Below are 55,924 nucleotides of genomic sequence, written 5' to 3'. Positions count from 1 at the left end.
CGCCATCGCCCTGCAGTCGACGCGCGGGATCGCACGCGGCACGCCGGTGCGCGCCACAGGCGGGCCACTCACCGTTCCGGTCGGCAAAGCCGTCCTGGGACGCCTGCTGAACGTCATGGGCGAAACCGGAGACAATGGCGCTCCCCTGCCCGCCGACACGCCGCGCCGGCCAATTCACCACAGCGCCCCGCCGCTGGCGTCCCAGCGCGGTCAGACCGAGGTGTTTTCCACGGGCATCAAGGTGCTCGACCTGCTGGCACCGCTGGCGAAGGGAGGAAAGTCGGCAATGTTCGGCGGAGCCGGCGTCGGCAAGACCGTGCTGGTGACCGAACTGATCCGCGCGATGGTATCCGGATATGACGGCATCTCCGTCTTCGCGGGTGTGGGGGAACGCTCCCGCGAAGGCCACGAGATGCTGAACGAAATGCATGACAGCGGCGTGCTCGATCAGACGGTTCTCGTCTACGGCCAGATGAACGAACCGCCCGGCGCCCGCTGGCGCGTGCCGCTCAGCGCCCTCAGCATCGCGGAGTATTTTCGCGACGAGGACGGCCGCAACGTCCTGCTCCTGATGGACAATGTGTTCCGCTTCGTCCAGGCAGGATCGGAAGTGTCCGGTCTTCTGGGCCGCATGCCCTCGCGGGTCGGTTATCAGCCGACGCTGGAGACGGAAGTCGCCGACCTGCAGGAACGGATCGCCTCGATCGGCCGGGCGTCGGTGACGGCGATCGAGGCGGTCTATGTGCCCGCGGACGATTTCACCGATCCCGCGGTCGCGGCCATCAGCGCTCATGTGGACAGCACCGTGGTTCTGTCCCGGCAGCTGGCGGCCGAGGGTATCTATCCGGCCATCGACCCGATCGCCACCACGTCCGTTCTTCTCGATCCGCTGGTGGTCGGCGAGGAACATGCGAAAGTGGCGGCGCGCCTGCGGGAGCTGATCGAACATTATCACGAGCTGCGCGATGTGATCGCGCTTCTGGGCGTAGAGGAACTCGGGCGCGAGGAGCGTCTGATGGTCGGCCGCGCCCGGCGCCTGCAACGTTTCCTGACGCAGCCCTTCTTCGTCGCTGCCGCCTATACGGGCATGGAAGGCCGTTCCGTGCCGGTTGCCGAGACGGTCTCAGGCTGCGCGGCCATTCTCGATGGCGAATGCGATGACTGGGACGAGACATCCCTCTACATGATCGGCACGCTGGAAGAGGCACGAGCCAAGGAAGCGGCGCGGACGGACACGAAAAAGGGACCAAAGAGGGCATGACCCGAACGCTCACCCTTGTCATCACAACCCCCCTTGAAGTGGCGGTGTCGGAGGATGCCGTCACCTCCGTGCGGGCGGAAGACGGCAGTGGCGGCTTCGGTATCCAGCCGGGCCACGCCGACCTGCTTACGGTTCTGAGCCCTTCGGTGCTGCGCTGGCGCCGGGCGGACGGGGTCTGGCACTATTGCGCCTTGCGCAGCGGCGTTCTCCGGGTGTCGCAGGGCGAGCGGATCGACATCGCCAGCCGGGAGGCGGTGCCGGGCGACAATCTGGAAGAGCTGGAGGCACTCGTGCGGGAACACGAAGCCGCCGGCGAGGATGCAGCCCGACGGGCGCGCGGCGAACAGGTCCGCCTCCACGCGAATGCGATCCGCAGCCTGATGCGCCGTCTCGGCCCCCACCAGGCGGTCGAGGATCTTGCGGAGGATTTCCGATGAGCGGACACGAAGAATTTGATGAAGACGGCCATCTGGCCAATGCGGCCCGCCGGACACAGGAGCGCGATGAAGCGGCGAAGGAGGACCCGGAACCGTCCCTCGCCCGCCGGTTCGGCCAGATCGGGGTGCTGGGCTGGGTGATCGTCGGCCCCACCCTTCTGGGTGTCGTGGTCGGCAACTGGCTCGACCGGCTGCTCGGCAGCGGCATCATGCTCGCGGCCGCGCTCACCATGGCGGGTGCCGCACTCGGCCTGTGGCTGGCCTTGCGCTGGATGCATGAACAATGAGCGAGATTCCTACAATCCTGGCAATCGCCGCGCTCGCGGCGCCCGCAGGTGTTGCCGCCGGCTGGCTGCACTTCCGCAGTCTGCTGCACGTGAGTGAGCGCCTTGCCGCCGGTGACCTGAAGGCGGTGGTCCTGCAGATGGTCCGCTTTGCCGCGCTCGGGCTGTTCTTCTATGTCTGCGCCCGGATGGGGGCCACAGCGCTGTTGTCCGCCGCCGCGGGGCTCTGGGTCGGCCGTTCGCTTGTCCTGCGGCAGGCCCGGAAGGAAACAGCATGAGCGATTCCCCGTTCACCGTTACCACCGTATTTTCCATCGGATCCGTCGGCATCAGCCAGACGGTGGTCACCACCTGGGCCATTCTCGCCGTTCTGGGTGTTGGGTCCTTCCTGGCAACCCTGCGGCTGTCGGTCAAGCCAGGGCCCGTTCAGGAAGTTCTGGAACTGGTGGTCACGGCCATCGACGGACAGATCAGGGCGACGATCGCCGGAGATCCGGGACGGTTCCGCCCGCTCATCGGCACATTGCTGCTGTTCATTCTTGCCGCCAACTGGTCCTCGCTGATCCCCGGGGTGGAACCGCCGACCGCCCATCTGGAAACCGATGCGGCGCTGGCGCTGATCGTTTTTGTCGCCACCATCTCCTATGGCATCCGGGCCCAGGGTGCCTGGGGCTATCTGAAGAGCTTTGCCCGCCCGACCTGGGTGATGCTGCCGCTCAACCTGATCGAACAGGTCACCCGGTCCTTCTCGCTGATGGTCCGCCTGTTCGGCAACGTCATGAGCGGCGTGTTCGTCATCGGCATCGTCCTGTCACTGGCCGGGCTGCTCGTGCCCATTCCGCTGATGGCGCTCGACCTCCTGACCGGTGCCGTCCAGGCCTATATCTTCGCCATCCTCGCCCTGGTTTTCATTGCTTCGGCCGTTGAGGACGGCGCTCCCCGAAAAAAGGATCCACCAGCATGAGCTACATCGAAATCGTCAGTATTCTGGCCGCCGCGCTTGCGGTTTCGTTCGGAGCGATCGGCCCTGCCCTTGCCGAGGGCCGCGCGGTTGCCGCCGCCATGGAGGCCATCGCCCGCCAGCCCGAGGCCTCCGGCACCATTTCCCGAACGCTGTTCGTCGGCCTCGCGATGATCGAAACGATGGCGATCTACTGCCTCGTCGTCGCGCTGCTGCTGCTGTTCGCCAATCCGTTCGTGAATTAGGCCATGCAGTTCGACTGGATCACCTTCTCCCTTCAGATCGTCAATGTGCTGGTGCTGCTCGCGATCCTGCGGCATTTCCTGTTCCGGCCCGTGGCCAGGATCATCGCCCGCCGTCAGGAGGAGACCAGAGCGGCCATGGAGGCGGCGGAAAAGGCCCGATCCGACGCCCTGCAGGCCACTGCCCGAGCGCAACAGGAGGCGGAGAAAACCGCTGCCGCGCGCCACGACGTCCTGACCCGCGCGCAGGAAGAGGCCGAAGAACAGCGCAAGCAGTTGCTGGAGGAAGCCCGCAAGGAGGCCGCAGCGATCCTGGCCGCGGCGCACGCCGATGCACGCAAAACGGTGCTGGAGGCGGAAGCCGAAACACTCCGGCATGCGCGGGATCTGGCCGAAACCATCGCCGGGCGGGCCCTGTCGGCGCTTCCCGCTCCCCCCACTGTCGAAGGCTATGCCGCCCGGCTTGCCGACACCATTGCCGCCTTGCCGGAGGACCGCCGGGCCGGTCTTCTGGACGGAAAGAACCTCAGGATCGTTTCCCCCCATCCGCTGTCCGGGGGCGACAGGAAAATCATCGATGCGGCCCTGAAACCATTCGGCATAAGCGCACCTGAAGTGGAAATCGACCCGGCGCTTGTCGCCGGTCTCGACCTGTCGTCTTCCACCGGCACGGTTCACAATTCTCTCGCTCACGACCTGGCGCGGATTTCGGAGGCTCTGAAGGATGACCATGACGCCCGGCCTTGAAGACCTGAAGGCCCGCGTGGCCGCCGCCCCCCTTGGCCCGGAAGCAGAGGAAACCGGCACGGTGGTCGAGATCGCCGACGGTCTGGCCCATGTCACCGGCCTGCCCGGTGCCCGCCTGGACGAAATCATCGCCTTTTCCACCGGTGCCCGGGGGTTTGTCCTGAACCTTGACCAGGAAATCCTCCAGGCAGCGTTTCTCGACCCGATGACGGGGATCGAGGCCGGCAGTTCCGTCACCCGTACAGGAACGCTGCTTTCCGTTCCCGTCGGCGATGGTCTGCTCGGCCGGGTCGTGGACCCGCTCGGACGCCCGCTCGACGATCTTGGCCCCATCGAAGCTGCCGGCATGCGGGAAACCGAACGTCCGGCGCCGGAAATCATCGAGCGTGATTTCGTCACCGAGCCGGTGGAAACCGGGCTGCTGGTGGTCGACGCCCTGTTTGCCATCGGGCGCGGCCAGCGGGAACTGATCATCGGCGAACGCGGAACCGGCAAGACGTCGATTGCCGTCGACACGATCCTGAACCAGAAATCCAGCGACATGGTCTGCATCTATGTGGCGATCGGCCAGCGCACGACCGCGGTGCGCCGGGTGATCGAGGCGGTTCGCGCAAAGGGCGCCTTCGAGCGGACGATATTCGTCGTCGCCCCGGCAACGGCGGAACCGGGTCTGCGCTGGCTGGCGCCCTTTTCGGCGACTTCCATTGCCGAGGAGTTTCGCGACCGGGGCGGCCATGCCCTGATTGTCTACGACGACCTGACCAAACATGCCGCCGTGCATCGCGAGCTCGCCCTGCTGGCGCGCCAGCCGCCGGGACGCGAGGCCTATCCGGGCGATATCTTCTATCTGCACGCCCGGCTGCTGGAGCGCTCCGCCAAACTGTCGAAGGAAAAGGGCGGCGGCTCGCTGACCGCCCTGCCGATCGCCGAGATCGAGGCCGGCAACCTGTCGGCCTATATTCCGACCAACCTGATCTCCATCGCCGACGGCCAGATCGTCACTTCCGCCGCGCTGTTTGCCGGCAACCAGCGCCCGGCGGTCGACATCGGCCTGTCGGTCAGCCGGGTCGGCGGCAAGGCGCAATCGGCGGCGCTGAAGGCGGTCGCCGGCCGGGTGCGCCTGGACTATTCCCAGTATCTTGAAATGAAGATGTTCTCCCGCTTCGGCGGCTTCGCCGACGCAAGCATGAAGGCGCGCCTGGAACGCGGCGAGAGGATCGGTGCGCTCCTGGCGCAGAACCGTTTCTCTCCCTTGCCGATCGTCGCCCAGGTGGCCTTGCTCGCCGCCCTGGCGGAAGGGGTTCTGGACGCGCTTGCGCCTGACGCCATACCGGCACTGAAAACGGAGCTCCTTCCCATTCTGGCGGCGGAACCGAAACTGACCGGCACGGGGGCCGCGAGCGCTGGAGCGGACCTGCTGGAGGAGGCAGTGCGTGCCGCCCTTGTCGACTGCGTGCGCACCGCTGCCGCCCGCCTGTCCGGCCTCAAATCGGAACCACCGTCATGAACCGGCCCGAAGAGATCCAGGAGCGGATCGCGAATATCCACGAGATCGACAGCGTCGTGTCGACCCTCAGGGCTCTGGCCACGGCTCACCAGATGGAGGCGCGAACGCATCTGGACGCGATCCGCACGCATGAGGCGACCGTGGCCGGGGCCTTGTCGACCGCGCTGCCACTCGGCGACCCCGGCGGGCAGGAGGACACCAGGGACGGGCCCGCACTGGCGATCGTCGTCGGCGCCGCCCAGGGGTTTTCAGGATCCTTTGGCGACAGGATGGCCGAGACCTGTCTCGCCCTGGCAGCGGAAGGCCGCGCATTGATGGTCGTGGGCAGCCGCACAAGGGGAACGCTGGAGGAGCACGGCGTCTCCCCCGTGTGGTGGACGGACATGGCGCCACATGCCGCCGAAGTTCCCCGCCTGGCCAACCGGCTGATGGACACGCTTTTCGAACGCTTCGCGGAAACCCCCGGCATGACCCTCGATATTGTCTTCGGCGACCCGGCCACGCCGGACCGCGCCCCGGTCCGCCGTACCCTGTTTCCCTTCGACTTCAGCCGCTTTCCCGCCGCCCCCGGCACACCGCCGCTGACGACGCTCTCCGCCGAAAACCTGATCGGCGCGCTGGTCGAGGAATATGTCTTCACCGAAGTCTGCGAGGCCCTGATGCTGGGGTTCTCCGCCGAAAATGCCGCCCGCGCGGCGGCCATGTCCCGGGCCCAGTCGAACGTCAAACGGATCGCCGCCGACCTCAAGGGCGCATTCCAGCGCGCGCGCCAGGAACAGATGACCACGGAAATCATCGAACTCTCGACGGTCGCCGCACAGGATCGGGTGTAAGAACGCGCGACTGACGGCTGCGGCAGGGTTCCGGGCGCAGGGAGAAGCTGCGGACCATGTCCGTGTGTCCCGGTGAAGGAGCGTTTTCAGGAGCGGCCTTCACCGGGCTTGCGTTGCCGATCAGGAGATCAGCGATACACTATCCCACCATCCGTGATGATGGCCTGCCCTGTCACATAGTCGGAATCCGGGCCGGCGAGATAGGACACCAAGGCTGCGACATCGTCCGGGGTCTCGGCCCGGCCGAGGGCGATGCCGTCGACGTATTTCTTGTATGTCTCGCCCTTCGGCGTGCCGGTCAGCTCCGCGAAGCGCTCATCGATGGTCACCCACATGTCCGTGCCGACAATGCCCGGGCAATAGGCGTTCACGGTGATGCCGTCGCTCGCATATTCCTTGGCGGCCGCCTGGGTCAGCCCGCGAATTGCGAACTTCGTGGACGAATAGACGCCCAGCATGGCGAAACCCTCATGGCCGGCGACAGACGCGGCGTTGATGATTTTGCCCTTGCGGCCAAGAGCCTTGAATCTGGCCGCTGCCGCCTGGATTCCCCAAAGCACACCTTCCAGATTGATCTTCAGAATTCGCGACACCTCTTCGGGCTGCACGTCGGCGATCGGGTTGACCTGTGCAATCCCGGCATTGTTGACCATGATGTCGAAGCCGCCGAGTTCCTTTTCGGCATGGTCGACCGCCGCATAGACCTCGTCGCGATTGCCGACATCCGCCTTGAACGTTGTCGCATTGCGGCCCAGGGCCCTGATCTCGGCCGCCACCGCTTCCATCTTGTCCGTCTTGATATCGACAATCGCAATGTCGGCGCCATCCTTTGCCAGCCGCAAGGCGATACCGCGTCCGATCCCCTGACCGGCACCGGTCACCAGGGCAACTTTCCCATTGATTGTCATGTCAGATCTCCTGTTCGTTCGTGTCGCAAGGGAGGTTGCGACCATGAAACTGCATTGCTGTGTGCGGCGGATTTCCAGGGCAGGCACGTGACTCCGATGATTTGCCGAATGCACCCGCTCCCGCAGGTGTCACCGGCTCCGCCATCTCGTGCGTCCCTTTCGAGACTCGTCACGCGCTGCACAATAGGCGCTGCACTCCTGCCCGGAATTGACAGGAATCAATTGTGAAAAGAGCGGGATGCAGCCCTGGAGAGTGCACCCTCTCCTGCCGTCAAGCAGGGCCGCTCATCGGTGAAAGCCGTCGGAAAACACGGCATTTTTTGGCGCAACGTCCCGCAGGCGAACGATGTCGTGAAAGATGGCCCTCCTGCTTCCTTGCAATAGCCGAACGGCCTGTTAGCCTCGGCGTTTGCAACAAGCTTTCGAGGCCCGGAATGTCCCGCTCACACGACGAAGACTGCGGCCGTGAACTGCGGATGGTCTGTACCAATGTCATCGGTTTCGGGCAGATACTGAAGGACGCCGAAACCCTCGGGATTTCGGAGGTGAAGCGGCTGCAATATCGCGCCTTTCTGATCGGCAGCGCCCTTCGGCTCGCCGACCTGGTGAAAGAGCATCATCAGATGATCGCCGATGCTTTTCCCGGGGAGCGGACGCTCGACATGAAAACACAGGCCCAGGACTTCAAGACCATGGCCGTGGCTCTGGACGGCTACCATCAGGGCGAGCTGGAAAAGCACGCGATGGCGCTCGGGTCTTCTTTTCTGCGAATCGTCAGATGACGAAGGCCAGCTGATCCGCCGCCGAGCACTCCCCGGCCCTGACCTGAGCCGGACCGCATGAGGCCGGACTCAGGTCAGGGGGAGAGCAAAGACATTTGGTATTACCGGGCCCCCTGCGGCTCAGCCACGCCGTCCGCGTGGCCTGAGATTGGTGCGGGCGAGTTCCACGAGTTCATCGCCGCGTCCGCTCATGATCGCCTTTATCATGAACAGGCTGAATCCCTTGGCCTGTTGCAGCTTGATCGAAGGCGGCATGGCAAGCTCCTGCTTGGCAACCTTGACGTCCAGCAGGACAGGCCCGTCATGCGCCAGCGCATCCGAAACGCCCTCGTCAAGCCTGTCCGGATCTTCCACCCGGATGCCCTTGATACCGATCGCCTCGGCCATGGCGGCGAAATTCGGATTGTCGAGATCCGTATTGGCATCGAGATAGCCTGAAGCCTTCATTTCCATGGCAACAAAGCCGAGCGAACCATTGTTGAAGACGACCAGTTTCACCGGCAGCTTGAGCTGCCGCAGAGACAGAATGTCCCCCATCAACATGGAGAAGCCGCCGTCACCGCACAAGGACACCACCTGCCGGCCGGGAAAGGCTGCCTGCGCGCCGATGGCCTGCGGCATGGCATTTGCCATGGAGCCGTGGTTGAAGGACCCCAGCAGGCGCCGTTTGCCATTCATCTTCAGATAACGGGCGGCCCAGACCGTAGGGGTCCCCACATCGGCCGTGAAGATCGCATCCTCGTCGGCGTGTTCGCTCAGAAGGCGTGTCAGATGCTGGGGATGAATGCGGTGGTCGGATTTTGCGGGAAACGACAGGTCATCCAGGCCCTTGCGGGCCAAAGCATAGTGTTCCCTGGCGCTCTGGAGAAAATGCCTGTCTTCCTGACGCTTCAGGCGCGGCAGAAGCGCGGCAAGGGTCGAGCGAATATCGCCGACCAGGCCGATATCGACCGCCCTGCGGCGGCCGATCGCTTCCGGGCGGATATCGATCTGGGCCACTTTCGCCTTTTCCGGGTAGAATGGGCGATAGGGAAAATCCGTCCCGAGCATGAGCAGTGTGTCGCAGTTCTCCATGGCATGGTAGCCCGAGGAAAACCCGATCAGCCCGGTCATGCCGACATCGAAGGGATTGTCCCATTCGATATGCTCCTTGCCGCGCAGCGCATGCACGACGGGCGCGCCGAGCGCATCCGCCAGCGCGACGACCTCGTCATGAGCGCCGGCCGTGCCGCTGCCGCACAGCAGGGTCACCGCGTCCGACCCGTTCAGAAGCTCGGCGAGCCGATCGATATCGGCGGAGGCCGGGGTGATTTGCGGTGGCTGAGCGAAGGTGATCGGGGCGGGTTTCGCCGGAGCCGGCTCAAGGGAGGTGTTGCCCGGAAGCACGATCACGGCGACGCCGCGACGTTCCACGGCGGTGCGAATCGCCGTTTCCATGACGCGTGGCAATTGGGCCGGGTCCGAAATCAGCTCGACATAGTGGCTACACTCGCGGAAGAGCTCCTGGGGGTGGGTTTCCTGAAAATAATGCGTGCCGATCTCTGTGGAGGGAATATGCGAGGCGATCGCCAGGACGGGAACCTGGTTGCGCTGGCAATCGTAAAGCCCGTTGATCAGATGCAGGTTGCCCGGTCCGCAGCTTCCCGCGCAGACGGCGATCCTGCCGGTCGTGGCCGCCTCGGCCCCCGCCGCAAAGGCCCCCGTTTCCTCGTGGCGGACATGCATGAATTCGATCTTGCCCTGACGAAGGAGACTGTCGTTGATGCCATTGAGACTGTCGCCGGTCACTCCCCAAATTCTTGTCACACCGATTTCAGCAAGAAGTTCGGCGATGTAATCTGCGCAGGTTGTCGTGGTCAATTCATGGCTCCATTCAATTCGGGGAACTGTCCAGGGTCGCGATGCGACGCGGAAAACCGGAATGACGCCCGCCTGTTCTCCGCCGTCAAAAAAGCGGATTGCCGGATGCCTTCAACGAAATTCGTAGCATAGCGGTTTTGGACTTGCTTCGAAAAAATGGGGCGCGCCGCTGCGTCAAGGGAGATCCCGACGCTCTAGCACTTCAGCCATGGAGACCAGTCACAGCCTGCCCAATGCCTCGCCGAACGGGCTGTGAACCCTTGAAATCTGTCGACCCGCAAGCGGTGCCCAGGCATCGACATCGGACGCGCAAAGCCCGGCAATCGGCAGCGGAGGGAGCGCAGAAAACACCATGTCGGAGCGGAAAATATTTCCGCTGGTGTTCGCAGTTTTGAATGGAAATGGCGCACCGGAGAGGATTCGAACCCCTGACCCCCAGATTCGTAGTCTGGTGCTCTATCCAGCTGAGCTACCGGTGCTTATAGAGGCGAAGAACTTGTCATCGGGTTCCAGAGGACCCCGGATTGACCGGTCTTGGCACTGCGGGGGCGTGCCCCGGACAGGGCGCTTAACTACTTCGGTCCGGCTGGGAATGCAAGGGACTTTTCGAACTTTTTTTCATGGAACGGTCACAAAGCTTCGCAAGCCGCCGAATTCCCGCGGTTTCGGCCGCCTCCACCGGACAGGCCCGTGAAACCGGCGGATTTTTCCGTTGCGGAGGCACCGCCTCCCGGCGCGGCTGACCAGTGGTTGCGGCTGTTTTCAGGACGGTCCGAGTCTGCCGGTTCCGGCCGCCTGTCAGGCGGGCTTTTCCGGCGCCTGCGCGCTCAATGGCTGCGGTCGGGCACCTCGAGACGGAAGCAGGTGCCCGGCCCGCCGGTATCGTCCAGGCGGATGCGGCCGCCGTGGGCCTTCAGGAGCTCCGCGACGATGGCAAGGCCCAGACCGATGCCGCCATGCTTGGAGCCGCTGTGGAAGGCCTTGAAGAGGGCCTTGCGGGTATTCTCCGGAATGCCAGGCCCGGTATCGGTCACACTGATACACACGCAGGAGCCGGTGCGTTCGGCCTCCAGGGTGATCCGCCTGACCAGGGTCGCGTCCTTTTCCGCTTCCAGGGCCTGGAGCGCGTTGCGGCACAGGTTCAGAAGGATCCTGAAGATCTGTTCGGGATCCGCATCGATCTCGACCCCGTCCGGCACCCTGTTTTCGAAGCTCACCAGCTCGTGGTCCACCAGTCCCAGAACGTCGGCGACATCGTCGCCCACCCGCCGCAGGGTCAGCAGACGGCGCTGGGGAGCCCTTTCCTGCGCCTTACCGTAGGACATGACCGCCTGGGTGTAGCTGACGGCCCTATCCAGCGTCGCCAGGATCTTGGGCGCGAGCCGGCTGACGGTCGGATCCGGCACATGCTCCAGACGCTCCAGGAACAGCTGCGCGGAGGCCAGAAGATTGCGCAGGTCATGGTTGATCTTGGAAACCGCAAGACCGAGATCCGCCAGGCGCTGTTTCTGGTGCAGGGCCCTGGAGAGGGCTTCCTCCATGCCGGCAAGGCGGATTTCCGCATCGCCCAGCTCGTCCCGGCGGCCGGAGACAGGCATGATGCGCGAGGCATCTTCCGGGTTTTCGGCGAAACGCTCCATGGAACGGGTCAGCTGGCGCAGCGGCCGGATGAACAGGGCCCTGAGCGCGATATAGACCAGACTGGCGGTGATGATCGAGATCACCAGCGACAGGGCCAGGATGCGCCCCGAAAAGGCCAGCATGTCCTTCTGCAGCAGGGCGACCGGAAGAACCACGTCCACCCGCTCCGTGTGGCCCATGTGGCCGGTGCCGACGGCCCGCATCACGCCGTCGCCGCGATAGGTGAGAATGGCAAAACTGCCGCGCACGGAGGACCAGGGAGAGACATCGGCCATGTCGATGACGAAATCGACCTCGTCGGGGACATCGCTCATGGCGATCAGACTGCGGCGGCTGCCCTGGTCGAGCGAGATGGCGAGCGCGCCTGTGGTGCGCAGCAGCTCTTCCTGAAGCCTGGGAGCGATGGTGTTGGTTTCCGCCAGAACGGAGGCGGCGACCCCGGCGGTGGTGAGCCGTTCCATCAGCCAGGTGTTGCGGAAATTGGCGATCGACGGCACGTAGATGCAGATTTCGGCCACCATCACGAAGGCGGCGGTCAGGAGCAGCAGCTTGCCGGACAGTCCGCCGAATCGGTAGCGGCCGAAACTGTCCCCCGGCTTGCGCGGGTCTTCCTCGCCTGCCGGCGGGACCTCGGCCCCTTGCGGCGCGCCTTCATGCTTCATGTCACCACGTCCCAAAGTTCCCGACGCCAGATTTTCACACACCGGGTCATGGCATCATGCGCGGTCCGATCGGCGCTCGATCATCCGAATTTGCGCAGAAAAGCGATTGCCCGGCGCACCCATACATTTCCGGGCGCATCCCCATAGTAGGAAATCGCGGCGCGGCGCACCAGTTCTCCAAGGGTCGGATAAGGTGAAATGAATCCCGCAAGGTCTTTCATGGTCATCTTTTTGGACAGGGCCAGCGAAAGAAGATTGATGATTTCTCCCGCCTGCGCGCCGACGATGTCGGCTCCCAGGAGCCTGCCGCCCGGCCCGGCAACCAGCTTCAGCCTGCCGGCCGTCAGGTCTTCCGCGCGGGCCCTGTCATTGCCGGAATAGTCCGCGGCAAGCACTCTTACCCTGTCGCCGTATTTCTCCCGTGCTGCGGCTTCGGACAGGCCGACGTGCCCCAGTTCCGGGGAGGTGTAGGTGACCCAGGGCACAAGGTCCGCATTCATCTTCACCGGCAGGCGGAACAGGATGGAGCGGATGACAAGGCCCGCCTGATGGCCGGCAACATGGGTGAACTGCAGTCCGCCCGCGACATCGCCGATCGCATATATCTTCCGGTTGGAGGTGCGCAGCCCCTTGTCGACACGGATGCCCTTCCGGTCGAAGGCGACACCCGCCGCCTCCAGCCCCAGACCGGCCACATTGGGCGCGCGCCCGGTCGCGACAAGCAGGTGCGTTGCGGAGACCTCAAGCGTCACTCCGTCCGCCGCCTTCGCGGCCACAAGAACGCCGCCATCGCTTTGCCGCACCTCCTCGACCCCCGTATCCTCGAGAATCTCGACTCCCTCGGCGCGCAAGGCGCCAAGAACGGTCGCCGCCAGATCCGGATCGTCCTTGGCGAGCGCCTTCCGGGCCTCTAACACCGTGACCCTAGATCCGAGGCGGCGATGCGCCTGGGCCATTTCCAGGCCGATCGGACCGCCGCCGACGATCGCCAGATGCTCAGGCCGCTCCCGCAGGGCGAACAGGGTTTCATTGGTGAGATAGGGAACCCCGTCCAGTCCCGGGATCGGCGGAACCATGGCCGAGGATCCGGTCGCGATCACGAAGCGGCGCGCCCTGATCTCGTGATCTCCGGCCACCAGCCGGTCCGGCGCCGTGAATGTCGCGGCATCCCGCAGAACGGTAACGCCAAGGCCTTCGAAGCGCTCCTGCGAATCATGCGGAGCAATGGCATCGATGACCCGCCGGACGTGGTCGTTCGCTGCCGCGAAGTCGAGTGCCGGTCCGTCGCAGACGACACCGAACCGGCCGCCGTTCGCCGCCCCGGATGCCGCCTTTGCTGCGGCCAGCAGCGCCTTGGAGGGCACGCAGCCGTAGTTCAGGCAATCGCCGCCCATGAGGCCCTTTTCGATCAGAACCACGTCAACGCCGAAAGCCGCCGCGGCGGCGGCAACGGACAATCCGGCGGAACCGGCGCCGATCACGCAAATATCAGGGGTCAGCAGGCGTGCCATCTGTGGCTCCTATCAATGAACGGGAAACAGTGTCAGCGGGACCGCAGCTTCTTCAGGATGACGGGGATGAGGCTGACGATGCCGAGCGCGAAAAACGCGGCCAGAAGCTGGGGGGTCACCAGGGCGGACAGCTCGATCCGGCAGGTTCCGGCCGCCGCGCACCCGGGGTCGGCGGCTTCCTGCGCCGCGATGACGCTGTCCAGACCCGAGCCGATGAAGGTGAAGGCGAAGGTTCCGGGAATGATGCCGACAAAGGTGGCCAGGGCATAAGAAGGCAGCGGCATTGCGAAAATGGCAGGAGCGATGTTCACCAGCCAGAACGGAAAGACCGGGGTCAGCCGCAGGAACAGCAGGTAGTTGAAGGCATCATTGCGGAACCCGTCGGCGAGCCGGGACAGGAACGGCCCGGCGCGCCGGGTGAGCACGTCGCCCAGGGAGGTGCGGGCCACCAGAAAGACCGCGCAGGCGCCAAGGGTGGCGCCAAGAACGGTCGCGAAACCGCCCAGAACCCAGCCGAAGAGAAAACCGCCGGCGATGGTCAGCAGCGAGGCGCCGGGAAAGGACAGTGCCACGGCCGCGGTATAGACACCCGCATAGACCAGAAGCGCCAGGGCAATATTGCTGTCCACATAACCGGCCAGTTCCTGGCGGCGCATGATGAGATTGGAGAGTGTCAGCTGCCTGTGCAGCCCCAGCGAAAACGCGATTCCCGTCAGAACGACAAGCACGATCAGCGGCAGCCAGGTCCTGAACCGGCCCGCAACGGTGCGCACGCGCGCTTCGCCGGCCTCTTCCCCGGTTTCCTTCGGCGTGCTCATTGCGTCGGCCTTGTCACCGGGCATATGCGGTCCTGTTCCTGTTCCATCCGATGGTGTGCATAAGTCATAGTGTGGCAGATGTATCTTAAATCCTGTAAAAGGAACCATGCTTCACCGAGAAGTGACGTTTGGCCGGCCTCGGTTCACCTCGGCGTGATCCGCCTGCCTGCCGGTCGCGCTGCCTGACCCTGCACTTTCCCGGAGCCGTATAGCGGCGGGTTTGCGGGACACACAGGATTTCAGAGATTCTTCACGGGCAAAGTTGACTTGAGGCGGCATGGCCCTTATAAGCGCGCTCGACCGGGACATGCATTCGGACCCAAGGCTGTTAAGAGCCGCGCGCTTCAAGCGCTTCGAGTGCTTCCTCCAAAGAATTAAAATGAACAAGGGCCGCGCATTAAGCCGCGCGGGGAAGAACAATGAAGCGTACGTATCAACCGAGCCGTCTTGTCCGCAAGCGCCGCCACGGCTTCCGCGCACGTATGGCGACCAAAAACGGCCGTCTGGTGCTCGCTCGCCGTCGTGCCAAGGGCCGCAACAGCCTAAGCGCCTAACCGGCGTTGAGCCCGCAGCACGCCGGGTTGGCGGCGTCTGCCAACAACCAGCTGCCGCTCATGGACACTTTGAAAAAGCGCTCCGAATTCCTGGCGGTCGCCAAAGGCGGCCGGCTGGGACGGCGCGCTTTTGTCGTTCAGGGGTTGAAGCGCGACACGGACAGTGCCGCGCGCGTGGGCTATACGGTCACCAAGAAGACCGGCAATTCCGTCGTGCGCAGCCGCATAAAACGCCGCCTGAGGGCTGCGGTTGCCGAACTGGATTGCGGCGATATCCCGCAAAATGCGGATTTCGTCCTGATCGGACGGGACAGCGCGCTGACTCTGCCCTTTCAAAAACTCGTCGCAGACCTTAAGTCTGGCCTTGTCAAGGTTCTGGATCCGGCCACGACGCGCGGACGGGGAAAGCCGCGCCGGAGCAACCGGCAGGATCAAACGAACTTGCGCAGGAAACAGGGGTAACTCCAGTTGATTTCTGAAAACCGAAACACGATTCTTGCAATCGTTCTGTCCCTGATCGTACTGCTTGGCTGGCAGTATTTCATTGCCGGGCCGAAACTGGAGCGCCAGCAGGCCGAGCTCCAGGCCCAGCAGGATGCCGCCGCGACCAGCCAGACAGTCACCGACAATCCGAACGCGCCGCAGCCGTCCGCAGCGCCCGGCACGGACGCCGCCGCCCCTGCCCCGGCAGCCGTCGGACAGACAACCTTCGCGAGCCGGGAACAGGCCCTGGCCGCCTCCAAGCGGGTCACGATCGACACGCCGCATCTGGAAGGCTCGGTCAATCTGACCGGCGGCCGTCTCGACGACCTTCGGCTGAAGGAATATCACGAGACCGTCAGCAAGAGCAGCCCGACCATCGTGCTCTTCTCGCCCTCCGGCAGCCCCAATCCCTATTATGCCGACTACGGCTGGGTGGCGGATCCGGGTGCCGATGTGGCCCTTCCCGGCCCCGCTACGGAGTGGACCCTGGAAGGCGAGGCAACGCTTACTCCGGAAGCACCGCTGACGCTCAGCTGGGACAACGGCGCGGGCCTCCTCTTCAAGCGCGTCTATTCCGTCGACGAGAACTACATGTTCACCGTCGAACAGTCGGTCGAGAACACCACCGCCGAGGAGCTCACGCTTTATCCCTACGGCCTCATCGCCCGCCGCAACATCCCCGAAACCAACGGCATCTGGATCCTGCATGAAGGCCTGCTCGGGGTTTTCGGTGACGAAGGCCTGCAAGAGGTCGATTATTCCGACATCGAGGAGGAAGGCACGATCCAGCCTCCCAAGGTGGACCAGGGCTGGCTCGGCATGACCGACAAGTACTGGGCGGCCACACTCATTCCCTTCCCGGGACAGGAATTTCAGCCGGGCTTCAGCCACTCCGCCCAGACCGGCAATTTCCAGGCCGACTATCTCGGCAGCGCCGTTTCTGTCGGGGCGGGCTCAACCGGCGAAACGAGCTCCTATCTCTTCGCCGGCGCCAAGGAAACCAGGCTTCTGGACGCCTATGAAGAATCCCTCGGCATCAAGCGCTTCGAGCTGCTGATCGACTGGGGCTGGTTCTACTTCCTGACCAAGCCGATGTTTTTCGCCATCGACTGGTTCTTCCATCTGACCGGCAACTTCGGTGTCGCGATCCTTCTGGTCACGGTGCTCGTCAAGCTGATCTTCTTCCCCCTCGCCAACAAGTCCTATGTCTCCATGAGCAAGATGAAGCTCGTGCAGCCACAGATGACGGAAATCCGCGAGAAATACGGGGACGACAAGCAGAAGCAGCAACAGGCGCTGATGGAGCTCTACAAGAAGGAGAAGATCAATCCGCTGGCCGGCTGTCTGCCGATCGTGGTCCAGATCCCCGTGTTCTTCTCGCTCTACAAGGTTCTCTACGTCACCATCGAAATGCGGCACGCGCCGTTCTTCGGCTGGATTCAGGATCTGTCGGCGCCCGATCCGACCACCCTCTTCAACCTGTTCGGCCTGATCCCCTGGGACCCGCCGCAGATGCTGATGCTGGGCGTCTGGCCGCTGATCATGGGCATCACCATGTTCGTGCAGATGAAGATGAACCCGGCTCCGCCGGACCCGACCCAGCAGATGATCTTTACCTGGATGCCGGTGATCTTCACCTTCATGCTGGCCTCCTTCCCGGCCGGTCTGGTGATCTACTGGGCGTGGAACAACACGCTGTCGGTCACCCAGCAGTACATCATCATGCGCCGTCAGGGCGTCAAGGTGGAGCTGTGGGACAATCTGTCGGGCATGTTCCGGCGAAAGAAACCCGCTGCCGGCGACAAGAGCTGAGGCAGCCGGAAAAGACCCTGAAGATGCTCTGGCCCCGCTGCAAGGCGGGGCCAGTTTCATGACAGGCCGGATTTCGTGCTTCCGCACCAGGGAAACGCAAGGTGAGCGCCGATCCGGAATCCGGACCCATTGCGCGCCGCAGGCGCGCCTTGACCCGGTGGCCGGGTATATGATTGGATCTGACCTTCAGCGCCGGATGAAGCGGCGTTCTTGACGCGTTTCCTCAGGAGTGCCCGGACCGATGACCCGATAAAGCAAGACCTGTTCCGCAAGGCGAAGCCGCTCACCGGCAGGTCGACCGCGCATTGCGCGCGTTGTTCCTTTTCCTTGTTCTTGCTTATCCGGAGGTCCCATGCACGGCCCCTCTCCCGACACGCTCCATCCGCTCAACGGCGAACCGCACACGGTTTTCCTGAAGAACGTCATCACCCGTCCGAACATCGAGGTCGGCGATTTCACCTATTACCACGACGCGGAAAACGCGACCGCGTTTGAAGAACGCAACGTGCGCTATCATTTCGACTTCGTCGGCGACCGGCTGAAGATCGGCAGATTCTGCGCCCTGGCCCAGGGCACGACCTTCATCATGAACGGCGCGAACCACGCCATGACCGGAGTTTCGACCTATCCCTTCAATATTTTCGCCGACGAATGGCGCGATGGGTTCGATCCGGCCACGATATTGGATCATCTGCGCGGCGATACCATCGTGGAGCACGATGTCTGGTTCGGCAGCAACGCCACGGTGATGCCCGGTGTCACCATCTGTTCCGGCGCGATCATCGGCGCCCACGCCGTGGTCGCCCCGGACGTACCGCCTTACGCGGTTGTCGCCGGCAATCCGGGACGGGTGATGCGGCTGCGCTTCGATGAAGACACCATCGACCGGCTGCTGGCGGTTGCCTGGTGGGACTGGCCACCTGAAAAGATCACCCGGCACCTGGGCGCCATACGCGGCGCGGATATCGACGCGCTGGAAGCAGCAAGCCTGACCGGTGTTTGCGATCTCGACGCGGACGGCAAGGCAAGGTAGAAGGCGTTCATGAGTGAAGATCAAACCTATACCCCGGAAGACCTGGAAGCGGGCCGGCTGCTGTTTGCCCGCCCCTGGGAGTTCCTGACCAGCGTCACCGACATGGCCAATCTGCCGGAAGCGGCGGACACCGAGATCGCCTTCGCGGGCCGCTCGAATGTGGGCAAGTCCAGCCTGATCAATGCGCTGACCGGCCGCAAGGGCCTGGCGCGGACCTCCTCGACGCCCGGCCGCACGCAGATGCTGAACTTCTTCGTCGCGCCGGAGACACCGCTGACCATCGTCGACATGCCCGGCTACGGCTATGCGCAGGCGCCGAAGGAGCTGGTGGATGCCTGGACCCGGCTGGTGTTTTCCTACCTGCGCGGCCGCCCGAACCTGCGCCGTGTCATCCTGCTGATCGACAGCCGCCACGGGATCAAGCCCAACGACCTGGAGACGATGGCACTGCTCGACAAGGCGGCCGTCGTCTATCAGGTGGTGCTGACCAAGGCCGACAAGATCAAGCCGCCCCAGCTGGAACGCCTGATCACGGACACAAGGGCGCTGCTCGCCAAACGGATTGCCGCCCATCCGGACATCATCGCCACCTCCTCGGAGAAGAACCGGGGGGTCGACGAACTCCGCGCCGAGCTCTGCCTGCTGGCCAACCAGTGACACGCGCTCCCACCGCCGATTGTGAAGACCCGTCAAACCGGCTATAGCAGGGGTCTTTCGCCAGACGTCCCTCAGCCACGCAGAGTATTCCGAAGTCCATGATCACGCCTGAAATGACCAGCCGCGCCCATATCATCGCCCAGGCCCTGCCCTACATGCAGCGCTATGACAACAAGACCGTCGTGGTGAAATACGGCGGCCATGCCATGGGCGACCAGGAACTTGGCCAGGCCTTCGCCCGGGACATCACGCTGCTGCGCCAGTCCGGCGTCAATCCGGTGGTGGTGCACGGCGGCGGACCGCAGATCGGCAAGATGCTGCAGCGGCTGAACATCGTCAGCGAATTCAAGGGCGGCCTCCGGGTCACCGACAAGGCCACCGTCGAAGTTGTGGAGATGGTGCTGGCCGGGTCGATCAACAAGGAAATCGTGCAGCTGATCAACGCCGAGGGTGGCCGTGCGGTCGGGCTGTGCGGCAAGGACGGCAATCTGGTTACCGCGCGCAAGCTGCAGCGCCGGGTCGTCGATCCGGACAGCAATATCGAAAGCGTAGTCGATCTCGGTTTCGTCGGCGAACCGGAAACCGTCGATCCGACCGTCCTCAAGCTGGTCCTGAAGGAAGACATCATCCCGGTGGTGGCGCCCGTCGCACCCGGGAGCGACGGCGAAACCTACAATATCAACGCCGACACCTGCGCCGGGGCGATCGCCGGCGCGCTCAATGCAACGCGCCTGCTGTTCCTGACCGACGTGCCGGGCGTCCTCGACAAGGACGGCAATCTCATCAAGCAGCTCACCGTCGCCAAGGCCCGCGAGCTGATGGCCGACGGCACGATTTCCGGCGGCATGATTCCCAAGGTCGAGACCTGCATCGAGGCCCTGGACAAGGGCGTGGAAGGGGTCGTCATCCTCAACGGCAAGGTGTCTCACGCGGTTCTTCTGGAACTGTTCACCGATGGCGGTGCGGGAACCCTTATCCGGCCGTGACAGGAAAACGCCCCCTGCCCCACGAGGGCCCGCAAGCGCACCGCATGGACCTGAGGGTCTTCAAGGGCATCGAAGCCTGGGTCTTCGACCTGGACAACACGCTCTATCCTCATGACGCGAACCTGTTTTCCCAGATCGACGAACAGATTTCGCGCTATGTGGAGAAGATGCTGGACCTGCCCCGCGAGGAGGCCAGAGCCCATCAGAAGGCGCTCTATCACGAATTCGGCACCACCCTCAGCGGGCTGATGAAGCGGCACGAGGTCGATCCGGACGAGTATCTGCGCTTCGTGCACGACATCGACTATTCCAGCCTGGCGCCAAATCCGGATCTGGGTGCGGCCATCGAGGCGCTGCCGGGCCGGAAATTCATCTTCACCAACGGCGACCGGCCGCATGCGGAGCGCACCGCGGCAGCCCTCGGCATCTCGGAGCATTTCGAGGACATTTTCGGCATCGTCGAGGCGGATCTGATTCCCAAGCCCAACCGGGAAACCTATGACCGGTTCCTGGCCAGAACCGGCATCTCCTCGGCGCGCTCGGCCATGTTCGAGGATCTGGCGAAGAACCTTACCGTCCCGCACCAGCTCGGCATGTGCACCACCCTGATCGTTCCGCAGGGGTCGCGGGAGATCATCTCGGAAACCTGGGACCTGGAAGGCGATCCCTATCCGCATGTGGATTTCGTCACCGACGATCTGACCGGCTTCCTGAAGGCGGTTCTCGGGTCCCTGGACTGATCGCGGACGGGAGAACGACCTGTTTCCCTCCAGTCTCCTCCGCCGGCTCAAGGAGCCACCCCCTTCCGGCTCGCGCACCGAACGGATCATCCACCGGCTGCTGCCCCGGACAGCCCGCGTCCTGGGGACCGGCCGGTTCGGCACTGCCGTCACCGAGTTTCTCGCCTTCGGCCTCAAGCAGGCCTATGCCTGCATTTTCGGCGGCACCCTGCTGGCGGCGATCCTGCTGACTCGCTTCGTCTATCCCGACGATGCCGTGCTGACCCGCTACGACTTCCTGTTCCTGTTCGCCGTGGCCGTCCAGCTGTGCATGCTGGCCACCCGCCTGGAGAGCATCAACGAAGCGAAAATCATCCTGATCTTCCACGTGGTCGGCACCGCCATGGAGATCTTCAAGACCGCGGCCGGCTCCTGGGTCTATCCGGAGGAGAGCTTCTTCCGGATCGGCAACGTCCCGCTGTTCACCGGCTTCATGTATGCTTCCGTGGGCAGCTATCTTGCCCGGGTCTCGCGGATCTTCCATTTCGCCTACAGCCGCTATCCTCCCCTGTGGACGACCTATCTGTTCTCGCTGGCGATCTACGTGAACTTCTTCGCGCATCACTTCGTCATCGACATCCGGATCGGCCTGTTCGCGCTGCTGTTCCTGCTCTACGGAAGAACCTGGGTGTATTATTCGGTCTACCGGTACCGTCACAGGATGCCGCTCGTGCTCGGCTTCTTCCTCGTGGCGCTGTTCATCTGGATCGCGGAAAACATCGGAACCTTCGCCCGCGCCTGGCACTATCCCGATCAGGCCGAGGAATGGTCCCTCGTCTCGCTGTCGAAGCTGAACGCCTGGGTCCTGCTGATGATCATCTCCTTCGTGCTGGTCACACTGGTCAACAGACCCGGGAAGGAACCGGGCACCGGCGGGAAAGACCGGGCGTCCCCGGGGGAATGATCAGGTAGCCCGGCGCGTCCGGCTCGACAGGTCCGGCGCGATCCATTATTGAATCGAATTCAACAATCCGGAACTCGCCCATGGCGTCCCTGCGCGCACTTCATGCCTTTTCCCTGCTGGCCCGCCACGGCCGGGCGGCGCTGGCGGCCGAAAAACTGGGCGTCTCGCCCTCGGCCCTGTCCCACCTGATGCGCAAGCTGGAGAGCGAGCTGGGCGCGACGCTGGTCAACCGGGACGGGCGGGGCCTGAGCCTGACGGAGGAAGGCCAGCGGCTGGCCCTGAGCATGGGCGATGCCTTCGACCGGATCGAGGAGGCCGTCGACAGTTTCAAGCGGCGCGGACGGACGGAATTGCGCATCAGCACGGTGTCGACCTTCGCCACCCGCTGGCTGATCCCGCGCCTGCCGCAGTTCCAGGCCCTCCAGCCGGACGTGGAACTGCTTCTGTCGGCCTCGACGCGGATGATCGACCTCGACCGGGAAAACTATGATTGCGCCATCCGCCTGGGCACCGGCAACTGGCCGGGCGTGGAAAGCCGGCTTCTGTGGCAGGAGCATCTGGCCGTTGCCGTCGCCCCCGGTCTCCTGAGCGGCAAGGACCCTGCGGATCCGTCCATCCTGAAGGAATTCCGCCTGCTTCACAGCGCCTCTCGGCGCAACGACTGGACCGTCTGGCTGGAGAAAGCCGGACTGGACCACGGCGACACGAAAGCCGGCATGGTTCTGCAGAGCCGCGACCTGGCCATCCAGGCTGCCATCGCCGGCATGGGCGCCATCGTCATCGACCGGCGCTTCGTCTCCCAGGAACTCGACGCCGGTCATCTGGTCATGCCGGAATGGCCCCGGGTCGAACTGGACACCGGCTACTGGTTCGTCCGCTCGCCGGCCCGCACGCTCACCCGCCCCGTCACTGCCTTCCGGGACTGGCTGTTGACGGCGGTGTGAATGCCCTCAAGAACCGAGGAGGAGTTGAAACGTGATTACAGGACAATGCGAATGCGGCCAGGTGGCCTTCGAGGTGGATGCCGTCCGGGACACGGTGACGGTGTGTCATTGCAGCCAGTGCCGGCGCACCAGCGGCCACCTGTGGGCCAGCACCGTGGCACCCGCCGACACGCTACGCTTCACCTGCGACGAGGGGCTTTCGTGGTACCGGTCCTCCGATTTCGCGGAACGGGGGTTCTGCAAGGTCTGCGGCTCCAGCCTGTTCTACCGGATGGATGGCGACGACACCCTGGCTATCGCCGCCGGCTGCCTGGACACGGCTGACGAGCTGACCACCGGCAAGCATATCTTCGTCAAGGACAAGGCCGGCTATTACGAGATCGGTGACAACGCACCTCAGTTCAGCAAGCTCTGAGCTGCGCGGGCGATTTGATGCGCATCAATGAATGTAGGTCCGTCAGATGCTCTGATCACGATACGAACGAACGGCCCCTTTCCGCCCGGCTCCGAGTCTGACGCACAGGAGGGCTCAGCCGTTCCAGCAAAACAGCGACAGCCACCGGGAGAGACGAAACTGCCATGACCTCAACGCAAGAGACTTACCAGATCCGCGAGGCGGTCGGCTATTTCGACAATGCGGAAACACTGCAGGCAGCCATCGACGAGCTGCTGGCCTCCGGATTCAACCGTGCCGAACTCAGTCTGCTGGCGGGCGAACAGGCGGTGGACGAAAAGCTCGGTCACGCCTACAGGAAAGTCACAGAACTGGAGGACGACCCCAAGGCCCCGCGCAGTTCCTATGTCTCCACGGAGACCCTCGGGGACGCGGAAGGCGCGCTGATCGGCGTCCCGCTTTACGTGGCAGCCAGCGCGGCGGCCGGCGTGATCCTTGCCTCCGGCGGAACCATGGCCGCCGCCATCATCGGCGCAGCGCTCGCCGGTGGCGCGGGCGGCCTCATCGGCGGCATTCTGGCCAAGCTTGTCGGTGACCGTTCCGCGCAGCGTCTGCAGGAACAGCTTGAGCGCGGCGGCCTGCTCCTGTGGGTGCGCACCTGGAACCCTGACCACGAACAACGCGCCACGGACATCCTCAAGAAGCACTCGGGACACGATGTGCATCTGCACAGCATTTCTGAGGTGAAGTGAGAATCAGCCCTGCGCGGTCGTTCACGGTGATTTAAGCGAATGACCGCGCAGGGGTCGGAAGAGGCCGCGCGGCCTTCCGTGGTCGTCGTATCCGATCTCCCACGACGGATGGCCACCGGCCGCGACCATCTCGCTGTCGCCAGTCATGCCCCCCGACGCACCGGCAGGCCCAAAACCGGGACGCTCCACCGGTGCACCTGGTTGTCGGAGCCGAAGGTGGAGCCCCGCCATATGCGGCCGAAGTCAGCAGAACCGCCGCAAAAGGACCGGCATTGTTATGTCCGGTCAGGCAACAGGGGTGTCTGACGCTCGAAAATCTCGGCTACGATGGCGCGTGCGAGGTCGGCATCCACCGGTTGCCCGTTCAGGAGCCGATACCAGAAGGCACCGTGAACGAAGGCCGAGAGCAACTCCGGATCGCGATCTTTCGCAAGTTCGCCCTGTTCCTGGGCTTCCCGCAGAATATCCGTCACCATCAGCTCGCGCGGGTATGCGAAGCGCTCATACCAGGCCGCGCGAAAGGTTTCATCCCCCTGCGCGGCAGCAATCAGGGCACGCATGGTCGCCCCGTCCTCCGCCAGGTGGGTGAAGACCTGAACGAGAAACGTCTCGAGCCGGGTCCGGGAGCTTGCGCCGTCATCCTCCGGCGGTTCGGCGGCATAGCGTCCCGTCTCCTCGAACACCGCATCAAGAATGAGATCGGCCTTCGTGTTCCAGCGATTGTAGAGCGTCTGGCGCGCGACGCCCGCCGCGCTCGCGATGTCGGCGATGGAGACATTGGAATACCCCTTCTCGCGCACCAGCCGCAGTGCGGCGGCCTTCAGCGCAGTCCCCGCGCGTTCGTTCGGCGGTCGTCCCACCGGCTTTGCCTTGCAATCCATGCATACCTCCCATGCGCATTCAAGCAATCCCGTCTTATTGATTTATAGACTCTGGTCTACTAATTATTTCGAGACCCTAGTCCAATAAATCAAAACCAGCCGGATGGCCAGATCCATCCCACAGGAACCTGCTGATGCACCCCACAACGCCGTCCCCCAGACATGCCGCCGCGATCACTGCCGTGCTCGGCCTGCTGTCTCTCTTTCCTCCACTTGCAACCGATATGTATCTGGCTGCGATGGGGGATCTCGCCGAGGCGATGAATGCCACCCATTCGGCGGCAGAACTGTCGCTGTCCCTCTTCTTCCTGGGGCTTTGCGCCGGGCAGCTTCTGATGGGGCCGCTCATCGAGAGCTACGGCCGCAAGACCCCGCTTCTGATCGGCACCGGAATTTTCCTGCTGACTTCAATCGTGCTGCCGCTTGTCGACAACATCGCCCTTTTCAACAGCCTGCGTTTTCTGCAAGCCATCGGCGCCTGCGCCGGCATGGTGGTGGGCCGGGCCGTGGTGAGCGATCTTTACGAAGGTCAGCGCGCCGCCAAGGTGATGACCGTGCTTGTCATGCTTCTGACCATCGGACCGATCATCTCGCCGACACTGGGCAGCCTGCTGCTTGTCAACTTCGGCTGGCGCTCAATCTTCCTTGTCATGGCTGCGGTGAGCGCAGTTGCGATCATCCTGTCCCAACTGGTGATCCCCGAAACGCTGCCCCCGGAAAAACGCGCCGGCGCCGCATTCAGCACCGGGCTCAAGACCGCGGGCAGACTGCTTGGCCGAGCGCAATTCGTCAGGTCCGCGGTGATCGCCGGACTGGTGCAGGGGGGCATGTTTGCCTTCATTACCGGCTCTTCGGGTGTGTTTCAGGGCGCCTTCGGCCTCGACGCGCTGGCATATGGTCTGGTCTTTGCGGTGACCGCAATTGCTCTTGTGATCTTTGCCCAAGCCAACCATCTGCTGCTCAACCGGTTCTCCTCCACGCAGATCCTGCGACGCGGCTTGCCTGTCTTTGTGCTGGCGGGTCTGTGTCTGGTCCTGGTCGCGCATACACGGACGATCTGGGTGTTCATGCTGCCCCTCTGGTTGGCAATTGGAATGGTCGGACTCCTGTCCGCAAATGCCATGTCACTGGCCATGGCACAGGCGCGCGAAGGCGCGGGCATGGGCTCGGCACTCCTCGGGGCCATCCAGTTCGGCATTGCCTTCACCGTCTCCACCTGCGTGGCGCTCGGCGGGTCAGCGACACCGCTGCCAATGGCGCTCGGGATCCTGCTCCCCGGTGCACTTGCGATGTTCCTGTCCCTCACCGAACAGGCCGGTGAGCGAGGCGAGGAATCCTATTCGGGAACCTAGGCCACAAGATCGACTGCGGATGCGGTTGCCGTCAGGCCGGCCGCATCCGCCTGCAATGCGGTCCCGGACAATCCCTGGGCTGGAACACGCCTACCCTCACCCCAGCAGAACTATCCCGATTACCGCGAGCACGATCAGTGCACAGCCGAGAATTTCCGACTTCGCGATCACTTCCTTGAAGAACAGCCAGGAGGCCAGGAAGGTGAAGACCAGTTCGATCTGGGCGAGGGCGCGCACGTAGGCGACATTCTGCAGGGTCATGGCGGTGAACCAGCCGACCGATCCGGCAACGCCCGCCAGACCGACCCAGACGGCACTGCGCCAGGCACTCAGGCTGGCGCGCAGCTGGTCCGGTTCGCGCAACGCCATCCAGGCAGCCATGACGAACGTCTGCAAGGAGGTCGCATAGACCAGCGCGAAGGCGGCCTGCATGGCGACCGTCGTGCCGTCGAGAGACAGGGAGGCGGTGCGATAGGCCACCGCCGACGCGCCGAAGAGGGCGGCGGACGACAGGCCGATGAGAGCGGGCCGACCGATCAGTGACGAACGCACGGCGCTGCGGGTCATCGGCACGCGGGCAAGCGTGATGACGATGACGCCGGTTATGCCGATGAGAATGCAGACCGCCGCGGTCAGCGAAACCTGTTCGCCGAGCACCACGAAGCCGAAAAGGGCCGCCTGGATCGGCTCCGTCTTGGAATAGGCCGTGCCGACCGCGAAATTGCGGAAGGAGAACAGATGGATCAGCAGGAAGGTCGCCAGGATCTGCGCCAGCCCGCCGAGGGCCCCGGCCAACAGCATCGTGACAGTGGGATCCGGCAGGGGATGTCCCAGGCCGAAATGCAGGAAGGCCACATAGAGCGCGGCGAAGGGGACCCCGTAGCCGAAGCGGATGAAGGTCGCACCCGTGGTTCCCAGCCGTCCCTTGAGGTGTTTCTGCAAAGCCGTGCGCAGGTTCTGGCAGAAGGCTGCGGCAATCGTGATGGGGATCCAGAGTTCCAAGGGAGCGGCTTTCCGAAGCAGGTTGATCTGCCGTGATCATACCCCTTCCCGCGAAGCTGAATATCCCGGGAAAGGGAAACCTACCGGTTAGATTTGCTCAAGTTTCCGAGGACCGCGAATGCCCTCCCGGCTCCCGCCCCTGCCTCCGGCAGGTCTTCCTTCTCGCCGCCTGGATCAGGTCCGGGGCGGCAAAAGACGGCAGATGCGGGCGGGAACAGCAGATGGCATTTTCCCCGAGGATTGTCATTACGGGGAGCAAACCGCCGAATGGGACGCCCGGACGGCCTCTAGCGCTTGACAGTGCGCGGCACGGCGGCTTAGGTCCGCGCTTAATTCGACACCGCCGGAGACCTATTTGCTGATGACCCACGATCTCGCCGCCCTGTCCAAAATCATCGACGCCGCCTTCGAGGACCGCGAGTCCATCGGCACCTCCACGACCGGAGACATCCGTGATGCGGTGGACACCGCCATGTCCCTTCTGGATCACGGCAAGCTGCGCGTTGCGGAAAAGAAGGACGGGGACTGGGTGGTCAACCAGTGGGCCAAGAAGGCCGTGCTGCTGTCTTTCCGCCTCAACCCGATGGAGGTCATCAAGGGCGGCCCGGGCGATGCGGTCTGGTGGGACAAGGTCCCGTCCAAGTTCGACAGCTGGCGCGGCGTCGATTTCGAGGAAGCCGGCTTCCGCGCCGTGCCGAACTGCACCGTGCGCCGCTCGGCCTTCATCGGCAAGGGCGTGGTGCTGATGCCGTCCTTCGTCAATCTCGGCGCCTATGTGGACGAAGGCACGATGGTCGACACCTGGGCGACGGTCGGTTCCTGTGCCCAGATCGGCAAGAACGTGCATCTGTCCGGCGGCGTCGGCATCGGCGGCGTTCTGGAGCCGCTGCAGGCCGGACCGGTCATCATCGAGGACAACTGCTTCATCGGCGCCCGCTCGGAGGTCGTCGAAGGCTGTATCGTGCGCGAAGGCGCGGTGCTGGGCATGGGCGTGTTCATCGGCCAGTCGACCCGCATCGTCAACCGCATGACCGGCGAAATCACCTACGGCGAAATCCCGCCCTACTCCGTGGTCGTGGCCGGCTCCATGCCGACCGCCACCAAGATGGGCAACGGCGAACCGGCCCCTAACCTCTACTGCGCCGTCATCGTGAAGATCGTCGACGAGAAGACCCGCTCCAAGACCGGCATCAACGAACTGCTGCGGGACTGATCGCAGCCGGGACGGCTCACGACACCAGGCCGCCCGCACCCTCAATCGTCACCCCCCGGCGCGCTGCGCCGGGGGGTGACCGTGTGACTTGAGCCCCGGAGACACCCAACAGACTCTCTGCAAACGAGTGGACCCCGGCTCGGCGTTGCGCTTGGCCGGGGAGGCATGCGGGGATGCGCATGCAAGCTTTATCCGCAAACTCCGGATGGAGACGCCTTCCTGCGAAAGTGCCGGCGGATACGTTCCTGCCCGATATCGCGCCGTTACCCCTGTGACTCCCCGGACGTAGCGAAGCGGAGAAGCGGCGTGCGGTCCCTGTGTGCGGTCCGGGACGCCGTGTCTTGCGCGGCCGCCGGACAGGGCTCTAACTGCCCCAGAGATTTCCGACGATCTGCGAGATCAGCAGGGTCAGGACGACGTCGAGCACGACGACGCCGGCCGCCAGGCTGATGGAGGCCTGGAGTGCGATGCGGGCGACCAGATAGCGGTACCAGAGAACCACGAGCAGTGAAGAAAACGACAGAAGCACCGCGACGCCCGGAGGAATGATCCGGAGCAGAAACAGCACATAGGTGATCATGTAGGGCACGGAGGCCAGCAGGCTGGTCCAGTTGCGCGCGACAATGAACGGCACATAGCTTTTCGAGATGCCGATCGGCACTGCCAGGACCGCCAGCAGGATCGGCAGCGTGAGCCAGTCGACCACCAATCCGACCATCTGCGCCGTCCAGTAGGCACTGTCGGGAAAGGTTTCCGGCTGGAACATGTTTTCCGTAAAGTAGAATTCCTTTTCGGCGAGGCCGCTGATCAGAAAGGCCGGGATCAGCAGAAAGACCACCGAGAAGGAGCGCCAGAACCCCTGAAGGGACAGATCGAAATAGGTCATCCCCTCCGGCCGGTTGCGCAACAGCAGCCAGGAACCGTCCAGCGCGGCCCGAATTTCGTTCAAACTCATCAAGATCAATGCGCTCCCGCCACCCGGTCCATTTCCAATGCCGACAGTCCGGATCTTTGATGTTTACGGGTCCGTGACCCGGACGATCACAGGGAAGCCGGTTGATCGAATACAAAGTGTGAAAGCGATCCGTCCGCGACAATGCTGCGGCAGGGTGCCCTCATGAGAAATAGCTTGTCAGGAAACGTTTATAGATCGCCGCCAGCCGGTCAAGGTCTTCCACGGCGGCGCATTCATCGACCTTGTGCATGGTCTGGCCCACAAGGCCGAATTCCACCACCGGGCAATAGTTCTTGATGAAGCGCGCGTCGGAGGTCCCCCCGCCGGTGGAAAGCTCCGGAACGCGGCTGGTTTCCGCCTCGACGGCCTTGCTCAGCGCGGCTATCAGCGCCGCATCCTTCGTCAGGAAGGACTCGCTGGCGTCGCGCCGGAAGGCAATGTCGAGCTTCAGGTTGCCGAGATCGACGGTCTGCAGCGTTTCACGGATCCTTGCCTTCAGGCTGTCCAGCGTCCATGCGTCGTTGAAGCGGATGTTGAAACGGGCTTCGGCGCGGGCGGGAATGACATTGAAAGCCGCATTGCCGACCTCGATGTTGACGACTTCCAGATTGGACGGCTGGAAACGCTCGTTGCCCTGGTCGAGTTCCAGGGCATCCAGCGCCGCGATCAGGCGGACCAGCCCGGGGACCGGATTGTCGGCCAGATGGGGATAGGCCACATGTCCCTGGACGCCGGTGACGGAGATGATGCCGGAAAGCGAGCCGCGCCGGCCCACCTTGATCGCGTCGCCGAGCTTTTCCGGGTTGGTCGGTTCACCGACGATGCAGGCATCGAATTCGTGTCCCTGCTCCTTCGCCCACTCAAGCAGCTTCACTGTGCCGTTGACCGCCGGCCCCTCCTCGTCGCCGGTGATCAGGAAGGAGATCGTTCCGCCGAAGTCCGCTCCCGCCTCACCGACGAAATCGAGCGCCGCGGCGGCAAAGGCAGCGATGCCGCCCTTCATGTCGACCGCGCCGCGGCCGAAGAGGTAGCCATCGGAAATCGTGCCGTCGAACGGGCCGTGACGCCAGTCGCCAGCCTCCCCGGCGGGGACCACATCGGTGTGGCCGGCGAAGACGAAATGCGGTTTTCCGGAGCCGATGCTGGCGAAAAGATTGTCCACATCCGGCGTGTCTTCGTCATGGAAGGTGACGCGGGAGACGGAAAATCCCGCGTCCGCCAGAAGCGTCTGCAGACAGGACAGCGCACCGCCCTCCGCCGGTGTGACGGACGGGCAGCGGATCAGGTTGCGGGCAATGGTGACGGCGGAAGACGGCATCGGGGCGGTTCTCCTTCTGTATCTGCATCTGCCGGTTTGGGCTCCGGCGTGTCTTGCGGCCAGCGGACCGGGCGGTCAGCTTCTGCGCCAGTAGCTGTTCGGCAGGGGACCGTGCCGGTTGGCCTCCGCCTGGCCGGGGATGAACCCCAGGACGAGAACCATCAGCAGGTTCAGGACCGGAACAAAGATCAGCAGCGCGAGAAACCCGCTCTGGCCGATATCCTGCAGACGCTTGATGACCAGCGCCAGTTCGAACCAGTTGAGCACCAGAAGAAGAAACGGAAACAGCGGATTGGAGCCGACGAAGATGCTTACGCTCACGGCCTCGGGCGTCGGTATTTCCGTGAGCGACAACCACCACAGCCGGATCGCGATGCCTATGACCACCCACATGAAGGCAAAACTCAGCCAGTAGGGCAGCCTGCCCATGCGGCCGATCGGACTCAGCAGGGCCCAGAAAATGCCCGGGGTTATATTCGCGCTACGTGGGGGCGTGCTCATTCAATTCCGCTCGCTCTTGATCAGTCTGGCTTGGACGTAGACGCATAAGCGGCGTTGATCAAGCTCTGTCATCTATTCCCGCCGGAGCAATTCCCCCGTCACACCGGAATGGCTCCCTCCCGCAGGCCCCGGAGGCGCGCACCGCCAGAGCATTGGCAATTTTAATGAAAATTGCACAATTGGCATGTCTAACCTGACGGCATAGAATTCGACGCCGACGAAGGGGCATCGCTGATGACTGGTGTTTGGAAGACCGCAACACTCGCAGGTTTGGTTTCCCTGCTCCTGATTCCGCTTTTCCTGCTGACCGATCCAGCCTCCGCCCAGAGCACCACATCGACGCTTCCAGCGCCCCTTCAGCAGGAGGCGATGGAGAAACTCGTTACGGACCTCGACCCGGACCAGGTCAAGGCACTGACCGGTTTCATGACCCTGCTGCAGCAGGGCGCCGAAACAAAAGGGCAGGCAGCGGCATCAGCCGAAACCGAAACGGGCTTCATCGAAAGTATTGACACGACCCTGGACAGGTTCGTCTCGGTGATCGCCGGTTATTTCCTCAATCTGCCGGCTCTTTTCACCGGCCTGGCAGTCAGCATCGGCGCGCTGTTTGCCGGGAAGATCGCCGGTCCCTTCCACATTGTCCTGAGTGCGATTGCCCTTCTCCTTGCCGCAGGTTTCATCGCGGAATTTCTGGTGAACCGCCTGGCAGCGTCCAGACGCGACAGCATCCGGAGCCATTCCCCGGACAGCCTGTTCGAAACCGTGAAGATGGTCTCCATCCGGGCCGGCCTCGATCTCGGCGGCCTGGTCGTTTTCGCGCTGGTCGCCCTTGTCGTCGGCCGTCTCGCCAATTTCGATCCGGCGGTCAGAACCTTTGCCTTTCAGTCCGTATACTGGCTCGTGTTCCTGCCACGGCTGATCGCCGCCCTCCTGCGTTTCGCGCTGGCACCGCACCGGAGCGAACTGCGTCTGGTCACGGCGGACGACAGTACCGCAAAGGCGCTCTACCGCAATTTCACGATGCTGTTCGTCTTCATCGGCATTTCCTTCTTCCTGAGCATTGTCCTTCGCGATGCGGATATTGCCATCCGCGAGAGTTTCCGCTTTTTCGTGAGCTTCGCGGTAAATGCATGGATCGTTGCGATCATCTGGAAGGCACGGAACGGGCTGACCAAAATCATTCTGGGCGATGAAACGGAAGTAACCAGCGGTCTGGAACGCATGGCCGGTTTCTGGCCCTATTTCTCCATGGCCTTCATCGTTTTCAACTGGTTCCTGGTACAATTCGCCCTGAGCATGGGTATCGAAACCCTGACGGCAGGCCGCTCCCTCGGGGTCATCGTTCTGGTTGTCTTCGCACCGTTCCTCGACACCATGGTGCGCGGCATTGTCGCGCATATCATTCCGCCGATGCAGGGGGAAGGTCCGGTGGCGGAAGCCGCCCATCACCAGACCCGGCACAGCTATGTCCGCATCGCCCGCGTCGGCCTCATCGCCTTCCTGGTCCTGGCAGTGGGGCGCATCTACGGCCTGAACCTCCTGGCAATCGGCGGCAGCGGCGAAGCGGCCGTTGCACGGCACACCGTCATCCTTCTCCTGATCCTGGCAGCCGGGTATCTTGCCTGGGAAATCATCAATCTGTGGGTCGCCCATCAGCTCGCCAAGGATTCCCCGCCGGTTGCCAACCAGGACGACGATTCGGAAATGGGCGGCGCCGGCAAGTCGCGCATGGCGACGATCCTGCCGCTGATCCGCATGGTCTCGCAGATCACCATACTGACACTCACCGTGCTGCTGGCGCTCAGTCAGCTCGGCGTCAACATCACTCCGCTTCTGGCCGGGGCCGGTGTCATCGGCCTGGCGGTCGGATTCGGCGCGCAGACCCTGGTGCGCGACGTGGTCTCGGGGATCTTCTTCCTGATGGACGACGCCTTCCGCCTGGGCGAGTTCATCGATGCCGACGGAACCATGGGCTCCATCGAGAAGATCTCGATCCGCTCCCTGCAGCTGCGCGGCACGCGGGGCGCCGTTCACATCGTGCCCTATGGCGAGATCCCCAAGCTCACCAATCTCTCCCGCGACTGGGTGATCATGAAGCTGAAGTTCACGGTGCCTTTCGATACGGATGTCGAGAAGGTCCGCAAGCTCTTCAAGAAGATCGGCCAGGAAATCATGGAGATGGAAGAGTTCAAGGACGACATTCTGGCTCCCTTCAAGGGGCAGGGCGTTGCGGATGTCGACGATGTCGGCATCGTGGTGCGCGGCAAGTTCACCACCAAGCCGGGCAAGCAATTCGGCATGCGCAAGGAAATCTACAAACGCGTCCAGCAGGCTTTCGAGGAGAACGGCATCCAGTTCGCCCGCAAGGAAGTCCGCGTGCATATTCCCGAAAACGCCAAGCTCGACAATGAGCAGAAGGAACAGATCGCAGCAGCCGCAGCAGCATCGGCAATCGAGCCGAAACCGGCGGCAGGATAGTCTTCCGTCCGGCGGAGCGATCCCTGCCCCTCGCGCCTGCGCGACGGGTGCCGTCTGCCGGCACGAGAGCAGATCGCCGGGCGCTGTCCGGTCTTGCGCTGCCGAGGCCGTTTTCCAGGGAAATCAGAGCGATCCGCGGCAATATAAGTCCTTCTGCGCATTGAGCTCCCGCGTATTCGGCAGTTAAGATTGCCTGACTGCGGGAGGCAGGATGCTTTTGGGAGGAAGCTGACGGATGAGCGAAAACAATTCGGCACCGACAGACACGGCCGGTCCGGCCAGGGAAGAATTGCGGCCCATGCCGCAGGTCAACACGATCGGCGTCAACGACGTCATCGACGCGCTGGCCGCCGGCCTTGCCGATTTTCGCCGTGCACCGGTCTACGGATTGTGCATCGGCGCGCTATTCGCGCTCGGCGGCCTGTTCGTGGTCCTGAGCGCCGCCGCACTCAACATGAGCTATCTGTCCTATCCGGCCGCGGCCGGCTTCGTGCTGATCGGTCCGTTCGCCGCCGTGGGCCTCTATGAGGTCAGCCGGCGGCTGAATGCGGGCGAGACGCTGTCCTGGTCGAGCATCTTCGGAACCATGTGGGCGCAGAAGAGCCGGGAACTGTCCTGGATGGCCTTTGTAGTGCTGTTCATCCAGATCATGTGGATGTATCAGGTCCGTCTGCTGCTCGCCCTCTTTCTCGGGTTCCGCTCCTTCGCGTCTTTCGGGGAATTCCTCAACCAGGTCATCTCGACACCGGAGGGGCTGATGTTCCTTGCCATAGGCCATGTGGTCGGGGCGGTGCTGTCGCTGATCCTGTTTTCGCTGACGGTGATCTCCTTCCCGCTGCTGCTGGAAGAGGACCGCGACTTCATCACCGCGATGATCACAAGTGTCCGCGCCGTGGCGAAATCTCCGGTGCCGATGATCGGCTGGGCCTTCGTTGTCACGGCGCTGCTGATCGTCTCGATGGTCCCGGCCTTTATCGGACTTGTCGTCACCCTGCCCATTCTCGGCCACACCACCTGGCACCTTTACAGGAAGTGCGTGGTGATACCGGCGCAAGATCAAAGGTAGAGCGCGAACACCTGGAAGAATACAGTCCATAAGCTTGGCCGGACACACAGGATTCATTCCCAGGTCCGGAACAATAAATCCAGTGGTCGCCGGCGTTTCATTTCCTGCCAGACAACTGGGCGAAAGCTGAATTCAGCTTCGCCGCCGAACGAAGTTCGCAGACCTGTCTTTTCCTGAATATTGACAGGCCTGAAATTGTAACCAGAAATTGACAATGATTGATAGCGGCCGTATCAAATAGGGATGAACGAGCGCAATATCAAGATCGTTGAAACAGCTTTGGAGCTTTTTGCTCACTATGGTGTGAAGAAAACCACCATGAGTGAAATTGCGACCGCTGCAGGCGTTGCGCGGCAATCGATCTACAATGCCTATGATGGCAAGGAAGAACTGATTTACGGCGCTCTGGAACATCGCGCCCGACAGTCGGCATGCATAATCTCAAGGGAATGCGCCGGTCTCGATGATCTCGGGGCGCGTCTGGATGTAGCCTTTAATTACCTTACGCTTGAGCCCTGCAAGATAATCATGACGATTCCCCACCGGGAAGAATTTCTTCAAGCCACGGAAGAAATGTCTCAAGACAAGAAAAACAAGATCATAAATATTTACAACAACACCATTGCGGAACTTCTCGAGCCATACAGGGACCGCCTGCGCCTTGACGCTGTGGAATTTGACGATCTTTGCGACTTTATCAGATTTTCCTTCGAAAAACTGAAGAGGTATGCGGTGAACATTGATCATGTCCACCGCTCCTATCGAGCGCTTCGGCAACTGGTCGTGAACAGCGTCGTTTCTTGAACCTCCATCCCCGTTCGACCGTTTCTCTCGGATCCGGAAGGCACTGGTCCGTCATGGGGACGGTCCGGCAGCTTTGGAAACTGCCGGACCGCTGACCGACTGGAGGTCAAGGAGGTCAGTGACCTCAGTCAGTTGGTTTGTTACGGATCAGAATGTCCGCTGCATACGAACACCGAAGAGGAGTTCGTCGGTGTCGCCAGTGACATCGTAGTCGGTGTTGGCGTAACCGACGTCAGCACCCATGACGAAGCCGGAGACCGGCTCCCACTGTACGGAACCGTCGATTGCATAACGGGTCACGTCGTTCAGGCCAGCAGCGGCGTCAACATCGAGGTAAGAACCGTCGAGTGCGAGACCGATGGTGGACGTTGCCTGGATGTAGGCACCAGCGGACAGGGAGTAACCGGTAGAAGTGTCACCCGAGCCGTTGCTGTCTGCCACACCACCGAAGGTGGAGATATAGGCCAATGCGCCGTCGCCGTAGAAACCCTGGAAGAAGATGTTGGAACCGGGAGTAACCATCGGCAGGTTGACGACAACACCACCGCCGACTGCAAAGCCCATTTCGTCTTCGCCGCCGCTGTTGCTGGCGTTGGAAGCTGCATCCGGATAGACCTGATGCAGAGCACCGGACAGCTGTGCGGACCCCCAACCCTGGGAGATGGCGAGAGCTGCAACAACGTCCGGAGCACGCGTGCCGCCGTAGTTCACGACACCGCCGCCGTCCGTTGAACCGGTCGTTTCACGGCTGGAGCGATCTTCAAGAGCGATGGTTGCGGAGAAGCCGTTGCCGAAAGCAGCCGTATAGGCAACCTGGTTTGTGTTCTGGTCGGACCAGTCACGATCGACAACACCGATGAATGCCTGACCGGTGAAGATGTCGAAGTTGGATATCAGACGACCAGCTGTCAGACCGCCCCACTGGATGTAGGCTTCGTCGAGCGTGAAGCCGGACGTATCGCCATTGGAGGAGTCGCCGTATATGGAAACATAGGTCCGCAGCGTACCGAATTCGGTCGCCGTACGGGCGTCGAGATACAGGTAACCACGAGCCAGCCAGGAATAGCCGTCAGAATCACGGTCGGACCAGTTGCCGTCTTCCAGAACGTTGTTGGCTATGACCTGGGTACGAACACGGCCACCAACGCGCAGGCAGGTTTCGGTGCCCGGGATGTAGTAGAAGCGCGCACCATAGGCGTCACAGACGCGAACGTAATCGACGGGCTCCGGAGCAACCGGAAGATCGGCTGCCTGGGCGGTGGTAGCGGCAGCAGCTGCTGCAACGCCGAGCATCAAGCTCTTGAGTTTCATTGTCATTCTCCAGTTTACATTCACATAAGCAACAAAGAAGGCAAAACTACTCACCTTAACCACAGACAAGAATCATCTAATCTGCGATTTTTTCGTTTTAATCTTGGCGCAACTTCTTGCTTGCTTATGTTCTTCCAATTTTTACCCTGACAAGCAACCCTTTCACGCATCCGTCGACTACAATGAATTTCAGCGTAGTATTTTTACAACACATTGTTTTTATTGAGTTTTCACAGCAATGAGCGCTCGGGGCAACGACTAAAGCCCCGGAGTCGAAACAGTTCACTTACTTGGATGAATTCGTTTTTACTTCAGCTCATGCACTGGTACCCATGGCGGTGGTCAGACCCTTCCGTTCGAAGGAGAAAACGGACGGTTATGTGCAATTAGACTCAAAGGCTCTTTTTGTCAACAAGTCCATTTGTACAAATGTCTAGTTTGTGCTGCACCCGCATCGCAGGGAACCATTCCTTTGAAAGCCATGAGGAAGCGTGTCAGGCCACTGCGGCCTCGCCATGTCCGGGAACTGTCTCCCCTTGAGCGCTTCCGCACGCGGCTTGCGATGAGAGCCAAACACACTCGGGCGTGCGGACCTAGGTTTTCACCGTGGGCTGCAACTCATGCATTCGCCAAATTGTCGATGGAACCCGCCGGCATTGCCAATTGAGACTGCCAGCTGAAAATTCATGCATTCAGAAGTGCCAAGACCATCTCAACCACAGAGAGAGAGCACAGGGGGCTTTGCCCTACGGCTGCCGGGAACGCCTTGGACGGGGAATGGTGGAGCCTTTCCCGAGGAGGGCTGATTAAGGCGCCCCATCCTCTTCACACACAGGCACGGCCTTTCGCGCCTGCTTGTCTTTCCACTCCGACATATCGATCTCCACCGGTCGATAATCGACGCGGGTGAGATAAAGCCCGTCAGACGGGGCAACCGGGCCGCAGGCAGCGCGGTCACGGGCCTGCAGGGCCCTCGTGATGTCACCTGCCCCCCATTTCCCTTCACCGACGAGGCGCAGGGAGCCCACCATGGAACGGACCTGATTGTGCAGGAAGGAGCGGGAGGAGCATTCCGCAATGACGAATTCTCCGTCCCTGTGAACGGAAAAATGTTCCAGCGTCTTTTCCGGGCTTTTCGCCTGGCAGCGGGTATGGCGGAAGGTGGTGAAATCGTGATGGCCGACAAATTCCTGCGCGGCTGCGTGCATGGCCTCGGCGTCCAGTTCCGCTTTCACATGCCAGGCAAGGCCGCGCTGGTGGGTCAGCGGCGCTATACGGTTGTGGATTCGGTAGCGGTAAGAGCGGCGGATTGCGGAAAAGCGCGCGTCGAAGCCCTCATGCATTTCCTCGACATCCAGAACGACGACCGGATCGGGCTGGCAATGGAAATTCACCGCGCCCATGACCGTCCTGGCCGGCCAGGACCTTGACAGATCCGCATGGCAAACCTGTCCGGTCGCGTGAACGCCGGCATCCGTGCGCCCGGCCCCGCCAATGGAGACCTCCTCGCCGCAGAAGGATTTGAGGGCGCGCTCGATTACCGCCTGGACGGACGGGCCGTTGGCCTGTCGCTGCCAGCCGCAGAACGGCCGGCCGTCATATTCCACCGTCAGCTTGTATCGCGGCATCAGACCACAGACCGTTGCTTACGGCCGTCCGGCAGACGGAAATGGTGCATCAGATGGGTCATGATCAACGGTCTTCGGTGTTATTCGAATTCTTCAAACGGGGTCGCGAAGGCCACCTCGATCGGCAGGTCGCGAGTACCCGCGTCCGTCAGGGCCAGCGCCATGAAGGCGTCGCCCGCATAGGGGCCCTGAACCTTGCGCGCCAGAACCGGGTCGAAACCGAAGCGCGGATAATAGGCCGGGTGACCGAGCACCAGCACCAGATCCTCGCCCATGGCCTTCAGCTTTTCCAGCGAGGCCCTGATGAGGGCCGAGCCGATTCCGGTGCGCTGCCGGTCCGGCCAGACGGCGACCGGCGCCAGGCACGCGACCTGGAGACCCTGTGCCCGGCCGATGGCCGCCGGTGTCACGCGGCTGTAGGCGACATGTCCCAGTATCTGCCCCTCACCGTCCACGGCAACCTGCTCGAGCACCAGCGCCCCGCAGTGGCGCAGCTTGTGCACCAGGCGCGCCTCCATGTCGGACGGGAATGCCGCTTCCAGAAGCTTCTTCACGACAGTTTCATCCGCGGAGGTCACATCCCGGAAGGTCAGACTGGAAGGGCCGGCTGCATTGGTCATCGCTTTCTCCTGCCTCACACCCTAGTCCAGAACAGTACCGTCAGGAAGGGATGCACCGCGCAGGAAATCCGTACCGCTCATCGGCTTCCGGCCGGCCCGCTGGACCTGATCGAGACGGATCGCCCCTGCCCCGCAGGCGATGACCGGACCGTTATCCGTTTCCAGTACTGTCCCCGGAGCGCCCTGTCCCTCGGCCATGGAACTGCGGAGGATTTTCACCCGCTCCGGCTTGCCGCCGAGCGTCATTTCGCACCAGGCGCCGGGAAACGGGGAAAGGCCGCGGATGTGGTTGTGCACGTCACGCGCGGGCTGCGCCCAGTCGATGCGGGTTTCCTGCTTGGAGAGCTTCGCAGCATAGGTGACCCCTTCCCCGGCCTGCGGCTGCTCACCGAGAGCGCCACGGGACAGGGCGGCCAGGGCGCGAACCATCAGATCGCCGCCAAGGGCCGACAGCCGGTCGTGAAGGTCGCCGGCGGTCATGTCGTCGCCGATGGCGACGGTTTCCGACATGCAGACCGGCCCGGTATCCAGCCCCTCCTCCATGCGCATGACCTGAATCGCCGTTTCCCTGTCGCCCGCCATGATCGCCCTGTTGATCGGCGCTGCGCCACGCCAGCGGGGCAGAAGGGAGGCATGAAGATTGAGGCAACCGTAACGGGGGGCGTCGAGAATTTCCCTGGGCAGCAAAAGACCGTAGGCGACGACGACCGCAACATCGGCATCCAGCGCCGCGAACGCCGCCTGTTCGTCCGCGCCCTTGAGACTCTTCGGCGTGAAGACGGGAATCGCGAAGGACTCGGCCGCCTCATGCACCGGCGACTTCTTGAGATCCATGCCGCGGCCGGCAGGACGCGGCGGCTGGCTGTAGCAGGCAACGACTTCATGCCCGTGGCCGACGATCTCCATGAGAGTCGGCACCGAGAATTCCGGGGTACCCATAAAAACGACGCGAAGAGACATGCGGCTCCTGAGCGGTTCGAGACATTCGGCCCCTTATTGCGTCTCGGGCCATGGCTTGCAAGAGTGCGGCGTCAGTTGTTGCCGAGATCACCGCTCACGCTTCTGCAGAAAACCCTCGTGGCTGACCCGACAGCCGGGACCGGGGGAGCCCGGGAGCCGGACCGGTGAAACAAATGATCAACCGGATCCGAAAAGCCGCCTCACGGTCGGTCCTCATGGCACGGCGCAGCAGATTTGTAAGACGCACAGCGCTCCGGACATATTCCTAGAGTCGTCCGGCCAGTTTCGCCTGTTTCGTGAATTTCTTCACCACCCGGTCGCGCTTCAGTTTCGACAGGTAGTCGATGAACAGTTTGCCGTTGAGATGATCAAGCTCGTGCTGGATGCAGGTTGCCAGAAGTCCCTCGGCCTTGATTTCCTGCTCGGCGCCTTCCCGGTTCAGGAACTGGACGGTGACTTCCGCAGGCCGTTCGACATCCTCGAAATATTCCGGGATCGACAGGCAGCCTTCCTGGTAGACGGACGTGTCCTCGCTGGTCCAGACGATTTGCGGATTGATGAAGACCATCGGTTCCTTCGGCGCTTCGTCCTTGGAAACATCCAGCACGAAGATGCGCTTCAGGATACCGATCTGGCTGGCGGCCAGGCCGATGCCGGGCGCCTCATACATGGAATCAAGCATATCGTCCGCCAGCGCGCGGATCTCGTCGTCGATTGTCTCGACCGGAGCACAGACCTCGCGCAGGACCGGATCGGGAATGGTGATGATCGGACGTGTTGTCATGCGCTTCACATAGGGAATCATTTGGCGCCGGTCAACGCGGAAAACGCCGGTATGCCCTGCGTTTTCAACGGCCGGGAGCGTTCCGCCGGATGCGCACGAAGGGCGAATCGTTCTATGTTTGTTTCATGAACGAGATCCTGTTTGTGCTGAGTGGCCGTCCGGTGACGGTGCTGGAAACCGCAATTGCGGGCGGATTGCTGTTGCTTGCCCTGATCGTCTGGCTGGGTCTGAAGACCATTCGCGAGATCCGGCTGCGCGCGGAGGCCGACACCGCCGCCACCGAGCGCATTCACGAGCTGGAAAGCCATCTGTCGCAGCTTCTGAAGTCCCAGGGCGAGATGACCGGCCGCATGCAGACCATGGCCGAAGTCTTCGGCTCGCGGCATTCGGACATGATGCGCGCCGTCAACGAACGCCTGGACGGCATGGGCCACAAGCTGGGCCTGTCCATGGCCGACACCAGCAAGCGCACCCAGGACGGGCTGCGGCACCTGCACGAACGGCTCGCCGTGATCGACCGGGCCCAGCGCACGATTACCGATCTGTCCGGACAAGTGGGGCAGCTCCAGGCGATCCTGTCCAACAAGCAGACCCGGGGCGCCTTCGGACAGGGCCGGATGGAGGCGATCATCCAGGACCAGATGGCGCCGAGCACCTATTCGTTCCAGGCGGTGCTGTCCAACAACAGCCGTCCGGACTGTCTCATCCACATGCCCAACGGCGCGCCTCCCCTTGCCATCGACGCCAAGTTTCCCCTGGAGGCCTTCAACCTGCTGCGCAATTCGGAAAGCGACGACCAGCTGAAATACGCCCAGGCCCAGTTCCGCAAGGACTTCACGAAGCACATTCAGGACATCAGCGAAAAATACCTGCTGCCCGGAGAGACCCAGGACACGGCGTTCCTCTTCGTGCCCTCGGAAAGCGTCTTCGCGGAGCTCAATGAAAACTTCGAGGACCTGGTGCAGAAATCGCACCGGGCGCGGGTGGTGATCGTCTCCCCGTCCCTGCTCATGCTCTCCATCCAGGTCATCCAGTCGGTCCTGCGCGATGCCAAGATGCGCGAGCAGGCGCATCTGATCCAGGCGGAGGTCGGACATCTGATCGCGGATGTCAGCCGTCTGAACGACCGGGTCGGCAAGCTGCAGTCACATTTTTCCCAGGCGAACAGGGATATCGACCAGATCCTGATTTCCACCGACAAGATCAGCAAACGCAGTCGCAGGATCGAGGATCTGGAACTGGGCGACATCCGGGAGGACCAGGAAGACACCTCCCAGCCGGACCCGCAATTCACCATTTCACCGGAAACGTAATCTTGGCCGCTTTCGCACGAAACACCGGCCTGTCTCTGCCGGTTCAGACGAAAGCTGCTCTCAAGACTGGAGAGGCCGGCTCACGTCCGGTCCCGTCAATGGCAATGATACGGTTTACTCCCCGCATGACAGCATTGACCTCTCGGACTGTCTTTCCGGCAACCACCGCCATGAGAATAAGCAGGAACAACCCCTCCAATAAAGACAGTAAAAATTACCATAATCGATATTACATTCTTCATTTTAATATCCTTAAATTCACCAAATAAAATTATTTATCTATAAAATTCAATTTATTACAATACTACCACTGCGTCATCTTTATTTTCCCACCGTCCCTAGACTGTCCGGTGTCTTGTTTCCCCTTCGGGGCTTTTCCCTTTTCCAACCCGATATTAAATTGCAGCTGAAAAGGGAGCCCTTCATGTCCATCCAGTCACTTACGGATTTTTCCGCTGCCGAGCCGCCGGCAGAACTGTCACCACCGGAACAGGCCTTGTGGTGGCTGAAAAAGGGCGGTCTGAAACTCGGGCCCGAATGGGAAACGGCCCATGAGATCTGTCAGAGCAGGGAAGGCGACATGGCGCACGACTGGATCCATGCCCTGTGCCATCTGATCGAAAACGACCCCGGCAACGCCGCCTACTGGTTCCGGCGCGCGGGAAAACCCGCCGGGGCCCGCGATGCCGAGACGCTGTGGCAGGACATCGCCGCCTCGATCTGATGACCGGGACGGGCCCGGTGGAACGTCCGCTTCAGGAATTGTCCGCCGCTGGCAGGCGCCGGGCGCGTGTGATCTCGCCCCATTCCGTGGCCGCAATACGGTCGATGGCCTGGTCAAGCGGTTCGCAGGCCACGGTCATGGTGTGGCCGTTGGCGTGCAGCAGCGTGCCGGGACCGGCAATGATGCCGACATGGCCCTTCCAGAACAGCAGATCGCCGCGGACCAGGGCCGCCGGATCGTCATGGGGGATTTGCGTGCCGGCTTCGGCCTCCTGCATGTCGCTGTCGCGCGGCAGGTCGTGACCGCCGGCCTGGGCGGCCAGCTGCACAAGAGCCGAGCAATCCAGCCCGAGACTGGAGCGCCCGCCCCAGAGATAGGGCGTGCCGAGCAGTTCCTCGGCAACGCGCACCCAGTCCTGTTCCCGCGCGTCCAGCGGCACGAGGTGCTTTGCCACCACGGCCGATCCGTCAGCGAGCAGCGCGTAGGTCAGACCGCGGGTCTCCGCCTCCCCGATCACGGTCACCTTCGATCCGAGGGACAAAAGCCCGAGCGGCGGAAATTTCAGATCCGGTCCCGGATAGCGGTAGGTGCGCAGCGCCCTGACCCGGTGCGTCGCCGCTGTCACGGGGCCCAGGGCATCGGAGGAAAACCAGCCGACATAACCGTCCGTATCCAGCTGTCCCCAGGCCCAGCCTTCCGGTGTCGTCTCATAGACGGTCAGCCATTCGCCGCGCAGGGCTTCGGTGTCGATCGGCCGGTCTGGACGCGGCTCCGGGCGCAGCGCGACACGATCGGCGATCACCTGAAAGACATCCCCCTCGACGAAGCGCCCGGCCTCCACCAGCCCTTCATAATCGCTGGCGGCAAGGTCCGGACGAACCGGATGGCGGCGGCGGTCGAAGTTCTGGGTCATGGTGGACATTCGGTTCCGGATGTTGAGGCGATCCCTGAAGGGACGGGATGGCGGTCGTTCCAAGGCGGGCGCAATGGTCTCATATGAGCGATCCTCCCTGCAAGCCAGAGGATCAGCGCGGCAGTTCCAGGGCCTTTTCGACGACCAGATCGCCCAGGTGCTCCAGATAGAGCGCTCCTTCAACCGTACGGGTGATGATCACGTTGCGCTTGTCGGCTTCGTCGCGCTTGCGGGACAGGAGCCGCATGCCGCCGAGCGTGTCGAGAGCGCGGGTAATGGCGGGTTTGGTGACGTTCAGCTTGGCAGCCAGGCCACGGACCGTATGCGGCGGCGGTTCGAGATAGACAGTCAGGAGGATCGTCAGCTGGCGCGCGGACAGGTCCTGTTCGCTGTCACGCACCAGCGCCAGATTGACCTCATGCAGCAATTTCAACGCCTGTGAGGCGCGTATTTCGACAGCCATGGATTGTCAGCTTCCCATCCAACTCATGGCCATCGAAACACAAAAACGTTTCGGAGCCGTTATTGTGCGCCCGCAAAACGCTCCGAAATCAGGTCGAACAGGCACCGGATCCCCTGCGCCTCGCCGCCGGCCGGTTTTCCCGGTTTTTCGATGGGCGTCCAGCCGAAAATATCGAAATGAACCCAGCTGCCGGTGTTTTCGACGAAGCGGGACAGGAACAGGGCCGCCGTCACCGAGCCTGCAAATCCGGCACCGGAGGTGTTGATGTGGTTGATGTCGGCGATCTTGCTGTCGAGATATTTCATGTAAGGCTGCCAGAGGGGCATGCGCCACAGCGGATCATTGGCCGCTTCCGCCATCACGGCGATATCTTCGGCCAGATCCTCGTCATGGGTGTAGTAGGGCGGCAGATCGGGGCCGAGTGCCACGCGCGCCGCGCCGGTCAGGGTCGCCATGTCGACCAGCAGATCGGGGGTTTCCTCGTCCGCCAGCGCAAGCGCATCGGCCAGCACCAGGCGGCCTTCGGCGTCGGTGTTGCCGATCTCGACGCTGAGCCCCTTGCGGCTGGACAGGACGTCCCCCGGCCGGAAGGCACTGCCGGAAACGGAATTCTCGACGCAGGGCACAATCACCCTCAGGCGCACGGCAAGATTGGCCGCCATGATCATGGAGGCAAGGCCCAGCACATTGGCCGCCCCGCCCATGTCCTTTTTCATGAGGCCCATGGAAGACCCCGGCTTCAGGTTCAGGCCGCCGGTGTCGAAAATGACGCCCTTGCCGACCAGCGTCACCTTCGGGTCCCCTTCCCGGCCCCAGGAGAAATCCGCCAGGCGCGGCGCGCGCGAACTTGCCCGGCCGACCGCGTGAACCATGGGGAAATTTTCCTCCAGCAGATCGTCACCGGAAATGATCCGGCCGCTGCCGCCATGGCCGTCGAACAGGCTTTCGATGGCCGCCGCAAGTTCCTCCGGTCCCAGATCGTTCGCCGGAGTGTTGATCAGGTCCCGGGCCAGCTGCACCCCGTCCAGCAGGATGCGCAGCCGGTCGAGGTCCACACCGGCGCCAACCGCAAGCCGTCTCTTCTTGCCCGGAGCCGCAAGGTAGCGTGCGAAGGAATAGGCGGACAGGGCGAAGCCGAGCGCGGCCTGTTCCTCGTCGGGGAAGCCGTCAGCAAGATGGTAGTCACCCGCAGGCAGGGCATTCGCCAGGCTGCCGAGCGCGAAAGGATGCGGCAGACCGGTTTCCTCGACGGCGAAAAGCACCGATGCCCCCTCGCCGTTCAAGCCCGGTACAAGCTGGAAGGTCGAGGCTTTTCCCGTGAAGTCATTCACGCCGCACCAGGCCTTCGCCGCGTCTCCGAGTTCGTCGAGTATCGCCGGGAGACCGGCCTCGGTCACGGCAATGATGGGGGTTGACCGGGAAACGTCGCTTTTACGCACAAGGCATTCACGCACGGCAGATACTCCGAATATTCAAGAATCGTTCCCGAGCAGATTAGCCCCACGACCGCAGGACGCAACACGCCCCGGTCCGATCGCGGAAATCCACCGTCGTTTCGCAAATCGCAAGACAGCTTAACCAAGCATTAGGGTTAATTATCTATTGCTCTAGGGGAACCATAAAAGCTGCGGACAACGAGGATGTTGAAGATGCATGCGCCCGTGACCAGTCCCTTTCCAAGACGCACCCGTCTCGTCTCGACCCTGATGGCGATGACCGCGCTTGTCCTGGTGACCGGCTGCGCCTCCAACAAATCCAATACCGGCACCCACTCGCCGGCCTATGGAAGCCACTACACCTCCCCCGGCTCGCGGGAAGCCATTACCGCGGTTTCCAAATGGTCGAAGGCCTATCAGAAGGACCGCAAGAACCGGGCGGCGATTCTCGGTTATTCCAACGCGCTGAGCCAGAATGGCCAGATGCCTCAGGCCATGGCGGTCCTCCGTTCGGGCGTGATCAACCACCCCAAGGACCGGGAAATCGCCTCGGCCTACGGCAAGGTCCTGGCAATGAACGGCCGTTTCGAGGAAGCTCTCAACGTGCTGCAAAGAGCCCAGCAGGCGGACATGCCGGACTGGAAACTGATGTCGGCCGAGGCTGCGATCTACGACCAGATGGGCGAACACGGCAAGGCGCGCAGCCTCTACAAGCAGGCCCTCAAGATCGCTCCGGACGATCCGAGCCTGCTCAACAATCTCGGCCTGTCCTATCTCCTGTCCAATGAACTTCCCGATGCGGAATACACGCTCCGGCGCGCCGCTGCACTGCCCGGCGCGGACAGCCGCGTGCGCCAGAACCTGGCCCTGGTTCTCGGCATTCAGGGCAAATATGACGAAGCCATTCAGGTGGCCCAGGCCGAACTCGACCCCCGCCAGGCAAAAGCCAATATCGCCTATCTGCGCTCCATGATGCAGAACCGCCAGGGCTAACGCTTATTGCGTCAAGCCGAACGCAGGAAATGGCCCGAACGCATTTGCAATTGCAAACCCTGCCTCGGGTCTCCTCCACAGCCGCATACGCGCGACAGGCCCCGCCAGGCTTTCACCCCGAAGCGGCGGCGCCCGGAACTTCCCCGGTTTCATAGCGATACATCGCAACACGCGGCGTTCAGCCGTGTGCAGGCTGCACCTGCGTCGCATGATGCGCATCGACATGGAGATCCGCGGCATCCGCCCGGCCGTCAGGTCATGGGATCCATCCGACGGCGAGAAAACGTTCAGAACGCCTGCATTTCCATGACCTGCATCACGGCAGGCGACATGATGATGAAAAACAGCACGGGCAGGAAGAACACGATCATCGGCACGGTGAGTTTCGGCGGCAGCGAAGCGGCCTTGTGCTCGGCCATGAGCATGCGCTGCTCGCGCGTATCGTCCGCCATCGTGCGAATGGCCGATCCCACCGGCGTCCCGTACCGCTCCGCCTGGATCAGAGCCATCATGACGTTCCTGACGCCGTCCACGCCCGTGCGCCTGGAAAGGTTTTCATATGCCTGCCGCCGCTCGCTCAGATAGGAGAGTTCGGCGGTCGTAAGCGACATTTCCTCCGCCAGATCGATGGACTGCATGCCCACCTCTTCCGCGACCCGCTGGAATGCGCCTTCTATCGACATGCCCGATTCAACGCAGATCAGCATGAGATCCAGGGCATCGGGCCAGGCCCTCTGGATCGACATCTTGCGCTTGTCGATCCTGTTTTTCAGATAGACGTTCGGCACGAAGGCACCCAGTCCTGCAATCGCGATGCAGAAACAGACCTTCGAGATCGCCGGCAACGTCGCGGGCAGGACCAGAAATGCATAGGAGATGGCGAAAACAAAGATGAACCCGGGCAAGGCGATACGGGCGGTGAGAAAGTAATACAGCGGCGCGGACCCGCGGTATCCCGCCATGCGCAGGCGGTCGACCGTATTTTCGTCCGACAGCATTTCCTTCAGGTTCAGCCGGTCGACGAAATTCTTCATCTTCTCCTTCGGCTGATTGCGCAGGGACGCCCTTGCATTTGTCTGGCTCTCCAGAAGACGCGCCCTTTCCTTCGCCCGCAGCGCGTCACGCTCCAGGGCGACCGACTTCATCCGCGTCTTCAGGGTGTTGCGCGACAGCATCGGCCACACCAGGGAGAATATCGTGCCCGTAACCGCGACCATTGCAAGCACGGCCGCCAGGAACTGGGTTGAGGCGATGGTATCGAGATTCATGCCGTCCCTCTTCAGAAATCGAAGTTGATCATGGCGCGCATGACCATGATGCCGATGAACATCCAGAACAGGCATCCGGCGATGATGATGTTTCCGGCAGTGGTCGTGAACAGCAGCATGATGTAGTCGGGGGAGATCAGGAAGATGATCCCGCCAACGGCGAAGGGCAACGCGCCGATGATCGCCGCGGAGGACTTGGCCTCCGAACTCAGGGCCTTGATCTTGCCCTTCATGGCCTTTCTGCCGCGCAGCACCCTGGACAGATTGCCGAGGGCTTCCGCAAGACCGCCACCGGCCTTCTGCTGGATGGAAACGACAATGGCGAAAAAGTTGGCTTCGGCAACGGGCACCCGTTCCGGCATTTTCGCGACCGCTTCGGCCAGCGATATGCCCATCACCTGGGTTTCCGTGATCTTGCGGAATTCGGTGGCGACCGGCTCCCGGGCCTCCCGCGCAACCACCTTGATGCAGTCGCCGAGAGGCAATCCGGCCTTTACGCCGCGCACGATAATGTCCACACCGTTGGGAAGCTCGTTCAGAAAGGCATTGAAGCGGCGCTTGCGCTTGCTGGACACATACCAGCGCGGAAATCCGAAGGCGCCGGCGAACGCGATGGCCGCGATGATCAGCAGGTTGCCGGTGAGAAAAAAGGCAAGGACCATAAAGACGAGGCCGGACAGGACGCTGAAGATGATGAAATGCTTGAGGTCCCAGCTCAATCCCGCCTGTTCCATGCGGACCTTCAACGAGATTTTCTGCTGCTTGTTCTGCTTGACCTTCTGCCGTTCCTCGAATTCCTTCAGCTGATCCTGGACGGACCGTCGGCGGCGATCGTTGTCGCGCAAATTCTTCCGCTGTTTTTCACTCTGGGGGCGCTCGGCCACAGCCAGAAGTCTCTGGTCACGCCGCTTGCTTCCGGACAGCATCGGCTGGAAGAGACTGAAAATGACCCCTCCGACAGCAAGCATCACCAGCGCCGCGACGGCGATGCCTGTGACCTGCGGGGTGAGAAATTGGTCTAATCCGGACATCTATGCCTCAATCCGCTGCAAATTCGGACATCTCCGAAGCATCCAGTGCTTCCGCCAGGCGGGTTTCCTCGCCGAAGTAACGTGCACGCTCCCAGAATCTCGGGCGGCCGATGCCGGTGGAGCGGTGACGTCCGATGATACGGCCGTTCGCGTCTTCGCCGACCATGTCGTAAAGGAAGACATCCTGGGTGGTGATGACATCGCCTTCCATGCCCATCACCTCGGTGACATGGGTAATGCGCCGGGAACCGTCGCGCAGGCGTGCCGCCTGGACGACCACGTCGATGGAGGAGACGATCATCTCCCGGAGGGTGCGCGAGGGCAGCGAGAAACCACCCATGGTGATCATCGATTCAAGCCTTGAAAGGGCCTCGCGCGGCGAGTTGGCGTGCAGCGTGCCCATGGAGCCGTCATGGCCGGTGTTCATCGCCTGCAGCAGGTCGAAGGCTTCCGGTCCGCGCACTTCGCCCACGATGATCCGTTCAGGACGCATGCGCAGGCAGTTCTTCACCAGATCTCGCATGGTGATCTCGCCCTCACCTTCAAGGTTGGGCGGGCGTGTCTCCAGCCGGACCACGTGCGGCTGCTGAAGCTGAAGTTCCGCGGAATCCTCGCAGGTGATGATGCGCTCGTCGGCATCGATATAGGCCGTCAGGCAGTTCAGAAGCGTCGTCTTGCCCGAGCCGGTACCGCCGGAAATCAGCACGTTGCAGCGCGAGCGCCCGATGATCTGGAGAATCGTCGCCCCTTCCGGGGTGATCGATCCGTATCTCACCAGCTGATCGAGGGTCAGCTTGTCCCGTTTGAACTTACGGATGGTCAGTGCCGGCCCGTCGATGGCCAGAGGCGGCGTGATGACGTTGACGCGCGAACCGTCAGGCAGGCGCGCGTCGCAGATCGGGCTGGATTCATCGACCCGCCGGCCGACCTGGCTGACGATGCGCTGGCAGATGTTCATCAACTGCGCATTGTCGCGGAAGGACACGGCGGTCTGTTCGACCTTGCCCTGGGTCTCGATATAGACCGTCTGGGCGCCATTCACCATGATGTCGGCGATGTCGTCGCGCGCCAGCAGAGGCTCCAGCGGACCATAGCCGAGCACATCGTTGCAGATGTCCTCAAGCAGGTCTTCCTGCTCGGAAATCGACATGACGACGTTTTTCAGCGCGATGATGTCATTGACGACATCGCGGATCTCGTCACGGGCGTCTTCCGTGTCGAGACGGGCGAGCTGCGACAGGTCGATCGCTTCCACAAGCGCACTGAAGATCTGCGCCTTGGTCTCGTAATAGTCGCTGTTCTTCTTGCGCTGCGGTGCGGGCGACGGCGCCGCGTCCCGAGGGCTTTCCTGCACCGGTGCGGGAGCGGTCGCCGCCGGTTTTTCGGGTTCGGTCTGAACGGACGGCGGCGGCACGGAAGCCTCCGCCCGGCCGAGGCCCTCGGCCGGCGCCGACGCATCCTGCAGCTCCGGCATATCTGCCGGCCGGACCGTCCGGTTTCCGGATGATGAACTGCCACGTCTTCCAAACATAACGAACTATCTGCTCCGTTTGAGAACCGGTCAGCCGGCCTTACGTTTCAGCTTCGACAACAAGCCACCGAGGCCCGATCTGTGGGACCTGGTCGGCTGCGCCTTGCCCGAGACGGACTGGGCCAGATCGTCGAACATGCCCGTAATGGCATGCTTGCCATCCAGCTCGGCGATCATCTGCCCGTTGTTCGCCGCAGTGCCAAAGAGCTGCGGCTCGAAGGGAATCGACGCCTGAACCGTCAGTCCGAGCGCTCCGGCGAATTCATCCGGCTTGATTTCCGGTCTTTTGGGCATGTTGACCTTGTTCATGATCAGATGCGGCGGACGGTCGTTCGGCCGCATCTGCTTCAGCATGTCGGCAGCGTTCTTCGCATTGCGCAGGTTGGCCAGGTCCGGTTCCGCGACCAGAACGATCTCGTCGACATTCAGCAGCGTGTTCCTGATCCAGCCATTCCAGGCATGGGGCAGGTCCAGCACCACGTGGGGCATGCTTGCCCGCATGGTTTCCAGGAGCAGCTCGAAGGATTTTTCGCCCTGGTCGTAAGTCCGCTCCAGGGTTGCCGGCGCGGCAAGCAGACTGAGATGCTCGCTGCATTTGGTCAGGATGCGGTCCAGATAGGTCTCATCCAGCCTTTCGGGCGAGGAGACGGCTTCGAAGACCCCCTGCAGCGGGTCCTGATTGTAATCCAGCCCCGCCGTGCCGAAGGGCAGATCGAGATCGGTGACAACGACTTCGCTTTCGAAAATGCGAGCAAGGGACCAGGCGCCGTTGTGCGCGATCGTCGAGGCACCGCAGCCGCCCTTCACGCCGTAAAAGGCGATCACCCGGCCGAGCGGTTCCGCCTCGGGACTGGCGTAGAGGTTTCCGACGGAGGCGATCAGCTGAAGCACGCTGATCGGAGTGATCAGGTAATCGCTCACGCCCCGGGAAATCAGATCGCGGTAGAGTGAAACGTCATTCACATCACCGATGACAATGACCTTGGTCCCCGCGTCGCAGTATTCCGCCAGATTTTCGAGGCTGGCGACGAGATCTTCCTTCTGGCCGGCCGATTCCACGATGATCAGGTTCGGTGTCGGCGCTTGCGAGAACGTCTCGATCGCCGCCGGGATCCCGCCCGTATCGAGCTTGAGATGGGTCTTGGACAGCCGGCGGTCTTCCAACGCGGCTTCAGCAACACGCATGGACGCTTCGCTCAGGAAAAATCCGTGAATCGTGATGCGCGGAATCGGGCCGATCTGGATTGCCTCGTCGTTGACAGCAAACTGCTGTTCATCAGGCACCGACATCGTGCCCATCTGGCCGGACATTTCTCTCAAGTCTGGGTTCGCACTCATATCTTCACCTATTCAGAGACCTCGGCGCCGACGCCTTCGTCGAATTTCCCGGATGTCACCTCGCCTTTTCTGTAGTTTTCGATGACAACTGCCCGCCGTGCCTGGTCGGCAGGAGTCATGGCTCTCGGTGTCAGGAGATCGGACGGATTTTCAACCATCGCGGCCAGATTGGACTGGGTCGCGCAACCGAAATTCTCATAATCGACGTTCGGGCCGACCCCGCCGCCGATGTTTTTGGGCCAGTCGCCGCAAGGACCGGCGGTCGCTTGCATCCGTGCATAGGAGAGCCTGATCGGAGCGTCCGCGGAGGGGTCGTTGACCGCATAGGTGCGTGTGCTGATATGGGAGCGGTTCAGACCGCCGCGCTGCAACGCCTTGCGGATATCCCCCGTCACCGCATGAACGGCGGATTCGTTCGCGCCGCCGGAGGGAACCAGAATCTCGACCCCACCATCGCCGTGGCGCCGGCTATTCATTGCAAAAGCGGTGATCGTGCCTTCCACCGGCCCATAGAGCCGGCGTGTGTTGCGGCCGATCGGCAGGTCGAGGGTTTCCGGTTCCTCCGTGATGACGATCGGATGCCGCAGCCGGTAGTCGTTGGACGCCAGTATCTGGCTTTGCGATTGTCCGCCCTGGCAGCCGGCCACGGCCAGACATCCCAGAAGTACAAGGGCGGATCTGGATGCCGCGGCAACCCGGACCGTATTGTTGGTATTCATCCGTCCGTCCTCACTTGTAGATAAAGCCGACCTGGCCGTGATAGGTGCCTTCGGCCACATCACCGGCCGGGCTGAAGATCTGGTTCAGCCGGTTCAGGAACACCGTCTCCGCATCGGATGGCGGCATGAAGTTCTTGTCGGGCCGGACCAGTTTCTGAGCCGCCACCGGCTGCACGACATAGGGCGTCACGAAGACCGTGAGTTCCGTTTGCTTGCGCAGAAAATCCCGGCTTTTGAACAGGGCACCGAGAATCGGGATCTGCATCAGGCCGGGAACTCCATCGACCGCCTGCTGATAGGATTCCTTCAGGAGGCCGGCCATCACCAGCGTGCCGCCGGAGGGCAGTTCCATGGTCGATTCAGCGCGCCGGACCTTCAGCGCGGAAATCGTGATTCCGCCCGCGGAGACGGCGCCTTCATTGCTGAGTTCGCTGACTTCCGTCTTCACCCGGAGGCTGATCCGTCCACCGGAGAGCACGACAGGCGTGAAGTCGAGGCCCACACCGAATTTCTTGAACTCGACGGTAACCTCTCCATCGTCCTGGGCAATCGGGATCGGAAACTCACCCCCGGCGAGGAAACTCGCGTTCTCGCCGGATATGGCGGTCAGGGTCGGTTCCGCCAGGGTCCTGATGACCCCATCCCTCTGCAGGGCCTCCACCTGGGCGGCCAGACTGGTGGCGCCACTGGTGAAACCGATACCGGCGATCGCCTGGTTGACGATGTTCGGGTTCACCGGAAAATTCGGCGTGTTCTCTCCGAAGGGCGTGAAATTTCCCACACCGATCGATCCAGAGAACTGGACCCCCAGCTGCTTGATGATCGAGCGTTCGACTTCCGCGACAGTTACCTTCAGGTGCACCTGATCCTTGCCTTCGACGGCAATCAGGTTGATGACGTCCTGCCCACTTTCGTCCCCCTGGAACTTTGCAGCTATATCCGCGGCCTGCTGGGCCTCGATCGTGCTTTTCGCGGTTCCGCTCAAGATCACATTTCCATTGACCGACTCGGCGGAAATGTTGGATCCGGGTATCAGCCTTCGGATGATCCGGGTCATGTCGGAAGTGTCTCTTTCGACCCTGAGATCGAAACTCGCCAGTTCACGGCCGCTGCGGCTGAAAAGAACAAGCCGGGACTGACCTGCCGTATTGCCGATGACGAAGATCCGCCGGGGCGTTCTGAGGACGGCATCGGCGATCTCGGGATTCGACACGAGCACGTCGGCGGCATCTTCCGCCAGATTGACGACGACAGAGCGGCCAACCCCGACATTCAGGATCCGTCCGCTCGCCCGCTCACCGGCGGCGATATGGACCTGGCTCGGGAAATTTCCCTCGGCCGCGGCGAATTGCGCCGGAACGGTCAGTGCCACGGCAAACACCGCTACGGCTGCCATGAACGTTCTAAGCTGGTTTTTCATTGCGCCCCTCGCGCTGGACTTTCTTGTCACTGCCGGTGTCATCGCACACCCGATTTGCTGGTCACGCCGTATTTCACGTAGCTCACGCCGCGCCGCTGACTGGTTTCAGGTTCGGCATCGTCGGCTGAATCCTGGGCGCTGCGCAGGGCCAGGGAGATCGTGCCGATCTGCTGTGCCTGTGCGACGATCTCCGATTGCGGCAGCGTCAGTTCCAGGGTCGCGGTTTTTTTGGGTGACAGGCTTTTCTTGTCCTGTTCACCGGCGGTCGTGGTGTCGATCGCCAGCACGCGGATGTTTTCGAGAATGGTCTCGCTGGTGGCGCCGCTGTCGGATTCGCGCGTCAGGATCAGGTCGACCTTGTCGCCGGGCAGAATGAAGCCACCGGCCGTGGTTTCCGCTTCAACGCTTACGGCGCTGGCGCGTTTGCCCTTGGGCAGGATGGCGGACATGAACCCCTTGTCGGTGGTGATCAGACGTTCCGGGCGAATCGGTTCTCCCGCGAAAATCGGGGCACGGGCGATCTGGCCCACATGCTCCTTGTTCGCTGCCGGGGCGGCTTTCTGCGTGACCGCGCCCTTGGGAATCACATCCTCCGGCCATGATGCCCAGGTCATGTCGCCGGCCGCCAGTTTTCCACCAAGCGGAATATCCTTGGCGGCCACAAGCACTTGAGCCTGTTTCCGTTCCTCGGACGGCGCCTGAGCGGATTGCGGTTCCTGTTCGCTTCCGCCGGACATCATGACCATGCGAAACGCCAGAAAACCTGCCGCCACCGCCACTGCCAGTACTAAAAGTCGAGCGAATTTCATGACCGTTACCCAATATTCCCAAGCGCACATGCGCCATTCAAGCTCAGAATGAAGGGTAATTCGTCAAAACATGGTTAATCAGAGGTAGATGTTTTTGGTTAACATTCATTAACTTTACTAAATAACTTCTTAATTCCATTGCATTTCGCGAAAATTCCGACCGCAGATTGGCCGAAAACTTGAATGTCGGGATGTAATCCAGAGCATGTCGCGTTGCATTGAATTCAGGAAATCACCCGAACGCATTTGCGGTGCAAAGGCGGCCTCGGGCGTCTGCCTGAAGCCATGAATCCGTTTAACCGCGAAACGTTCTAGATGCCCTGAATGGCGAGTTGGAACCATTCGGTCGAGGGATAAATCGTCAGACCGGCGGCCGCGATCGCGATGCCGTAGGGTATACCGCCCCTCCTGTCGTGCAGCCGCAAAAACCAGTCCTGAGTCGCAAGGGCCACGGGCACGATTTCGAATTTCCGAAAGAACAGGAGCGCAAAGGTCAGCAGCATACCGTATACGCCGACGAGGAGGACGAATGCGGTGAGTTCCGGTGAGAACCCGACCCAAAGGGCAATGGCACTGATGAATTTGACGTCACCGCCCCCCATCCAGCCAGCCGCGAAAAATCCGAAGCAGACAGGAAAGACCACCAGCAGGCCCATGGCGTGCAGGCCCCAGCCGCTCAGGGGAAGACCCGTGGCGAGCGCAAGGCCGGCAAAACCGGCGACAAGGAGAATCGACACCCTGTTGCGGATTGTCATCGTCAACAGGTCCGACGCACCACCGTAGGCGACGAGCATCGGGAAAATCACAAGAATGGCCGCTTCAATCATCGGACTACCGCTCAGTCTTCATCATCGCGCGGAATTTTATCGGCCGATTGTTAATTTTTTACCGATGCGCGGAGTGAGGAACTTCGGCTCCAGGCGCGCATCCTCTTTCAAAAGAGTATATCGAAATCGGATCGAAACAAAAAAACGGGCAGAAAGCTGCCCGCTTTTTTCTATGACATGGGCAGGGTCATACCCTGCCCAATGAGCCAAGATCAGTTAGCGACGTCGTCAAGCTCGTCCGTAATGCGTTCGAACAGGCCAGTCAGCGACGTACCCATCGTGGCTACGGCACCGATGATGACGATGGACAGCAGGCCTGCGATCAGGCCGTATTCGATTGCAGTTGCGCCGGATTCATCGTTGGCGAAACGCTTCAGAAGATTTTTCATGTTGTGTGCTCCAAGTACCACTGAATTGACAGCTTCAAGTCCGCCGGATCTTTTTCGGGTCCAATTGGACATGCCTCACCCTAGGAAAGAGAGCTTTCCAAGCCGTTAAATTTACCACCTACGTC

56 protein-coding genes and 1 tRNA gene (1 of these 57 cut by a window edge) are annotated in these 55,924 nt (G+C 62.3%); 29 read left to right on the top strand and 28 right to left on the bottom strand.

Annotated elements, in window-relative coordinates; genetic code table 11:
- The 9 genes in view from atpD to DCO57_RS22450 are tightly spaced (at most 3 nt apart) and all read left to right on the top strand, a layout consistent with a single transcriptional unit that may run on beyond the window.
- Positions 1-1,261, top strand: partial view of a F0F1 ATP synthase subunit beta gene (gene atpD / locus DCO57_RS22490; protein WP_116701148.1) — the 3' portion only. It extends 170 nt beyond the left edge of the window; only the last 1,261 of its 1,431 coding nucleotides appear in the window; its start codon lies beyond the left edge, outside the window; its stop codon occupies positions 1,259-1,261.
- Complete coding sequence (locus tag DCO57_RS22485; RefSeq protein WP_116701147.1) at positions 1,258-1,698, top strand: F0F1 ATP synthase subunit epsilon; 441 nt, start codon at positions 1,258-1,260, stop codon at positions 1,696-1,698. Before atpD ends, DCO57_RS22485 begins: the two co-directional genes overlap by 4 nt.
- Positions 1,695-1,985, top strand: coding sequence for an AtpZ/AtpI family protein (locus tag DCO57_RS22480; protein WP_116701146.1), 291 nt, complete (start codon positions 1,695-1,697; stop codon positions 1,983-1,985). The genes DCO57_RS22485 and DCO57_RS22480 overlap by 4 nt, the downstream gene beginning before the upstream one ends.
- Positions 1,982-2,260 carry an ATP synthase subunit I gene (locus DCO57_RS22475; RefSeq protein ID WP_116701145.1) on the top strand — a complete coding sequence of 93 codons (279 nt, stop codon included), beginning with the start codon at positions 1,982-1,984 and terminating at the stop codon, positions 2,258-2,260. Before DCO57_RS22480 ends, DCO57_RS22475 begins: the two co-directional genes overlap by 4 nt.
- Positions 2,257-2,946: a F0F1 ATP synthase subunit A gene (locus DCO57_RS22470; RefSeq protein ID WP_116701144.1), complete on the top strand. Its 690-nt coding sequence runs from the start codon at positions 2,257-2,259 to the stop codon at positions 2,944-2,946. The genes DCO57_RS22475 and DCO57_RS22470 overlap by 4 nt, the downstream gene beginning before the upstream one ends.
- Positions 2,943-3,188 carry a F0F1 ATP synthase subunit C gene (locus tag DCO57_RS22465; protein ID WP_116701143.1) on the top strand — a complete coding sequence of 82 codons (246 nt, stop codon included), beginning with the start codon at positions 2,943-2,945 and terminating at the stop codon, positions 3,186-3,188. Before DCO57_RS22470 ends, DCO57_RS22465 begins: the two co-directional genes overlap by 4 nt.
- 3 nt (positions 3,189-3,191) lie before the next feature.
- On the top strand, positions 3,192-3,932 hold the full coding sequence (locus tag DCO57_RS22460) for an ATPase (protein ID WP_116701142.1): 741 nt from the start codon (positions 3,192-3,194) through the stop codon (positions 3,930-3,932).
- The gene (locus DCO57_RS22455; protein ID WP_116701141.1) at positions 3,910-5,439 is read left to right on the top strand and encodes a F0F1 ATP synthase subunit alpha; all 1,530 of its coding nucleotides are present in this window, start codon (positions 3,910-3,912) and stop codon (positions 5,437-5,439) included. The genes DCO57_RS22460 and DCO57_RS22455 overlap by 23 nt, the downstream gene beginning before the upstream one ends.
- Positions 5,436-6,272 carry a FoF1 ATP synthase subunit gamma gene (locus tag DCO57_RS22450; protein WP_116701140.1) on the top strand — a complete coding sequence of 279 codons (837 nt, stop codon included), beginning with the start codon at positions 5,436-5,438 and terminating at the stop codon, positions 6,270-6,272. Before DCO57_RS22455 ends, DCO57_RS22450 begins: the two co-directional genes overlap by 4 nt.
- A 128-nt stretch (positions 6,273-6,400) precedes the next feature.
- Here the strand turns inward: DCO57_RS22450 and DCO57_RS22445 are convergent, their stop codons facing one another.
- A complete protein-coding gene (locus DCO57_RS22445) occupies positions 6,401-7,180 on the bottom strand; it encodes an acetoin reductase (RefSeq protein ID WP_116701139.1) in 780 nt (259 codons plus the stop codon).
- A 434-nt stretch (positions 7,181-7,614) separates the two neighbouring features.
- On the opposite strand from DCO57_RS22445, the gene DCO57_RS22440 reads away from it, so the two are divergent.
- Positions 7,615-7,962: a hypothetical protein gene (locus tag DCO57_RS22440; protein ID WP_116701138.1), complete on the top strand. Its 348-nt coding sequence runs from the start codon at positions 7,615-7,617 to the stop codon at positions 7,960-7,962.
- 120 nt (positions 7,963-8,082) lie between these two features.
- Here DCO57_RS22440 and poxB read toward each other — a convergent pair whose 3' ends face one another.
- From poxB to DCO57_RS22415, 5 genes are all read right to left on the bottom strand, one after another.
- Positions 8,083-9,822, bottom strand: a complete 1,740-nt coding sequence (gene poxB, locus DCO57_RS22435) for a ubiquinone-dependent pyruvate dehydrogenase (RefSeq protein ID WP_116701137.1) — start codon at positions 9,820-9,822, stop codon at positions 8,083-8,085.
- A gap of 402 nt (positions 9,823-10,224) precedes the next feature.
- Positions 10,225-10,301 (bottom strand) — tRNA-Arg (locus DCO57_RS22430).
- A gap of 348 nt (positions 10,302-10,649) precedes the next feature.
- Positions 10,650-12,125 (bottom strand): HAMP domain-containing sensor histidine kinase, encoded by a 1,476-nt coding sequence (locus tag DCO57_RS22425; RefSeq protein ID WP_116701136.1) that lies wholly within the window; start codon positions 12,123-12,125, stop codon positions 10,650-10,652.
- An 80-nt stretch (positions 12,126-12,205) separates the two neighbouring features.
- Entirely contained in the window at positions 12,206-13,636 is a 1,431-nt protein-coding gene (locus DCO57_RS22420; RefSeq protein ID WP_116701135.1) for an FAD-dependent oxidoreductase, read from the bottom strand.
- 32 nt (positions 13,637-13,668) lie between these two features.
- Positions 13,669-14,478, bottom strand: coding sequence for a TVP38/TMEM64 family protein (locus DCO57_RS22415; protein WP_116701134.1), 810 nt, complete (start codon positions 14,476-14,478; stop codon positions 13,669-13,671).
- Positions 14,479-14,873: 395 nt separating this feature from the next.
- On the opposite strand from DCO57_RS22415, the gene rpmH reads away from it, so the two are divergent.
- The 11 genes from rpmH (at position 14,874) to DCO57_RS22360 (ending at position 23,752) form a co-directional block, all read left to right on the top strand.
- Positions 14,874-15,008: a 50S ribosomal protein L34 gene (gene rpmH / locus DCO57_RS22410; protein WP_103221052.1), complete on the top strand. Its 135-nt coding sequence runs from the start codon at positions 14,874-14,876 to the stop codon at positions 15,006-15,008.
- 60 nt (positions 15,009-15,068) lie between these two features.
- Complete coding sequence (rnpA, locus tag DCO57_RS22405; RefSeq protein ID WP_116701199.1) at positions 15,069-15,470, top strand: ribonuclease P protein component; 402 nt, start codon at positions 15,069-15,071, stop codon at positions 15,468-15,470.
- A gap of 6 nt (positions 15,471-15,476) precedes the next feature.
- Positions 15,477-17,303, top strand: a complete 1,827-nt coding sequence (gene yidC, locus DCO57_RS22400) for a membrane protein insertase YidC (protein WP_244288002.1) — start codon at positions 15,477-15,479, stop codon at positions 17,301-17,303.
- Between the two features lie 352 nt (positions 17,304-17,655).
- On the top strand, positions 17,656-18,336 hold the full coding sequence (locus DCO57_RS22395) for a CatB-related O-acetyltransferase (protein ID WP_116701133.1): 681 nt from the start codon (positions 17,656-17,658) through the stop codon (positions 18,334-18,336).
- A gap of 9 nt (positions 18,337-18,345) precedes the next feature.
- Positions 18,346-18,993 carry a ribosome biogenesis GTP-binding protein YihA/YsxC gene (gene yihA, locus DCO57_RS22390; RefSeq protein ID WP_116701132.1) on the top strand — a complete coding sequence of 216 codons (648 nt, stop codon included), beginning with the start codon at positions 18,346-18,348 and terminating at the stop codon, positions 18,991-18,993.
- 98 nt (positions 18,994-19,091) lie between these two features.
- On the top strand, positions 19,092-19,979 hold the full coding sequence (gene argB / locus DCO57_RS22385; RefSeq protein ID WP_205756262.1) for an acetylglutamate kinase: 888 nt from the start codon (positions 19,092-19,094) through the stop codon (positions 19,977-19,979).
- Positions 19,976-20,719 carry a pyrimidine 5'-nucleotidase gene (locus DCO57_RS22380; RefSeq protein WP_244288001.1) on the top strand — a complete coding sequence of 248 codons (744 nt, stop codon included), beginning with the start codon at positions 19,976-19,978 and terminating at the stop codon, positions 20,717-20,719. The genes argB and DCO57_RS22380 overlap by 4 nt, the downstream gene beginning before the upstream one ends.
- A 97-nt stretch (positions 20,720-20,816) precedes the next feature.
- Positions 20,817-21,662 carry a DUF817 domain-containing protein gene (locus DCO57_RS22375; RefSeq protein WP_244288003.1) on the top strand — a complete coding sequence of 282 codons (846 nt, stop codon included), beginning with the start codon at positions 20,817-20,819 and terminating at the stop codon, positions 21,660-21,662.
- Between the two features lie 80 nt (positions 21,663-21,742).
- Positions 21,743-22,606, top strand: coding sequence for a LysR substrate-binding domain-containing protein (locus tag DCO57_RS22370; RefSeq protein WP_116701129.1), 864 nt, complete (start codon positions 21,743-21,745; stop codon positions 22,604-22,606).
- Between the two features lie 31 nt (positions 22,607-22,637).
- Positions 22,638-23,021, top strand: a complete 384-nt coding sequence (locus tag DCO57_RS22365; RefSeq protein WP_116701128.1) for a GFA family protein — start codon at positions 22,638-22,640, stop codon at positions 23,019-23,021.
- Between the two features lie 164 nt (positions 23,022-23,185).
- Positions 23,186-23,752 (top strand): hypothetical protein, encoded by a 567-nt coding sequence (locus tag DCO57_RS22360; protein ID WP_116701127.1) that lies wholly within the window; start codon positions 23,186-23,188, stop codon positions 23,750-23,752.
- Between the two features lie 275 nt (positions 23,753-24,027).
- Here DCO57_RS22360 and DCO57_RS22355 read toward each other — a convergent pair whose 3' ends face one another.
- The gene (locus DCO57_RS22355; protein WP_116701126.1) at positions 24,028-24,633 is read right to left on the bottom strand and encodes a TetR/AcrR family transcriptional regulator; all 606 of its coding nucleotides are present in this window, start codon (positions 24,631-24,633) and stop codon (positions 24,028-24,030) included.
- Positions 24,634-24,767: 134 nt separating this feature from the next.
- Between DCO57_RS22355 and DCO57_RS22350 the strand changes: the two genes are divergently transcribed.
- On the top strand, positions 24,768-25,985 hold the full coding sequence (locus DCO57_RS22350; protein ID WP_116701125.1) for a multidrug effflux MFS transporter: 1,218 nt from the start codon (positions 24,768-24,770) through the stop codon (positions 25,983-25,985).
- Positions 25,986-26,081: 96 nt separating this feature from the next.
- Here the strand turns inward: DCO57_RS22350 and DCO57_RS22345 are convergent, their stop codons facing one another.
- Positions 26,082-26,987 (bottom strand): DMT family transporter, encoded by a 906-nt coding sequence (locus DCO57_RS22345; protein WP_116701124.1) that lies wholly within the window; start codon positions 26,985-26,987, stop codon positions 26,082-26,084.
- Positions 26,988-27,345: 358 nt separating this feature from the next.
- Between DCO57_RS22345 and dapD the strand changes: the two genes are divergently transcribed.
- A complete protein-coding gene (gene dapD / locus DCO57_RS22340; RefSeq protein WP_116701196.1) occupies positions 27,346-28,200 on the top strand; it encodes a 2,3,4,5-tetrahydropyridine-2,6-dicarboxylate N-succinyltransferase in 855 nt (284 codons plus the stop codon).
- A 364-nt stretch (positions 28,201-28,564) separates the two neighbouring features.
- Here the strand turns inward: dapD and DCO57_RS22335 are convergent, their stop codons facing one another.
- The 3 genes from DCO57_RS22335 to DCO57_RS22325 all read right to left on the bottom strand — a co-directional run bounded on the left by DCO57_RS22335 (position 28,565) and on the right by DCO57_RS22325 (position 30,974).
- Entirely contained in the window at positions 28,565-29,155 is a 591-nt protein-coding gene (locus DCO57_RS22335; RefSeq protein WP_208978093.1) for a hypothetical protein, read from the bottom strand.
- A 160-nt stretch (positions 29,156-29,315) separates the two neighbouring features.
- Entirely contained in the window at positions 29,316-30,473 is a 1,158-nt protein-coding gene (gene dapE / locus DCO57_RS22330) for a succinyl-diaminopimelate desuccinylase (RefSeq protein ID WP_116701123.1), read from the bottom strand.
- Positions 30,474-30,548: 75 nt separating this feature from the next.
- On the bottom strand, positions 30,549-30,974 hold the full coding sequence (locus DCO57_RS22325) for a DUF805 domain-containing protein (RefSeq protein ID WP_165814820.1): 426 nt from the start codon (positions 30,972-30,974) through the stop codon (positions 30,549-30,551).
- 234 nt (positions 30,975-31,208) lie between these two features.
- Here DCO57_RS22325 and DCO57_RS22320 point away from each other — a divergent pair, with 234 nt between their 5' ends.
- The 3 genes from DCO57_RS22320 (at position 31,209) to DCO57_RS22310 (ending at position 35,322) form a co-directional block, all read left to right on the top strand.
- Positions 31,209-33,452 carry a mechanosensitive ion channel domain-containing protein gene (locus DCO57_RS22320; protein ID WP_116701121.1) on the top strand — a complete coding sequence of 748 codons (2,244 nt, stop codon included), beginning with the start codon at positions 31,209-31,211 and terminating at the stop codon, positions 33,450-33,452.
- 235 nt (positions 33,453-33,687) lie between these two features.
- Positions 33,688-34,518 carry a DUF2189 domain-containing protein gene (locus DCO57_RS22315; protein WP_116701120.1) on the top strand — a complete coding sequence of 277 codons (831 nt, stop codon included), beginning with the start codon at positions 33,688-33,690 and terminating at the stop codon, positions 34,516-34,518.
- A gap of 243 nt (positions 34,519-34,761) precedes the next feature.
- Positions 34,762-35,322: a TetR/AcrR family transcriptional regulator gene (locus DCO57_RS22310; protein ID WP_116701119.1), complete on the top strand. Its 561-nt coding sequence runs from the start codon at positions 34,762-34,764 to the stop codon at positions 35,320-35,322.
- Between the two features lie 147 nt (positions 35,323-35,469).
- Here DCO57_RS22310 and DCO57_RS22305 read toward each other — a convergent pair whose 3' ends face one another.
- The 5 genes from DCO57_RS22305 to def form a co-directional block, all read right to left on the bottom strand.
- Positions 35,470-36,633, bottom strand: a complete 1,164-nt coding sequence (locus tag DCO57_RS22305; RefSeq protein ID WP_116701118.1) for a porin — start codon at positions 36,631-36,633, stop codon at positions 35,470-35,472.
- An 806-nt stretch (positions 36,634-37,439) separates the two neighbouring features.
- Entirely contained in the window at positions 37,440-38,261 is an 822-nt protein-coding gene (gene truA / locus DCO57_RS22300; RefSeq protein ID WP_116701117.1) for a tRNA pseudouridine(38-40) synthase TruA, read from the bottom strand.
- Between the two features lie 80 nt (positions 38,262-38,341).
- A complete protein-coding gene (locus DCO57_RS22295; protein ID WP_116701116.1) occupies positions 38,342-38,881 on the bottom strand; it encodes an N-acetyltransferase in 540 nt (179 codons plus the stop codon).
- Between the two features lie 21 nt (positions 38,882-38,902).
- A complete protein-coding gene (fmt, locus tag DCO57_RS22290; protein ID WP_116701115.1) occupies positions 38,903-39,841 on the bottom strand; it encodes a methionyl-tRNA formyltransferase in 939 nt (312 codons plus the stop codon).
- Positions 39,842-40,106: 265 nt separating this feature from the next.
- Positions 40,107-40,625, bottom strand: coding sequence for a peptide deformylase (def, locus tag DCO57_RS22285; RefSeq protein WP_116701194.1), 519 nt, complete (start codon positions 40,623-40,625; stop codon positions 40,107-40,109).
- A gap of 125 nt (positions 40,626-40,750) precedes the next feature.
- On the opposite strand from def, the gene rmuC reads away from it, so the two are divergent.
- Both rmuC and DCO57_RS22275 read left to right on the top strand, forming a co-directional pair.
- A complete protein-coding gene (gene rmuC / locus DCO57_RS22280) occupies positions 40,751-41,938 on the top strand; it encodes a DNA recombination protein RmuC (RefSeq protein WP_116701193.1) in 1,188 nt (395 codons plus the stop codon).
- Between the two features lie 424 nt (positions 41,939-42,362).
- Entirely contained in the window at positions 42,363-42,662 is a 300-nt protein-coding gene (locus DCO57_RS22275; RefSeq protein ID WP_205756261.1) for a hypothetical protein, read from the top strand.
- Between the two features lie 31 nt (positions 42,663-42,693).
- Here the strand turns inward: DCO57_RS22275 and DCO57_RS22270 are convergent, their stop codons facing one another.
- The 3 genes from DCO57_RS22270 to DCO57_RS22260 all read right to left on the bottom strand — a co-directional run bounded on the left by DCO57_RS22270 (position 42,694) and on the right by DCO57_RS22260 (position 45,492).
- Complete coding sequence (locus tag DCO57_RS22270; protein WP_116701191.1) at positions 42,694-43,575, bottom strand: NlpC/P60 family protein; 882 nt, start codon at positions 43,573-43,575, stop codon at positions 42,694-42,696.
- Between the two features lie 112 nt (positions 43,576-43,687).
- Positions 43,688-44,038, bottom strand: coding sequence for a MarR family transcriptional regulator (locus DCO57_RS22265; protein ID WP_116701114.1), 351 nt, complete (start codon positions 44,036-44,038; stop codon positions 43,688-43,690).
- A 59-nt stretch (positions 44,039-44,097) separates the two neighbouring features.
- Complete coding sequence (locus DCO57_RS22260) at positions 44,098-45,492, bottom strand: leucyl aminopeptidase family protein (RefSeq protein WP_116701113.1); 1,395 nt, start codon at positions 45,490-45,492, stop codon at positions 44,098-44,100.
- 186 nt (positions 45,493-45,678) lie between these two features.
- Between DCO57_RS22260 and DCO57_RS22255 the strand changes: the two genes are divergently transcribed.
- Positions 45,679-46,467: a tetratricopeptide repeat protein gene (locus DCO57_RS22255; protein ID WP_116701112.1), complete on the top strand. Its 789-nt coding sequence runs from the start codon at positions 45,679-45,681 to the stop codon at positions 46,465-46,467.
- A gap of 287 nt (positions 46,468-46,754) precedes the next feature.
- On the opposite strand, the gene DCO57_RS22250 is transcribed toward DCO57_RS22255, so the two are convergent.
- The 9 genes from DCO57_RS22250 to DCO57_RS22210 form a co-directional block, all read right to left on the bottom strand.
- Complete coding sequence (locus DCO57_RS22250) at positions 46,755-47,735, bottom strand: type II secretion system F family protein (protein ID WP_116701111.1); 981 nt, start codon at positions 47,733-47,735, stop codon at positions 46,755-46,757.
- An 11-nt stretch (positions 47,736-47,746) separates the two neighbouring features.
- Positions 47,747-48,766, bottom strand: a complete 1,020-nt coding sequence (locus DCO57_RS22245) for a type II secretion system F family protein (protein ID WP_116701110.1) — start codon at positions 48,764-48,766, stop codon at positions 47,747-47,749.
- A gap of 7 nt (positions 48,767-48,773) precedes the next feature.
- Positions 48,774-50,240, bottom strand: a complete 1,467-nt coding sequence (locus tag DCO57_RS22240; RefSeq protein ID WP_208978092.1) for an ATPase, T2SS/T4P/T4SS family — start codon at positions 50,238-50,240, stop codon at positions 48,774-48,776.
- A gap of 87 nt (positions 50,241-50,327) precedes the next feature.
- On the bottom strand, positions 50,328-51,635 hold the full coding sequence (locus DCO57_RS22235; RefSeq protein WP_116701108.1) for a CpaE family protein: 1,308 nt from the start codon (positions 51,633-51,635) through the stop codon (positions 50,328-50,330).
- 8 nt (positions 51,636-51,643) lie between these two features.
- The gene (locus DCO57_RS22230; protein WP_116701107.1) at positions 51,644-52,354 is read right to left on the bottom strand and encodes a CpaD family pilus assembly protein; all 711 of its coding nucleotides are present in this window, start codon (positions 52,352-52,354) and stop codon (positions 51,644-51,646) included.
- 10 nt (positions 52,355-52,364) lie between these two features.
- A complete protein-coding gene (locus DCO57_RS22225; protein WP_208978091.1) occupies positions 52,365-53,774 on the bottom strand; it encodes a type II and III secretion system protein family protein in 1,410 nt (469 codons plus the stop codon).
- Between the two features lie 38 nt (positions 53,775-53,812).
- The gene (gene cpaB / locus DCO57_RS22220; protein ID WP_116701105.1) at positions 53,813-54,583 is read right to left on the bottom strand and encodes a Flp pilus assembly protein CpaB; all 771 of its coding nucleotides are present in this window, start codon (positions 54,581-54,583) and stop codon (positions 53,813-53,815) included.
- A gap of 311 nt (positions 54,584-54,894) precedes the next feature.
- The gene (locus tag DCO57_RS22215; protein WP_116701104.1) at positions 54,895-55,410 is read right to left on the bottom strand and encodes a prepilin peptidase; all 516 of its coding nucleotides are present in this window, start codon (positions 55,408-55,410) and stop codon (positions 54,895-54,897) included.
- Between the two features lie 212 nt (positions 55,411-55,622).
- The gene (locus tag DCO57_RS22210; protein WP_116701103.1) at positions 55,623-55,799 is read right to left on the bottom strand and encodes a Flp family type IVb pilin; all 177 of its coding nucleotides are present in this window, start codon (positions 55,797-55,799) and stop codon (positions 55,623-55,625) included.
- Positions 55,800-55,924 lie beyond the last annotated feature (125 nt).

This window comes from Labrenzia sp. 011, assembly GCF_003075075.1.
Classification (GTDB): domain Bacteria; phylum Pseudomonadota; class Alphaproteobacteria; order Rhizobiales; family Stappiaceae; genus Roseibium.
The sequence above is the reverse complement of the archived record's forward strand: the minus strand, read 5'-3'. Positions and strand labels throughout refer to the sequence as shown.

Bases quoted from the DNA above. Each gene is read 5' to 3' on its own strand.
- truA (WP_116701117.1), bottom strand. From the start codon at position 38,261: ATGCCGCGATACAAGCTGACGGTGGAATATGACGGCCGGCCGTTCTGC.
- DCO57_RS22225 (WP_208978091.1), bottom strand. From the start codon at position 53,774: ATGAAAAACCAGCTTAGAACGTTCATGGCAGCCGTAGCGGTGTTTGCC.
- yihA (WP_116701132.1), top strand. From the start codon at position 18,346: ATGAGTGAAGATCAAACCTATACCCCGGAAGACCTGGAAGCGGGCCGG.
- DCO57_RS22335 (WP_208978093.1), bottom strand. From the start codon at position 29,155: ATGAGTTTGAACGAAATTCGGGCCGCGCTGGACGGTTCCTGGCTGCTG.
- DCO57_RS22355 (WP_116701126.1), bottom strand. From the start codon at position 24,633: ATGGATTGCAAGGCAAAGCCGGTGGGACGACCGCCGAACGAACGCGCG.
- DCO57_RS22325 (WP_165814820.1), bottom strand. From the start codon at position 30,974: ATGAGCACGCCCCCACGTAGCGCGAATATAACCCCGGGCATTTTCTGG.
- DCO57_RS22310 (WP_116701119.1), top strand. From the start codon at position 34,762: ATGAACGAGCGCAATATCAAGATCGTTGAAACAGCTTTGGAGCTTTTT.
- DCO57_RS22475 (WP_116701145.1), top strand. From the start codon at position 1,982: ATGAGCGAGATTCCTACAATCCTGGCAATCGCCGCGCTCGCGGCGCCC.
- DCO57_RS22425 (WP_116701136.1), bottom strand. From the start codon at position 12,125: ATGAAGCATGAAGGCGCGCCGCAAGGGGCCGAGGTCCCGCCGGCAGGC.
- DCO57_RS22275 (WP_205756261.1), top strand. From the start codon at position 42,363: ATGTCCATCCAGTCACTTACGGATTTTTCCGCTGCCGAGCCGCCGGCA.
- DCO57_RS22465 (WP_116701143.1), top strand. From the start codon at position 2,943: ATGAGCTACATCGAAATCGTCAGTATTCTGGCCGCCGCGCTTGCGGTT.
- DCO57_RS22245 (WP_116701110.1), bottom strand. From the start codon at position 48,766: ATGTCCGGATTAGACCAATTTCTCACCCCGCAGGTCACAGGCATCGCC.
- DCO57_RS22320 (WP_116701121.1), top strand. From the start codon at position 31,209: ATGACTGGTGTTTGGAAGACCGCAACACTCGCAGGTTTGGTTTCCCTG.
- DCO57_RS22295 (WP_116701116.1), bottom strand. From the start codon at position 38,881: ATGACCAATGCAGCCGGCCCTTCCAGTCTGACCTTCCGGGATGTGACC.
- DCO57_RS22265 (WP_116701114.1), bottom strand. From the start codon at position 44,038: ATGGCTGTCGAAATACGCGCCTCACAGGCGTTGAAATTGCTGCATGAG.
- DCO57_RS22370 (WP_116701129.1), top strand. From the start codon at position 21,743: ATGGCGTCCCTGCGCGCACTTCATGCCTTTTCCCTGCTGGCCCGCCAC.
- dapE (WP_116701123.1), bottom strand. From the start codon at position 30,473: ATGCCGTCTTCCGCCGTCACCATTGCCCGCAACCTGATCCGCTGCCCG.
- DCO57_RS22420 (WP_116701135.1), bottom strand. From the start codon at position 13,636: ATGGCACGCCTGCTGACCCCTGATATTTGCGTGATCGGCGCCGGTTCC.
- DCO57_RS22360 (WP_116701127.1), top strand. From the start codon at position 23,186: ATGACCTCAACGCAAGAGACTTACCAGATCCGCGAGGCGGTCGGCTAT.
- DCO57_RS22255 (WP_116701112.1), top strand. From the start codon at position 45,679: ATGTTGAAGATGCATGCGCCCGTGACCAGTCCCTTTCCAAGACGCACC.
- DCO57_RS22485 (WP_116701147.1), top strand. From the start codon at position 1,258: ATGACCCGAACGCTCACCCTTGTCATCACAACCCCCCTTGAAGTGGCG.
- DCO57_RS22445 (WP_116701139.1), bottom strand. From the start codon at position 7,180: ATGACAATCAATGGGAAAGTTGCCCTGGTGACCGGTGCCGGTCAGGGG.
- DCO57_RS22440 (WP_116701138.1), top strand. From the start codon at position 7,615: ATGTCCCGCTCACACGACGAAGACTGCGGCCGTGAACTGCGGATGGTC.
- rpmH (WP_103221052.1), top strand. From the start codon at position 14,874: ATGAAGCGTACGTATCAACCGAGCCGTCTTGTCCGCAAGCGCCGCCAC.
- DCO57_RS22450 (WP_116701140.1), top strand. From the start codon at position 5,436: ATGAACCGGCCCGAAGAGATCCAGGAGCGGATCGCGAATATCCACGAG.
- DCO57_RS22315 (WP_116701120.1), top strand. From the start codon at position 33,688: ATGAGCGAAAACAATTCGGCACCGACAGACACGGCCGGTCCGGCCAGG.
- DCO57_RS22230 (WP_116701107.1), bottom strand. From the start codon at position 52,354: ATGAATACCAACAATACGGTCCGGGTTGCCGCGGCATCCAGATCCGCC.
- rmuC (WP_116701193.1), top strand. From the start codon at position 40,751: ATGAACGAGATCCTGTTTGTGCTGAGTGGCCGTCCGGTGACGGTGCTG.
- def (WP_116701194.1), bottom strand. From the start codon at position 40,625: ATGACAACACGTCCGATCATCACCATTCCCGATCCGGTCCTGCGCGAG.
- DCO57_RS22215 (WP_116701104.1), bottom strand. From the start codon at position 55,410: ATGATTGAAGCGGCCATTCTTGTGATTTTCCCGATGCTCGTCGCCTAC.
- DCO57_RS22240 (WP_208978092.1), bottom strand. From the start codon at position 50,240: ATGCCGGAGCTGCAGGATGCGTCGGCGCCGGCCGAGGGCCTCGGCCGG.
- DCO57_RS22455 (WP_116701141.1), top strand. From the start codon at position 3,910: ATGACCATGACGCCCGGCCTTGAAGACCTGAAGGCCCGCGTGGCCGCC.
- rnpA (WP_116701199.1), top strand. From the start codon at position 15,069: ATGGACACTTTGAAAAAGCGCTCCGAATTCCTGGCGGTCGCCAAAGGC.
- DCO57_RS22470 (WP_116701144.1), top strand. From the start codon at position 2,257: ATGAGCGATTCCCCGTTCACCGTTACCACCGTATTTTCCATCGGATCC.
- DCO57_RS22235 (WP_116701108.1), bottom strand. From the start codon at position 51,635: ATGAGTGCGAACCCAGACTTGAGAGAAATGTCCGGCCAGATGGGCACG.
- DCO57_RS22415 (WP_116701134.1), bottom strand. From the start codon at position 14,478: ATGCCCGGTGACAAGGCCGACGCAATGAGCACGCCGAAGGAAACCGGG.
- DCO57_RS22250 (WP_116701111.1), bottom strand. From the start codon at position 47,735: ATGAATCTCGATACCATCGCCTCAACCCAGTTCCTGGCGGCCGTGCTT.
- DCO57_RS22460 (WP_116701142.1), top strand. From the start codon at position 3,192: ATGCAGTTCGACTGGATCACCTTCTCCCTTCAGATCGTCAATGTGCTG.
- fmt (WP_116701115.1), bottom strand. From the start codon at position 39,841: ATGTCTCTTCGCGTCGTTTTTATGGGTACCCCGGAATTCTCGGTGCCG.
- cpaB (WP_116701105.1), bottom strand. From the start codon at position 54,583: ATGAAATTCGCTCGACTTTTAGTACTGGCAGTGGCGGTGGCGGCAGGT.
- DCO57_RS22480 (WP_116701146.1), top strand. From the start codon at position 1,695: ATGAGCGGACACGAAGAATTTGATGAAGACGGCCATCTGGCCAATGCG.
- argB (WP_205756262.1), top strand. From the start codon at position 19,092: ATGATCACGCCTGAAATGACCAGCCGCGCCCATATCATCGCCCAGGCC.
- DCO57_RS22270 (WP_116701191.1), bottom strand. From the start codon at position 43,575: ATGACCCAGAACTTCGACCGCCGCCGCCATCCGGTTCGTCCGGACCTT.
- DCO57_RS22350 (WP_116701125.1), top strand. From the start codon at position 24,768: ATGCACCCCACAACGCCGTCCCCCAGACATGCCGCCGCGATCACTGCC.
- DCO57_RS22305 (WP_116701118.1), bottom strand. From the start codon at position 36,633: ATGAAACTCAAGAGCTTGATGCTCGGCGTTGCAGCAGCTGCTGCCGCT.
- DCO57_RS22395 (WP_116701133.1), top strand. From the start codon at position 17,656: ATGCACGGCCCCTCTCCCGACACGCTCCATCCGCTCAACGGCGAACCG.
- DCO57_RS22210 (WP_116701103.1), bottom strand. From the start codon at position 55,799: ATGAAAAATCTTCTGAAGCGTTTCGCCAACGATGAATCCGGCGCAACT.